Annotated in this window: 63 protein-coding genes, 1 other RNA gene and 1 pseudogene; 36 read left to right on the forward strand and 29 right to left on the reverse strand. The window is 63.6% G+C overall.

The features are described 5' to 3' along the window. Positions 1 to 326: 326 nt before the first annotated feature. From AC4FWB_RS29960 to AC4FWB_RS29970, 3 genes are all read left to right on the forward strand, one after another. The gene (locus AC4FWB_RS29960; protein WP_040974416.1) at positions 327 to 587 is read left to right on the forward strand and encodes a DUF2312 domain-containing protein; all 261 of its coding nucleotides are present in this window, start codon (positions 327 to 329) and stop codon (positions 585 to 587) included. Positions 588 to 854: 267 nt separating this feature from the next. Beyond that, on the forward strand, positions 855 to 1295 hold the full coding sequence (locus AC4FWB_RS29965) for a hypothetical protein (RefSeq protein ID WP_491029839.1): 441 nt from the start codon (positions 855 to 857) through the stop codon (positions 1293 to 1295). A gap of 7 nt (positions 1296 to 1302) precedes the next feature. Continuing rightward, the gene (locus AC4FWB_RS29970) at positions 1303 to 1602 is read left to right on the forward strand and encodes a hypothetical protein (protein ID WP_491029840.1); all 300 of its coding nucleotides are present in this window, start codon (positions 1303 to 1305) and stop codon (positions 1600 to 1602) included. Positions 1603 to 1670: 68 nt separating this feature from the next. Here the strand turns inward: AC4FWB_RS29970 and msrB are convergent, their stop codons facing one another. From msrB to AC4FWB_RS30000, 6 genes are all read right to left on the reverse strand, one after another. Next, positions 1671 to 2075, reverse strand: coding sequence for a peptide-methionine (R)-S-oxide reductase MsrB (gene msrB / locus AC4FWB_RS29975; RefSeq protein ID WP_491029841.1), 405 nt, complete (start codon positions 2073 to 2075; stop codon positions 1671 to 1673). A gap of 96 nt (positions 2076 to 2171) precedes the next feature. Further along, complete coding sequence (locus AC4FWB_RS29980) at positions 2172 to 3362, reverse strand: vWA domain-containing protein (protein WP_491029842.1); 1191 nt, start codon at positions 3360 to 3362, stop codon at positions 2172 to 2174. 7 nt (positions 3363 to 3369) lie between these two features. Beyond that, positions 3370 to 3774 (reverse strand): type II toxin-antitoxin system HicB family antitoxin, encoded by a 405-nt coding sequence (locus tag AC4FWB_RS29985; protein ID WP_491029843.1) that lies wholly within the window; start codon positions 3772 to 3774, stop codon positions 3370 to 3372. Between the two features lie 10 nt (positions 3775 to 3784). Then, entirely contained in the window at positions 3785 to 3979 is a 195-nt protein-coding gene (locus tag AC4FWB_RS29990) for a type II toxin-antitoxin system HicA family toxin (protein ID WP_491029844.1), read from the reverse strand. 61 nt (positions 3980 to 4040) lie between these two features. After that, the gene (locus AC4FWB_RS29995; protein WP_491029845.1) at positions 4041 to 4487 is read right to left on the reverse strand and encodes a GNAT family N-acetyltransferase; all 447 of its coding nucleotides are present in this window, start codon (positions 4485 to 4487) and stop codon (positions 4041 to 4043) included. A gap of 60 nt (positions 4488 to 4547) precedes the next feature. Beyond that, positions 4548 to 5411, reverse strand: coding sequence for a LysR family transcriptional regulator (locus tag AC4FWB_RS30000; RefSeq protein WP_491029846.1), 864 nt, complete (start codon positions 5409 to 5411; stop codon positions 4548 to 4550). A 138-nt stretch (positions 5412 to 5549) separates the two neighbouring features. Here AC4FWB_RS30000 and AC4FWB_RS30005 point away from each other — a divergent pair, with 138 nt between their 5' ends. Next, positions 5550 to 7103 (forward strand): MFS transporter, encoded by a 1554-nt coding sequence (locus AC4FWB_RS30005; RefSeq protein WP_491029847.1) that lies wholly within the window; start codon positions 5550 to 5552, stop codon positions 7101 to 7103. A gap of 16 nt (positions 7104 to 7119) precedes the next feature. On the opposite strand, the gene AC4FWB_RS30010 is transcribed toward AC4FWB_RS30005, so the two are convergent. After that, entirely contained in the window at positions 7120 to 7959 is an 840-nt protein-coding gene (locus AC4FWB_RS30010; protein WP_491029848.1) for an AAA family ATPase, read from the reverse strand. Positions 7960 to 8097: 138 nt separating this feature from the next. Here AC4FWB_RS30010 and ssrS point away from each other — a divergent pair. The 6 genes and pseudogenes from ssrS to AC4FWB_RS30040 all read left to right on the forward strand — a co-directional run bounded on the left by ssrS (position 8098) and on the right by AC4FWB_RS30040 (position 11289). Then, a non-coding RNA gene (gene ssrS / locus AC4FWB_RS30015) (6S RNA) lies at positions 8098 to 8252 on the forward strand. 82 nt (positions 8253 to 8334) lie between these two features. After that, positions 8335 to 8913 (forward strand): 5-formyltetrahydrofolate cyclo-ligase, encoded by a 579-nt coding sequence (locus AC4FWB_RS30020; protein WP_491029849.1) that lies wholly within the window; start codon positions 8335 to 8337, stop codon positions 8911 to 8913. Between the two features lie 46 nt (positions 8914 to 8959). Next, positions 8960 to 9190: pseudogene (locus AC4FWB_RS30025) on the forward strand (BrnT family toxin); the annotation flags it as partial. A gap of 54 nt (positions 9191 to 9244) precedes the next feature. Next, on the forward strand, positions 9245 to 9526 hold the full coding sequence (locus AC4FWB_RS30030; protein ID WP_491029898.1) for a helix-turn-helix domain-containing protein: 282 nt from the start codon (positions 9245 to 9247) through the stop codon (positions 9524 to 9526). Further along, a complete protein-coding gene (locus AC4FWB_RS30035; RefSeq protein ID WP_491029850.1) occupies positions 9523 to 10347 on the forward strand; it encodes a TIGR00282 family metallophosphoesterase in 825 nt (274 codons plus the stop codon). Before AC4FWB_RS30030 ends, AC4FWB_RS30035 begins: the two co-directional genes overlap by 4 nt. Positions 10348 to 10524: 177 nt before the next feature. Continuing rightward, entirely contained in the window at positions 10525 to 11289 is a 765-nt protein-coding gene (locus AC4FWB_RS30040) for a TerC family protein (protein ID WP_491029851.1), read from the forward strand. Here AC4FWB_RS30040 and AC4FWB_RS30045 read toward each other — a convergent pair. The 3 genes from AC4FWB_RS30045 to AC4FWB_RS30055 form a co-directional block, all read right to left on the reverse strand. Then, positions 11286 to 11744 carry an SRPBCC family protein gene (locus tag AC4FWB_RS30045; protein WP_491029852.1) on the reverse strand — a complete coding sequence of 153 codons (459 nt, stop codon included), beginning with the start codon at positions 11742 to 11744 and terminating at the stop codon, positions 11286 to 11288. The genes AC4FWB_RS30040 and AC4FWB_RS30045 overlap by 4 nt on opposite strands. Before the next feature lie 19 nt (positions 11745 to 11763). After that, positions 11764 to 12093: a VOC family protein gene (locus AC4FWB_RS30050; RefSeq protein ID WP_491029853.1), complete on the reverse strand. Its 330-nt coding sequence runs from the start codon at positions 12091 to 12093 to the stop codon at positions 11764 to 11766. 89 nt (positions 12094 to 12182) lie between these two features. After that, on the reverse strand, positions 12183 to 12665 hold the full coding sequence (locus tag AC4FWB_RS30055; RefSeq protein WP_491029854.1) for an SRPBCC domain-containing protein: 483 nt from the start codon (positions 12663 to 12665) through the stop codon (positions 12183 to 12185). A 51-nt stretch (positions 12666 to 12716) separates the two neighbouring features. Here AC4FWB_RS30055 and AC4FWB_RS30060 point away from each other — a divergent pair, with 51 nt between their 5' ends. The 4 genes from AC4FWB_RS30060 to AC4FWB_RS30075 all read left to right on the forward strand — a co-directional run bounded on the left by AC4FWB_RS30060 (position 12717) and on the right by AC4FWB_RS30075 (position 15196). Continuing rightward, a complete protein-coding gene (locus AC4FWB_RS30060) occupies positions 12717 to 13040 on the forward strand; it encodes an ArsR/SmtB family transcription factor (RefSeq protein WP_491029855.1) in 324 nt (107 codons plus the stop codon). A 221-nt stretch (positions 13041 to 13261) separates the two neighbouring features. Continuing rightward, on the forward strand, positions 13262 to 14011 hold the full coding sequence (locus tag AC4FWB_RS30065) for a YebC/PmpR family DNA-binding transcriptional regulator (RefSeq protein WP_491029856.1): 750 nt from the start codon (positions 13262 to 13264) through the stop codon (positions 14009 to 14011). A 91-nt stretch (positions 14012 to 14102) separates the two neighbouring features. Continuing rightward, a complete protein-coding gene (locus AC4FWB_RS30070) occupies positions 14103 to 14888 on the forward strand; it encodes an RDD family protein (RefSeq protein WP_491029857.1) in 786 nt (261 codons plus the stop codon). A gap of 2 nt (positions 14889 to 14890) precedes the next feature. Continuing rightward, the gene (locus AC4FWB_RS30075; RefSeq protein WP_491029899.1) at positions 14891 to 15196 is read left to right on the forward strand and encodes an Rdx family protein; all 306 of its coding nucleotides are present in this window, start codon (positions 14891 to 14893) and stop codon (positions 15194 to 15196) included. A gap of 32 nt (positions 15197 to 15228) precedes the next feature. On the opposite strand, the gene AC4FWB_RS30080 is transcribed toward AC4FWB_RS30075, so the two are convergent. Continuing rightward, complete coding sequence (locus AC4FWB_RS30080) at positions 15229 to 15705, reverse strand: anthrone oxygenase family protein (RefSeq protein WP_491029858.1); 477 nt, start codon at positions 15703 to 15705, stop codon at positions 15229 to 15231. Positions 15706 to 15835: 130 nt separating this feature from the next. Between AC4FWB_RS30080 and AC4FWB_RS30085 the strand changes: the two genes are divergently transcribed. Further along, positions 15836 to 16477, forward strand: a complete 642-nt coding sequence (locus tag AC4FWB_RS30085; protein ID WP_491029859.1) for a TetR/AcrR family transcriptional regulator — start codon at positions 15836 to 15838, stop codon at positions 16475 to 16477. A gap of 303 nt (positions 16478 to 16780) precedes the next feature. Here AC4FWB_RS30085 and rpmE read toward each other — a convergent pair whose 3' ends face one another. Next, positions 16781 to 17002, reverse strand: a complete 222-nt coding sequence (rpmE, locus tag AC4FWB_RS30090) for a 50S ribosomal protein L31 (protein WP_040974396.1) — start codon at positions 17000 to 17002, stop codon at positions 16781 to 16783. Between the two features lie 205 nt (positions 17003 to 17207). Here rpmE and AC4FWB_RS30095 point away from each other — a divergent pair, with 205 nt between their 5' ends. Further along, positions 17208 to 19010: an ABC transporter transmembrane domain-containing protein gene (locus AC4FWB_RS30095; RefSeq protein ID WP_491029860.1), complete on the forward strand. Its 1803-nt coding sequence runs from the start codon at positions 17208 to 17210 to the stop codon at positions 19008 to 19010. Positions 19011 to 19018: 8 nt separating this feature from the next. On the opposite strand, the gene AC4FWB_RS30100 is transcribed toward AC4FWB_RS30095, so the two are convergent. The 3 genes from AC4FWB_RS30100 to AC4FWB_RS30110 form a co-directional block, all read right to left on the reverse strand. Beyond that, the gene (locus AC4FWB_RS30100) at positions 19019 to 19450 is read right to left on the reverse strand and encodes a type II toxin-antitoxin system VapC family toxin (RefSeq protein ID WP_491029861.1); all 432 of its coding nucleotides are present in this window, start codon (positions 19448 to 19450) and stop codon (positions 19019 to 19021) included. After that, positions 19447 to 19728 (reverse strand): hypothetical protein, encoded by a 282-nt coding sequence (locus AC4FWB_RS30105; RefSeq protein WP_491029862.1) that lies wholly within the window; start codon positions 19726 to 19728, stop codon positions 19447 to 19449. The genes AC4FWB_RS30100 and AC4FWB_RS30105 overlap by 4 nt, the downstream gene beginning before the upstream one ends. Before the next feature lie 71 nt (positions 19729 to 19799). Further along, positions 19800 to 21281 (reverse strand): carboxypeptidase M32, encoded by a 1482-nt coding sequence (locus AC4FWB_RS30110; RefSeq protein WP_491029863.1) that lies wholly within the window; start codon positions 21279 to 21281, stop codon positions 19800 to 19802. Between the two features lie 148 nt (positions 21282 to 21429). On the opposite strand from AC4FWB_RS30110, the gene AC4FWB_RS30115 reads away from it, so the two are divergent. After that, positions 21430 to 21783, forward strand: a complete 354-nt coding sequence (locus tag AC4FWB_RS30115) for a DUF1304 domain-containing protein (protein WP_491029864.1) — start codon at positions 21430 to 21432, stop codon at positions 21781 to 21783. A gap of 65 nt (positions 21784 to 21848) precedes the next feature. Here the strand turns inward: AC4FWB_RS30115 and AC4FWB_RS30120 are convergent, their stop codons facing one another. The 7 genes from AC4FWB_RS30120 to AC4FWB_RS30150 all read right to left on the reverse strand — a co-directional run bounded on the left by AC4FWB_RS30120 (position 21849) and on the right by AC4FWB_RS30150 (position 28258). Next, entirely contained in the window at positions 21849 to 22274 is a 426-nt protein-coding gene (locus tag AC4FWB_RS30120) for a hypothetical protein (RefSeq protein ID WP_491029865.1), read from the reverse strand. 354 nt (positions 22275 to 22628) lie between these two features. Then, complete coding sequence (locus AC4FWB_RS30125; protein ID WP_491029866.1) at positions 22629 to 23657, reverse strand: peptidoglycan -binding protein; 1029 nt, start codon at positions 23655 to 23657, stop codon at positions 22629 to 22631. Between the two features lies 1 nt (position 23658). Further along, complete coding sequence (locus AC4FWB_RS30130) at positions 23659 to 24678, reverse strand: MotA/TolQ/ExbB proton channel family protein (protein ID WP_491029867.1); 1020 nt, start codon at positions 24676 to 24678, stop codon at positions 23659 to 23661. 265 nt (positions 24679 to 24943) lie between these two features. Continuing rightward, positions 24944 to 25654, reverse strand: coding sequence for a PAQR family membrane homeostasis protein TrhA (gene trhA / locus AC4FWB_RS30135; protein ID WP_491029868.1), 711 nt, complete (start codon positions 25652 to 25654; stop codon positions 24944 to 24946). 232 nt (positions 25655 to 25886) lie between these two features. Beyond that, positions 25887 to 26687 carry an inositol monophosphatase family protein gene (locus AC4FWB_RS30140; RefSeq protein WP_491029869.1) on the reverse strand — a complete coding sequence of 267 codons (801 nt, stop codon included), beginning with the start codon at positions 26685 to 26687 and terminating at the stop codon, positions 25887 to 25889. A 19-nt stretch (positions 26688 to 26706) separates the two neighbouring features. Continuing rightward, on the reverse strand, positions 26707 to 27273 hold the full coding sequence (gene efp / locus AC4FWB_RS30145) for an elongation factor P (RefSeq protein WP_278076216.1): 567 nt from the start codon (positions 27271 to 27273) through the stop codon (positions 26707 to 26709). A 118-nt stretch (positions 27274 to 27391) separates the two neighbouring features. Continuing rightward, positions 27392 to 28258 carry a LysR family transcriptional regulator gene (locus tag AC4FWB_RS30150; protein ID WP_491029870.1) on the reverse strand — a complete coding sequence of 289 codons (867 nt, stop codon included), beginning with the start codon at positions 28256 to 28258 and terminating at the stop codon, positions 27392 to 27394. Between the two features lie 102 nt (positions 28259 to 28360). Here AC4FWB_RS30150 and AC4FWB_RS30155 point away from each other — a divergent pair, with 102 nt between their 5' ends. Then, complete coding sequence (locus AC4FWB_RS30155; RefSeq protein ID WP_491029871.1) at positions 28361 to 29377, forward strand: zinc-dependent alcohol dehydrogenase family protein; 1017 nt, start codon at positions 28361 to 28363, stop codon at positions 29375 to 29377. Positions 29378 to 29444: 67 nt separating this feature from the next. On the opposite strand, the gene AC4FWB_RS30160 is transcribed toward AC4FWB_RS30155, so the two are convergent. The 3 genes from AC4FWB_RS30160 to AC4FWB_RS30170 form a co-directional block, all read right to left on the reverse strand. Beyond that, positions 29445 to 30548: a tetratricopeptide repeat protein gene (locus AC4FWB_RS30160; protein ID WP_491029872.1), complete on the reverse strand. Its 1104-nt coding sequence runs from the start codon at positions 30546 to 30548 to the stop codon at positions 29445 to 29447. 43 nt (positions 30549 to 30591) lie between these two features. After that, positions 30592 to 31239, reverse strand: a complete 648-nt coding sequence (locus AC4FWB_RS30165) for a thiamine phosphate synthase (RefSeq protein WP_491029873.1) — start codon at positions 31237 to 31239, stop codon at positions 30592 to 30594. Between the two features lie 90 nt (positions 31240 to 31329). Continuing rightward, on the reverse strand, positions 31330 to 31788 hold the full coding sequence (locus AC4FWB_RS30170) for a GNAT family N-acetyltransferase (protein ID WP_491029874.1): 459 nt from the start codon (positions 31786 to 31788) through the stop codon (positions 31330 to 31332). A 202-nt stretch (positions 31789 to 31990) separates the two neighbouring features. Here AC4FWB_RS30170 and AC4FWB_RS30175 point away from each other — a divergent pair, with 202 nt between their 5' ends. Next, complete coding sequence (locus AC4FWB_RS30175; protein WP_491029875.1) at positions 31991 to 32764, forward strand: sulfite exporter TauE/SafE family protein; 774 nt, start codon at positions 31991 to 31993, stop codon at positions 32762 to 32764. 36 nt (positions 32765 to 32800) lie between these two features. On the opposite strand, the gene AC4FWB_RS30180 is transcribed toward AC4FWB_RS30175, so the two are convergent. Beyond that, positions 32801 to 33352 carry a DUF2269 family protein gene (locus AC4FWB_RS30180; protein ID WP_491029876.1) on the reverse strand — a complete coding sequence of 184 codons (552 nt, stop codon included), beginning with the start codon at positions 33350 to 33352 and terminating at the stop codon, positions 32801 to 32803. A gap of 536 nt (positions 33353 to 33888) precedes the next feature. Between AC4FWB_RS30180 and rcdA the strand changes: the two genes are divergently transcribed. The 7 genes from rcdA to AC4FWB_RS30215 all read left to right on the forward strand — a co-directional run bounded on the left by rcdA (position 33889) and on the right by AC4FWB_RS30215 (position 38460). After that, the gene (gene rcdA, locus AC4FWB_RS30185) at positions 33889 to 34419 is read left to right on the forward strand and encodes a protease adaptor protein RcdA (RefSeq protein ID WP_491029900.1); all 531 of its coding nucleotides are present in this window, start codon (positions 33889 to 33891) and stop codon (positions 34417 to 34419) included. Between the two features lie 74 nt (positions 34420 to 34493). Next, positions 34494 to 35003, forward strand: a complete 510-nt coding sequence (gene ruvC / locus AC4FWB_RS30190) for a crossover junction endodeoxyribonuclease RuvC (RefSeq protein ID WP_491029877.1) — start codon at positions 34494 to 34496, stop codon at positions 35001 to 35003. A gap of 10 nt (positions 35004 to 35013) precedes the next feature. Beyond that, a complete protein-coding gene (gene ruvA, locus AC4FWB_RS30195) occupies positions 35014 to 35634 on the forward strand; it encodes a Holliday junction branch migration protein RuvA (protein WP_491029878.1) in 621 nt (206 codons plus the stop codon). Positions 35635 to 35703: 69 nt separating this feature from the next. Continuing rightward, positions 35704 to 35988, forward strand: coding sequence for an AbrB/MazE/SpoVT family DNA-binding domain-containing protein (locus AC4FWB_RS30200; protein ID WP_491029879.1), 285 nt, complete (start codon positions 35704 to 35706; stop codon positions 35986 to 35988). Then, positions 35985 to 36389 carry a type II toxin-antitoxin system VapC family toxin gene (locus AC4FWB_RS30205; protein ID WP_491029880.1) on the forward strand — a complete coding sequence of 135 codons (405 nt, stop codon included), beginning with the start codon at positions 35985 to 35987 and terminating at the stop codon, positions 36387 to 36389. Before AC4FWB_RS30200 ends, AC4FWB_RS30205 begins: the two co-directional genes overlap by 4 nt. Further along, positions 36386 to 37423, forward strand: coding sequence for a Holliday junction branch migration DNA helicase RuvB (gene ruvB, locus AC4FWB_RS30210; protein ID WP_491029881.1), 1038 nt, complete (start codon positions 36386 to 36388; stop codon positions 37421 to 37423). Before AC4FWB_RS30205 ends, ruvB begins: the two co-directional genes overlap by 4 nt. 134 nt (positions 37424 to 37557) lie before the next feature. Beyond that, positions 37558 to 38460 (forward strand): metallophosphoesterase, encoded by a 903-nt coding sequence (locus AC4FWB_RS30215; protein ID WP_491029882.1) that lies wholly within the window; start codon positions 37558 to 37560, stop codon positions 38458 to 38460. A gap of 9 nt (positions 38461 to 38469) precedes the next feature. On the opposite strand, the gene AC4FWB_RS30220 is transcribed toward AC4FWB_RS30215, so the two are convergent. Continuing rightward, complete coding sequence (locus tag AC4FWB_RS30220) at positions 38470 to 39159, reverse strand: glutathione S-transferase family protein (protein WP_491029883.1); 690 nt, start codon at positions 39157 to 39159, stop codon at positions 38470 to 38472. 48 nt (positions 39160 to 39207) lie between these two features. Further along, the gene (locus tag AC4FWB_RS30225) at positions 39208 to 40461 is read right to left on the reverse strand and encodes a glycoside hydrolase family 5 protein (protein WP_491029884.1); all 1254 of its coding nucleotides are present in this window, start codon (positions 40459 to 40461) and stop codon (positions 39208 to 39210) included. A 90-nt stretch (positions 40462 to 40551) separates the two neighbouring features. On the opposite strand from AC4FWB_RS30225, the gene ybgC reads away from it, so the two are divergent. The 10 genes from ybgC (at position 40552) to ftsH (ending at position 51117) form a co-directional block, all read left to right on the forward strand. Next, on the forward strand, positions 40552 to 41022 hold the full coding sequence (gene ybgC / locus AC4FWB_RS30230) for a tol-pal system-associated acyl-CoA thioesterase (RefSeq protein WP_491029885.1): 471 nt from the start codon (positions 40552 to 40554) through the stop codon (positions 41020 to 41022). A 308-nt stretch (positions 41023 to 41330) separates the two neighbouring features. Continuing rightward, complete coding sequence (tolQ, locus tag AC4FWB_RS30235) at positions 41331 to 42041, forward strand: protein TolQ (RefSeq protein WP_491029886.1); 711 nt, start codon at positions 41331 to 41333, stop codon at positions 42039 to 42041. A 9-nt stretch (positions 42042 to 42050) separates the two neighbouring features. Further along, positions 42051 to 42512, forward strand: coding sequence for a protein TolR (tolR, locus tag AC4FWB_RS30240; protein WP_491029887.1), 462 nt, complete (start codon positions 42051 to 42053; stop codon positions 42510 to 42512). 8 nt (positions 42513 to 42520) lie between these two features. Then, positions 42521 to 43675, forward strand: a complete 1155-nt coding sequence (gene tolA, locus AC4FWB_RS30245) for a cell envelope integrity protein TolA (RefSeq protein ID WP_491029888.1) — start codon at positions 42521 to 42523, stop codon at positions 43673 to 43675. Between the two features lie 68 nt (positions 43676 to 43743). Continuing rightward, the gene (gene tolB / locus AC4FWB_RS30250) at positions 43744 to 45036 is read left to right on the forward strand and encodes a Tol-Pal system beta propeller repeat protein TolB (protein ID WP_491029901.1); all 1293 of its coding nucleotides are present in this window, start codon (positions 43744 to 43746) and stop codon (positions 45034 to 45036) included. Positions 45037 to 45074: 38 nt separating this feature from the next. Continuing rightward, positions 45075 to 45452, forward strand: a complete 378-nt coding sequence (locus AC4FWB_RS30255; protein ID WP_491029889.1) for a four helix bundle protein — start codon at positions 45075 to 45077, stop codon at positions 45450 to 45452. 243 nt (positions 45453 to 45695) lie between these two features. Beyond that, complete coding sequence (gene pal, locus AC4FWB_RS30260; protein ID WP_491029890.1) at positions 45696 to 46202, forward strand: peptidoglycan-associated lipoprotein Pal; 507 nt, start codon at positions 45696 to 45698, stop codon at positions 46200 to 46202. Between the two features lie 271 nt (positions 46203 to 46473). Then, positions 46474 to 47625, forward strand: a complete 1152-nt coding sequence (gene ybgF / locus AC4FWB_RS30265) for a tol-pal system protein YbgF (RefSeq protein WP_491029891.1) — start codon at positions 46474 to 46476, stop codon at positions 47623 to 47625. A gap of 51 nt (positions 47626 to 47676) precedes the next feature. Continuing rightward, complete coding sequence (gene tilS, locus AC4FWB_RS30270) at positions 47677 to 49077, forward strand: tRNA lysidine(34) synthetase TilS (protein ID WP_491029892.1); 1401 nt, start codon at positions 47677 to 47679, stop codon at positions 49075 to 49077. 105 nt (positions 49078 to 49182) lie between these two features. Then, entirely contained in the window at positions 49183 to 51117 is a 1935-nt protein-coding gene (gene ftsH, locus AC4FWB_RS30275; RefSeq protein ID WP_491029893.1) for an ATP-dependent zinc metalloprotease FtsH, read from the forward strand. Between the two features lie 499 nt (positions 51118 to 51616). On the opposite strand, the gene AC4FWB_RS30280 is transcribed toward ftsH, so the two are convergent. Further along, positions 51617 to 52474, reverse strand: a complete 858-nt coding sequence (locus AC4FWB_RS30280) for a hypothetical protein (protein ID WP_491029894.1) — start codon at positions 52472 to 52474, stop codon at positions 51617 to 51619. Positions 52475 to 52804: the final 330 nt, after the last annotated feature.

Below are 52804 nucleotides of genomic sequence, written 5' to 3' on the forward strand. Positions count from 1 at the left end.
CAAAACGAAGCCGCTCATCCATGATGCCAGTCTCTCGCCAAACCATCGCCGGTCCCTCCCGGCTAACGAGAAAACTGTCACCCATCCAATCGGTCCATTCCGTTACCTATCTATCCGGTTCGGACACAGCATCTTTCTCCCCGTCACTATACGGGGAGAAATGTCCGGCAGGACAATGAGGGGCAGTGCCGACCTCGGCAGCAACCCGGCCTTTCATGCCGCACCAATAACGGCTTGACCCGCAGCGCTCGCTCGGGCATCGAACCCGCTCGAATTTGCCGGCCTCCCTTGCGAGTCGGCCGGAAGTCAACGACGCGGAGAGAAAAATGGCCGACGAGATCACCGAGACCAGCCAGACTGTAGCCGCCGGCCAGCTGCGCGCCATCATCGAGCGCATCGAGCGGCTCGAGGAAGAGAAGAAGACGATTTCCGACGACATCAAGGACGTCTACGCCGAGGCCAAGGGCACCGGCTTCGACACCAAGGCGATCCGCACCATCGTCCGGCTGCGCAAGAAGGATCAGGCCGAGCGCCAGGAGGAGGAGTCCATCCTTGATCTCTACAAAGCCGCGCTCGGCATGGTGTAAGAGACTGTTTGGAAATCCCGCTCCGGCGGCCATCTGATGGCGTTTTCTGCGCTTCCTACAGCGCCGCGCGCCCTTCGGGCGCGCAAAGGACGCTGTAGCACTTTGATTTTGCACATGATCCTTTCCGAAATCGAGATCGATTTCGGGGTCATGTGCGTGCCCACGGACCTAAATGTCCGCTCCGCTCCGGTTCTCGAAACCACCACCATATGACTCGCCAGAGCGAATTTCGAAACAGTCTCGGCCAGAATGTGCGAGCATCCGGCCATGAGTGAGTTCGACTTCGGCGGCCGCCGCGCCTCGGAGTTCCGTCAACGCGGCTTCTGGGTGCTGTTCGCCGAACGGCATCCGGAAGAAAGGGCCAGGCTGGCGCGGCGCGGGCCCTGGTTCTGGCAGCGCGGGCTGCCGGAGTTCAGCCTGGTGCTTTCCATGTATGTCGCGCCCAGCGAGAACGTGGTCGGCGTTTTCTTCGGCCGCAACGAGAAGCTCGGCGCAACGCAAGTCTGGACGCGGCTGAAGCCGTTCCAGCCGGCGATCGAGGCGCGGCTGAAGCTCAGGCCGGAGCAGAGCGCGCAAAACCTCGGCATCAACTCGCAGTGGCGGGTCAACTGTTTTGCCGAGGACAACTGGCCGGCCATGGCCGACTGGCTGGTGACGGAATGCTCGCGCTTCGAACATGTCGTGACCGAAGTCCTGAGGCAGGAGTAGACCACAGATGCTTGCCGGCTTTTTCCGCTCGCGCTGGCACGGCTATGTGCCGCTCGACCGGCTGTTCTGGCGCGACATGGTGCTTGTCGGCACGGCGATCAACATCGCCTCGTCGGGTCTGGCGCTGATGCTGCTCGGGTTGAAGCTGCCGCTCTGGCTGGTCCTGACGGTGCATTTCCTCGCCGTCCCCTACAACATCTTTCTCGCCCTTGCCGTCTGGCGGACAGCGGAGAAGACCGGCGGCGCCAAGGCTTCGCTGATGATGCTCGGCTCCGCGCTTTGGTTGATCGCCACGGTCGTTGTTTGAGGCGCGGCGTCTGACCACGCAAAAAGGGCGGCCGAAGCCGCCCTTGGAAAGATCGATCAGGCGCCGTTTCAGGCCGCCGGCTCGAAGCGCAGCGCCACGCCATTGATGCAGTAGCGCAGGCCGGTCGGCGGCGGGCCGTCCTCGAAGACATGGCCGAGATGGCTGCCGCAGCGCGAGCAGTGGCATTCGGTGCGGACCATGCCGTAGCTGCGGTCGACGGTGGTCTCGATCGAGCCCGGGACCGGATCGTTGAAGCTCGGCCAGCCGGTGCCGCTCTCGAACTTCAGCTTGGATTCGAACAAAGGCTGGTCGCAACCGGCGCAGAAGAAGGTGCCGGCGCGCTTTTCGTAAAGCAGGGCGCAGCTGCCGGGACGTTCGGTGCCGTGGTTGCGCATGACGGCGTATTGCTCCGGCGTCAGCCGGGCACGCCACTCCGCATCGGTGCGGGTGACGGGATAGGCGTGGGTGTCCATGAAATCTCCTCGGCCTTGGCGGCTCGTTGTTGGTTGGCAAGCCATATTCGCGCCAACATAGGCATTTGTTACAGGCCTGCCCAGTCCGAAGGATCGTCAGTGCTTGCGTGAAAGCTGCTTTGTCGCCGCTTCGAGCCCGGCCAATGTCAACGGGAACATGCGGCCGCCGAAGATGTCGCCGATCATGGCGGTCGAGTGGATGTAGCGCCAGTTCTTCTCGGCCTCCGGGTTCAGCCACACCGCGTTCGGCCATTGCTGCAACAGCCGCCCGAGCCAGACGCTGCCGGCCTCCGGATTCCAGTGCTCGACCGAGCCGCCGGGATGCGCGATCTCGTAAGGGCTCATCGAGGCGTCGCCGACCACGATCACCTTGTAGTCCGGACCGTATTTGTGCAGCAGATCGAAGGTCGGGATCGTCTCGGCAAGCCGCCTTCGGTTGTCCTTCCAGACGCGCTCGTAAAGGCAGTTGTGGAAGTAGAAATATTCGAGCTGGCGGAATTCGGCGCGGGCGGCCGAGAACAGTTCCTCGACGGCGCGGATATGGTCGTCCATCGAGCCGCCGACATCGAAGAACATCAGAAGTTTTACCGCGTTGCGCCGCTCGGGCCGCGTCTTGACGTCAAGATAGCCATGCTCGGCGGTGGCGTGGATGGTGCCGGGCAGGTCGAACTCTTCCTCCGCACCTTCGCGCACCCAGCGGCGCAATCGCTTCAGCGCCACTTTGATGTTGCGGGTGCCGAGCTCGACGGTGTCGTCGAAGTTTTTGAATTCGCGCTTGTCCCACACCTTCACCGCGCGGCGATGGCGGCTTTCAAGCTGACCGATGCGCACGCCTTCCGGATTGTAGCCATAGGCGCCGAAGGGCGAGGTGCCGCCGGTGCCGATCCATTTCGAGCCGCCCTGGTGACGACCCTTCTGCTCCTCCAGCCGCTTCTTCAAGGTTTCCATCAGTCTGTCGAAACCGCCAAGCGCCTCGATCAGTCTCTTCTCCTCGTCGGTCAGATGCTTTTCGGCAAGCCGACGAAGCCATTCCTCGGGGATATTGGCGACATCGACAGCGTCGGGTCCGGCCAGCGTCTCGACGCCCTTGAAGACACGGGAAAAGACCTGGTCGAAGCGGTCGATGTGGCGCTCGTCCTTCACCAGGGCCGCGCGGGCGAGGTAATAAAAACCCTCGATGTCATAGTCGACCAGCCCCGCTTCCAGGCCTTCCAGCAGCGACAGGTATTCCCTGAGTGAAACCGGAACCCGCGCGGCTTTCAATTCGAGGAAGAAGGGGATGAACATTGGGCTGTTATCTGTGCCCCTCGATCTTTTCTCGCGCGGCACTTGCAATGAAGGCCGAGCGCGTCAGGCCTCGGCGGCTCGCTTCTTCGTCGATCGCCGCCAATAGACCCGCGTCGAGTGACAGATTGGCTCGGACCGGTCGCCCTGAATCGATCAGCACGGGGATCATCACCGCGGACTCGCCGGCGGTACTGTCGATTTCGCCAGATCTCAGCAATTCCGTCATTGTGCGAGGGGCAGGCATGGATAACTGCTTTGCTGTCCGGGCTTCAGCCCATTCGCGCACGGCCGACGTCGCGTCGGCGATTGCTTCCTCGGGATTTGCCCCGCCGCCGTGGCAGCCGGGAAGATCGGGTACCCGTACGCCCCAGATATCGTCGGCGCCATCGAGAATTCCGACATAGTGCGTCATGTGCTCGTCCTCAAATCCATCCGGCAAGTCGAGCGATCGACCGCGCCACACCAGGAGACTGTTCGCGATGCCGAGGCACAATGATCATAAGGTCCGGCCTTTCCGGATGCCCATATTTTTCATGTTTGCCGCCACCGACATTCAACCAACCTTCGCGCAAGAGCCTCGCGACAATCTTGCGCGTATTGGTCTCTATCAGCGGCATCGCGCCTCCTGGTTATGCGCAATATATTGCGCAATTTCGGGCATTTCAACCACTCACCAGGTTATAGCAGGTCGTACTCGATGAAACCCGTGCGGCGCGCGACATGGTCGTAGAGCCGGCGTGCGGTGGCGTTGGTTTCGTGTGTCATCCAGTAGACGTTCTTCACGCCGATCTTGCCGGCTTCCTGCTTCACCGCCTCGATCAGCGCAGCGCCGACGCCCTTGCCGCGCACTTGCGGGTCGGCGAACAGGTCCTGCAGATAGCAGTTGTTGACCAACGACCAGCAGGAGCGATGGTAGAGGTAATGGGTCAGGCCGACCGCCTTGCCGTCGAGCGTGGCGATAAAACCTTTCGGCTCGAATTCGCCCGTCGTGAACAGCCGCTTCCAGGTAACGTCATAGACCTCGTCCGGCAGCTTGGTTTCATAGAAGGTGAGGTAGGCGGTCCACAGCCGCCGCCAGTCGGTATGGTCGGACTGCGCGAGCGGGCGGACGGTGATCTCGGACATTTTGTTCTCCTCCGAAGCGTGAGCCCTCTAAACGGAATCAGGGCCAACAACAGCTTTGCCTCATCCTGGCGGCAAATTGTACTCGCGAAATGCGCTGGTGAGCATGTTGAGCGCCTCTCGTGCCCGCGGCGCCAGGGCGTGCGAATGCAGAACGATCTCGGAAGAGGGGATTGGCGGCAGGCCGAGCTTGCGGCCGACATCGATCAGGCCGGGGGGAACGACGCGATGGGCAAGCGCGGCAACGGCGAAGCCCGCCGACACCGCAATGTTGACGGCGGTGCCGCCGCCGCCGAGGAAAGCCTCATCCCAGGCGATGCCTGCCCTGTCCAGCGCCTCCACCGCTCGCAGACGATCCGGACAGGTGCATACGGTGCTTAACAGCGCGAGGCGCAGCGGCGTCCCCCGCCGCCATTCGAATGCAGGCGCGGCGAACCAGCCATAGTGCGTGCGCGAGAGCGCCTTGCCGCGGCGGCTTTCACCTTCGCGGTGAACGATCACCGCATCGAGCTCGCCGCGATCGAAAGCCTCCTCCAGCAGGGAGGAGGTGTCGATCTTCATGCTGAGCGCGAGCGACGGATCATGCGCATGAAGCTGTGCCAGAAGCACGGAAAGCTTGGGCCCGGCGACGTGATCGACAAAGCCGAGTGCGAGCCGGCAGGGTGCGGCGGAAAACTCCGCCATGGCGCGTTCATGAGCGGCAAGGAATTCGCGCGCTGCGGGCAGGAAGACGGCTCCCCTTGCCGAAAGGCTGACACGGCGCGGGGTTCGCTCGATCAAACGCGTGCCGAGCTTTTCCTCCAGCCGCCGCAACTTGACGCTGATCGTCGCCTGGGTGCTCCCGAGTGCCGCTGCCGCGCGCGTGAAGCTTTGCAGGTCCGCCACCATCACGAATGTCCGCACGGCGTCGACATCAAGACTGGTCATAGCGTTCATTCCATTTTGTCATTTCTGAAATAGATGTGCATAGCCTTTTTTCATGGTCAAGGCTCCTCTATTTCACGCTGACCGCAGTTGAAGAGCTCCGGCGCTCGTCTCTCAACGCTCAGACTGAAAGTGATCGACATGACGTTTCACCGAAACACCATCGCGCTTACGGGCGTTTGCCTGGCCTCGCTGCTGTTCGGGCTCGAGATTTCCAGCGTGCCGGTGATCCTGCCGAAACTGGAAAGCGTGCTAGCAGCCAATTTCAAGGATCTGCAATGGATCATGAACGCCTACACCATTGCCTGCACGACGGTGCTGATGGCGACGGGGACACTGGCCGACCGTTTCGGCCGCAAGCGGGTGATGGTGGCCACGACCGTCGCGTTCGGGCTTTCCTCCCTGCTGTGCGGCCTGGCGCCAAGCGCGCCGCTGCTGATCGTCGCGCGCTTCCTGCAAGGCCTCGCCGGCGGAGCGATGCTGACCTGCAGCGTCGCGGTGCTGTCGCACCAGTTTCAGGACGGCCGCGAACGCGGCAGGGCCTTCGTCGCCTGGAGCGTCGTCTCAGGCATCGGACTCGGTTTTGGCCCCGCCATCGGCGGATTGATCGTGACGCTTTCGAACTGGCAGTGGGTGTTCCTGATCCATGTGCCGCTTGCGGTCCTTGCCCTGGCCTTCATTGCCGCGGGCGTGACGGAGTCACGCGACAGCGGTGCGCAGAGGCTTGATTGGGCCGGCATGCTCACGCTCTCGCTTGCGGTGTTCGGCTTCAGCTACCTGATCACGCAAGGGGCGGAACTCGGCTCCAACACCCTGATCGCGGTGGCGATCGCGGCGGCGGCGTCCTTCGTCGCGTTCCTTTTCGCGGAGAGGATAAGTCCCTATCCGATGTTCGACTTCTCCGTGTTCCGCATCCGCCAGTTCTCGGGTGCGATCATGGGCGCCATCGGCATGAATTTCAGCTACTGGCCGTTCATCATCTATCTGCCGATCTATTTCTCCGGCGTTCTCGGCTACGACAGCACCACGACCGGCCTCCTGCTGCTCGCCTACACGCTTCCCTTCATGCTGATGCCACCGGTCGCCGAGCGTCTGCGCGCCCGCTATCAGGCGCGGGTCGCGGTACCGCTCGGACTGCTGACATTGGGGATCGGCTTCATCGCCATGCGGATCGGCTCCGGGCTCGAGGGCGCCAGCTGGCTGACCATGCTGCCCGGCACGCTGATCGCCGGCATCGGCATCGGTCTCACCAATTCGCCGACCACCAACACCACGACCGGATCGGTGTCGCCCGATCGCGCCGGCATGGCGTCCGGCATCGATATCAGCGCGCGCCTGATCACTTTAGCCATCAACATCGCCGTGCTCGGCCTGCTGTTGACGCAGGGGATCGTTTCTCACCTTAGAAACGCACTCGGCACGGCCATCGATGGCGACGAACTGCGCTTGTTGGCGGAACGGATCGCCGGCGGAAATCTCGATGGCCTCACGCAAGTCTCGCCAAAGCTCGCCACTCTCGATCCGTCCGGCGCCATCGTTCACGCCGCCCTGGTCAACGGCTTTGGCTGGGTCATGCTCTACAGCGGGATCGGCGTCATTCTTCTTTCGATCATCGGCTTCCTCATCTTCGGTCCCAGCAGCGCTGCCTTGGAAGGGAAGGGCTCGGCCCGGAGCGCGGCGGAAGCCCGCCCGTAAAGTTGTCGGACGCACCTTATCCCTGCCGTCTCGCCATGAAGGCCAGGCGCTCGAAGAGGTGCACGTCCTGCTCGTTCTTCAACAGCGCGCCATGCAGCTTCGGCAGCGCGTTCTTCGGGTCGGCGCGCAGGTCCTCGGGCGCTATGTCGTCGGCGACGAGCAAGCGGATCCAGTCGAGCGCTTCGGAGGTCGAGGGTTTCTTCTTCAGTCCCGGCACGTCGCGGATCTCGTAGAACTGTGTGAGTGCGGCCCGCACCAGGTTCTGCTTGATGCCGGGATAGTGCACGTCGACGATGCGGTGCAGCGTCTCGATGTCGGGAAAGCGGATATAGTGGAAGAAGCAGCGGCGCAGAAAGGCGTCCGGCAATTCCTTCTCGTTGTTCGAGGTGATGATGACGATCGGCCGGAACGCGGCGCGAATGGTCTCGCCGGTCTCGTAGACGAAGAACTCCATCCGATCGAGCTCCTGCAGGAGATCGTTGGGGAATTCGATGTCAGCCTTGTCGATCTCGTCGATCAGGAGCACGACCTTTTTCGGCGCCGCAAAGGCGTCCCAGAGCTTGCCGCGCTTGATGTAGTTGGCGATGTCGTTGAAGCGGTCGTCGCCGAGCTGGCTGTCGCGCAGCCGCGAGACGGCGTCATATTCGTAAAGGCCCTGTTGCGCCCTGGTGGTCGACTTGACGTTCCACTCGATGAAATCCAACCCGAGCGCTGACGCCACCTGGCGGGCAAGCTCGGTCTTGCCGGTGCCGGGCTCGCCCTTGACCAGCAAGGGCCGCTCCAGCGCGATCGCGGCGTTGACCGCCACCATCAGATCCTTGTCGGCAACATAGGCCGCGGTTCCTTCGAAACGCATTTTTTCTCCTGTCCGTGCGGCGGGGACCGTAAGGAGCCGTGTGGATGCGCGCAAGCTTTAACGGCCGCTCGTTTCCGCCGTTCGTTTCCGCGTTTCGTTTCTCTGGCGCTTGCCCAGGCGTCGGCTTATATTGGCGCTGGCGGTCTGCGCTTCCCGGCAGGAGAACTTATCCCCGGGGCCTTATCGATCCTTAGGGAGCTGTCCCTGGGAAGACCCGTGGGTTTTCTCACACGGCGCCCACCTACTTTGTAGGCACCCGGGATCGACCTCTCCACCGGTTGTGTGGATCGTCACTCTCCCGATTTTGCGATTCTTGCGGTAGAAAACGTCGCACCTGCAACTTCGCCCAGATCAGGCCATCTCTACCGTCGTCGAATGATCTCGAAAGACCTGAAAAAACATCTGCGCAAGGAAGCGCTCGCACGCCGCGACGCGCTCGACGAATTCTGGCGCGTGGAGATCGCGCTCGAGATGGCCGAGACGGCGCGCGACCAGATCGCCGTCGAGCCGGGGCAGATCGTCTCCGGCTTCTGGCCGATGCGCTCGGAGGTCGACGTGCGGCCGCTGATGTTCGCGCTGCGCGAAAAGGGCGCCAGGCTTTGCCTGCCGGCGATCCTCGACAAGACCACCATCGTCTTCCGCGAGCTGGTGCGCGGCGCGCCGATGGTCGAGATGGGCTTCGGTACGGTCGGGCCGCATGACGAGGCGGAGGTGCTCGACCCGTCAATGATGCTGATACCGCTTGCCGCCTTCGACGCGCGCGGCCATCGCATCGGCTATGGCGCCGGCTATTACGACCGGGCGATCTCCAGGCTGGCCGACAAGGGCCTGATGCCCAGGCTGATCGGCATCGCCTTCGACTGCCAGGAGGTTCCGATGGTGCCGGACGAGAACCACGACGTGATCATCCCGGAAATACTCACCGAGAGCGGGTTGCGCCGGTTCGCCACTTGACGCAAGCGCCTACCTGTCGAATACTACTGAAATCCAGTAGAGCAACATGCTTGAATTCGAATGGGACGACGACAAAGCCGCGAGCAATCTTGCCAAGCACAGTGTGGCGTTTTCCGATGCCAAGCGTCTGTTCGATGACATTCATGGGCTTCACTATGTCGATCGCTCCATGGACTACGAGGAAGAGCGCTTCATTGGCATCGGAGTTATCAACGGCGTGGTCCTGACAGTGATTTATACCGAACGTGGCGACCGAATAAGACTGATGAGCAGAAAGCATATGACGAAGCACGCCAAGGCATCTGAAACCGATTGGGCTCGCCTGCGCGCAATGAGCGACGCGGAGGCCGAAGCTGGCGCTTTGGATGATCAGGACAATCCTCCCATCAGCAAGGATCGACTGACGCCTGTTGCGCGCGTAAAGGTGATCCGCCGGGCCCTGCATCTCACTCAAGAGGAGTTTTCGGTCCGCTATCTCATTCCGCTCGGCACCCTGAGAGACTGGGAGCAAGGCAGAACCGAGCCGGATCAGGCGGCGCAGGCCTATCTGCGTGTTATCGCCAAGGTACCGGAAACGGTGTCGCGGGCGCTCGGCACGCGCAACGCCGCATGAGACTTCTTTTCCTCGGCGACATGGTCGGAAAAACTGGACGCACGGCGGTGTGGGAACAGCTGCCCGGGCTGATTTCCGACTTCAAGCTCGACTTCGTCATCGTCAACGGCGAGAACGCCGCCGGCGGCTTCGGTATCACCGAGGAGATCTTTCGCGAGACGCTCGCGGCGGGCGCTGACGTCGTCACCACCGGCAATCATGTCTGGGACCAGCGCGACGCCTTGATCTTCGCGCCGCGCGAGGAGCGCTTCCTGCGCCCCTCCAACTTTCCCAAGGGCACGCCGGGGCGCGGCTCCGGCGTCTACATCGCAAGGAACGGCGCGCGGGTGCTGGTCGCCAACATCATGGGGCGCGTCTTCATGCATCCCGAGCTCGACGATCCGTTCCAGGCCGGCGAGCGCGAGCTTGCCGCCTGTCCGCTCGGCGAGCAGGCCGACGCAGTGGTGATCGATTTCCACGCTGAGGCGACCTCGGAAAAAATGTGCTTCGCGCATTTTGTCGACGGCCGCGCCAGCCTTGTGGTCGGCACGCATACGCACCAGCCGACCGCCGATCATCAGATCCTCAATGGCGGCACCGCCTATATCTCGGACGCCGGCATGTGTGGCGACTATGATTCTTCGCTCGGCATGGACAAGGAAGAACCGCTCAACCGCTTCCTGTCGAAAGTGCCGAAAGGCCGTTTCGAGGCGGCGAGCGGACCGGCGACGCTGTGCGGCATCGGCGTCGAGATTTCCGACCGTACCGGGCTTGCCGAGAAAATCGCGCCGTTTCGTCGCGGGCCGCGGCTGGAGGAAACGGCGCCGTCCTTCTGGTCGTGACATTGATATGAGCGAGGCCAGCACCTAACTGGCGACGAAACTGCTTCAAAAGCGCGCCGCTTTCGACCTGATCTTATGCGACGCGCTTTTGATTTTGTTGGTTGAGCATGTCGTGATCCCAAAAACCGCGACGCACTTTTGGGCGACATGCTTTGGATCGTAGAGGGGACGACCTTCATGCAGCTTGTCGAATTCCTGGCGCCGCATTTCGCCTTCGTTTCCGATCCGACCGCGTGGATCGCACTGCTGACGCTGGTGGTGCTGGAGGTGGTGCTCGGCATCGACAATCTGATCTTCATCTCGATCCTCACGAATAAGCTGCCGGAAGCGCAGCGGGGCCGTGCGCGCAGATTGGGCATCTCGGCGGCGCTGATCATGCGCCTGGTGCTGCTCGCGACCATCTCGATCATCGTGCAGCTGACGGCGCCGGTGTTCACGGCGCTCGGGCACGGCTTTTCCTGGCGCGACCTGATCCTGATCGCCGGCGGCCTGTTCCTGGTCTGGAAGGCGACCAAGGAAATCCATCACACGGTCGATCCGCAGGACCATCAGGACACGATGGTGGGCACGCTGCAGTTGAGCCTGGCCGGCGCGATCTTCCAGATCCTGCTGCTGGACCTCGTCTTCTCGATCGATTCCATCATCACCGCCGTCGGCATGACCGACGAGATCGTCATCATGTATATCGCGGTGATCGTCGCGGTAAGCGTGATGATGATGGCGGCGACGCCGCTCGCCAATTTCATCGCCAAGAACCCCACAATCGTCATGCTGGCGCTGGGCTTCCTGCTGATGATCGGCATGACGCTGATCGCCGACGGCATGGGCTACCATGTGCCCAAGGGCTACATCTACGCCGCCATGGGTTTTTCCGCGCTGGTCGAAGGCCTCAACATGCTGGCGCGCCACCGCAAGAAGCAAAGGTCCGGCGGCGGGCACTAAAGGCCCTTTGGATGCCGGTCGCCGATCAGGCCGAGCGTCAGACCTTGTTCCAGCCACGCCTTGGCGCCGGCGAGCACCAGCGCGAAGCCGCCGGTCGAGTCGATCGCCTGTTTGGACTGCTCGTCGCCGGAGCCGGCGAAGCCGAAATTGCGGACTTCCAGAAAAGTCGTGTCGCCCGGCATCCGGGTGAAAGTCCAGACCACGGTGGTCGGCGGGTCGCCCCATTGCATGACGATCTTTTCGTTGCGAACGATCTCGCTGACCTCGACCCTGGTCGAGACGCCGTAGATCCGCCACTCCCAATCAACCGGCTTGCCGTCATCCAGCCGGCCGCTTGAATGCGTGAACCAGAATTTCGTGGTGATCGCCGGGTCGGCGATGGCCTCGAAGACTTCGGCAACCGGCCGGCGGATCAGCATGGCGGTTTTGGCGGTCGGGGCTTCTTTGAGTTCCACTGGATCCTCCTGAAATTGGTCAGGGCAGGTTGATCTGCCAGGAGACGCCAAACCGGTCGTTGAGCCAGGCGAAACGGCGGCTGAATCCGTAATTGCCGGTCGGCATCAGAAACGCGCCGTCCTTCGACAGCGCTTCGACAATGCGCTCGAGCTCCCCTTCGGACGAACAGTCGACGAAAAGCGAGACCGACGGCGTGAAGGTGAAGGCGTGATGCACCGGACTGTTGAAGATCATCACCTCCTGGCCGCCAATGGACGCCCGGGCCAGCTTGACGGTTCCCCCGGGGCCATCCTCGCCCGGACCGTAGCGCGTGACGTCGACGACGCGGTCTCCGGGATTGTCTCGCAATAGAGGGCCATGGCCTCTTCGGCCCGGCCTTCGAACATCAGGAACGGCGTTACTTTCACGACCGGCCTCCTTTGCTCTGACGTTGGGGCTCAGATGTTGGTCTCGTTGGCCGGCTCGCCCCGCAGCTCGCTGCGATAGTAGCCGTCGCGCAGATTGATGCCGTATTCGAGATAGGCCTTCATGCAGGCCAGCATCTGCGACCAGCCTTCGCAATTGAGGTAGGATTTCTTCAGGCCGACCTCGCCTTCGCGCCAGCCCTCCTCGGCGATGGTGACGAAGGTGGCACCGTCATCCAATGGCTCGAAATTCATCTCGATGCGGGTCTTGTAGGCCGGCTTGCCCTCGGCGTCGGTCGCGTCCCAGCGCAGCACGATGCGCTTGTCCTTCGTCACCTCGTCGACCTCGACAGGCACGGTCTTCCACCAGGTCACGGTGGTGCCGGCGACCAGAGGCGCGGAAGCGCCGCCGATGGTGGTGAAGTAGCCGCTGAGCTTCGTCGGGTTGACCACGGCGTCGAAGACCTCGGCCACCGGTTTGCCGATGCGCCCGGAAATCCTGAATCCAAGAGACATATCCACAGCTCCTTCCTTGCTGCTTGAAACGACATGTTATATAAATATAACATGTCAACTCAAACCTCGGACGACCATGTTTTCAAGGCCTTGGCGCATCCGCGCCGGCGCGAATTGCTGGATCGGCTGAAAGATCAGCCGCAGACCACGGGCGCGCTCTGCGAGGCTTTCCCGGACATGGACCGCTGCACGGTGATGATGCATCTCAAAGTGCTCGAAGAGGCCGATCTGGTCGTGGCGCGGCGCGAAGGGCGCGAGCGCTGGAACCATCTCAACGCGCTGCCGATCAGGCAGATCCACGATCGCTGGATCAGCCAATATGCTGGCCACGCCATCAGTATCCTCGACCGGCTCAAATCGGATCTGGAGGGATAATTCCCTGCCATGCGGGCTGTGCCCGGCGGCTGCCGCGCCGGCTCGACGGCGCGGCTGGACGAATTGAGCCGATTTATCTATAAGCCGGCCATTCCGACAGAGACGCCGTATGCCTTCGCGGGCATGCTTGCAGCGTTCTGAAATTTTGAATTCGAGCATTTGCCGATGCCGGGTGGTCGCTCCTGGCCGAAAATGCTCTAGCCGAACACGACAGGGGTGCCATGGCTGGCCATTCACAGTTCAAGAACATCATGCACCGCAAGGGCCGCCAGGACGCGGTGCGGTCGAAAATGTTTTCCAAGCTGGCGCGCGAAATCACCGTCGCCGCCAAGACCGGTACGCCGGACCCGGCGATGAACCCGCGGCTGCGCCTTGCGGTGCAGAACGCCAAGGCGGTGTCGATGCCGAAGGACAACATCCAGCGCGCCATCAACAAGGCTTCCGCCGGCGACGGTGAAAACTACGAGGCCGTGCGCTACGAAGGCTACGGCCCGGGCGGCGTGGCGCTGATCGTCGAGGCGCTGACCGACAACCGCAACCGCTCGGCGTCGAATGTGCGCGCCGCCTTCACCAAGGCCGGCGGGGCGCTCGGCGAAACCGGCTCGGTGTCCTTCATGTGGGACCGCATCGGCGAGATCTACTATCCGGCCGCTGCCGGCAGCGCCGACAAGGTGATGGAAGCCGCAATCGAGGCCGGCGCCGACGACGTGGAGTCGGACGAGGAAGGCCACACCATCTATTCCGGCTTCGAAAATCTCGGCGAGGTGTCGAAGTCGCTGGAAGCCTCGCTCGGCGAGGCGGAATCGGTGAAGCCGATCTGGCGGCCGCAGAACAACGTCCCGGTCGACGAAGAGCGGGCGCAGTCGCTGATGAAGCTGGTCGCCACCCTCGAGGACGACGACGACGTGCAGAGCGTCTACGCCAATTTCGAGGTCGACGACGAGACGATGGCCAAGCTCAGCGCGGCGTGAGTTGTGGAAACGTCGCACGGCTGATGCTTAGACCGATACCATAGGGCGCCCTCTCTAAAGTATAGATCGTCAGTTATCGACGGGAGGGGAGATGACTGACGAAGGGCTTGAACTTGCCGACGCGGTAAATTGGCCTCGCCGCGCTGGCTTTTGGCGACGATTTTTCGCCTCGCTAATCGACTATCTTGTTGTGCTGATACCAGTCTATTCGTTGGTAACAGGGTTGTTTCTGCTGACCGACGGTGGAATGAAAGGCCACTTCTGGCTCAACTGGAGAATATGTAGCTCCGCTACGGTGCACGGAAGCCCATCGCTTGAAGCCTACAATTGGCAGGTTTGCAAAACATCTCTCCTCGGCTTTCCGGTCGCAGAATGGGCAGTCGGCACAGCCAAGGATACTCAATCGGGAGCGGCCCCGGACGTTTCACTCGACCTCGATCTGAAAGGGAATTTTCGACCAGCGGCACTGGATCTGGGTTTCCTCGAATTGCCCATTCTGGCGATCTATCTGCTTGTTATGGAGGTGGCGTCGGGCCAGTCCGTCGGTAAGCGCGTTCTGTCGCTTGTCGTGCATGACGAGTACGATTGGCATAGAACCGGCCTGTCCGTGCAAAAAGCGTTTCGTCGACAAGTGATCAAGTTTCTCGGCGTCGTCCCCGTTACACTGACGGGGGCCTCGTTTGCTTTCCAGACTTGGAGGAGCATTCCGGGGCTTGTGCCGAGCTATTCCAAGGTGGAAATTGTATGCGCGTTCGCCGCGCTTGCCTTAGCTTTGATCTGGCCGGTCTGGATCGGGTTGTCGATAGCCTCGGGCAATGAGCCGATACACGATCGGGTTGCCGACACAACCGTCCGCGTCAGCGAGACTCAGGAATAACCCTGTTGGAAAAGCCTCGGATCGTCATCACCTACTGCACGCAATGCCACTGGCTCTTGCGCGCGGGATGGATGGCGCAGGAACTGCTCTCGACCTTCGGCACCGATCTCGGCGAGGTGACATTGGTGCCGGGCACCGGCGGCATCTTCACCATTTCCTGCAACGACCAACTTATCTGGGAGCGCAAGCGCGACGGCGGTTTTCCGGACGCGGCGAAGCTGAAGCAACTCGTCCGCGACGTCATCGACCCGGACCGCGACCTCGGTCATGCCGACCGCAAAACGCACAAGAAGACAGACCCCGCCTGAGGCGGGGTCTGTTGCATTGCAGAATGCTGTCTTCAGATCAAAGCCATCATGAAGCAGGCCATCGACACGATCGCAGTGATGGTGCGGACGTGGTTCCACATTACCCACTGGCTCAGATGGTTCGCCCACACGGCGGCGCCGTTGGCGCTCGCAGGATCGACGGCGGCGAGCGCGTCGTTGAGCGGCACGTTGAAGACCATGGTCACGATCGGATTGCCGATGAAATAGATCACGGCGCCGGCAAGCAGCCAGTATGAGCCTGACTGGCTCCAGCCCAGAAGAACGGCGGCAATCAGCACGAGGCAGATGAGGCCGGTGCCGAAAAGCGCGGTCATGAAGGTCGGCGTGATCACCGTGATGTTGATCGAATTCATCGCGGCGATGCCGCTTGGGACGGGTAGCCGGGCAAGGGCCGCCATGACGAAATTCGAGAAGGCGAAGAAGACGCCGCCGACGACGCCGGAGCCGATCGCGGCGACGAAGGTGAGGGTGGGAAGAAGTTTCATCATGTCGGTTGCTCCAGATTGTCGATTTCGTTCGTTCCGATAAATGTGAGTAATCCTCGCATTTGCAAAACGTGATAAACCCTCGTATTTTTCGAGTCAAGCCAGTTTTCGAAAAATCGCCCCGGGGAGAGCCATGGAAGACAAAACCGCTGCGAAGGCCGAGCCGGCCGCCATTGCTTCACCGCGCCGGTCTCCAAGCCAGCAGCGCAGCCGCGAGCGGGTCGAGCGCATGCTTGCCGCCGCCTCGGCGCTGATTGCCGAGCAGGGCAGTGACGCCATGCGCATGGGCGAAGTGGCGGAACGGGCAGGGGTGTCGATCGGCTCGCTCTACCAGTTTTTTCCGGACAAGCGTGCGATCGTCTGGGCCCTGGCTGAGCGCTACACCGCCGAAAGCCAGGCCTGCATTGCCTCAGCGCTGAAGGATGTCGGCGACGCTGAAGCTCTGAAGCAGGCGTTTTCGGAACTGGTCGATATCTACTACCGGCTGTTCCTGGCCGAGCCGGTGATGCGCGACATCTGGTCAGGCACGCAGGCCGACAAGGCGCTGCGCGAACTGGAACTCGCCGACAGCCGGGCCAATGCCGAATTCCTGGTCGCGGTGCTGAAGCGCCTACGCCCCGGCGTCGATCCGGTCGCGCTGGAGACGACGGCGCTCCTCGTCTGGCAGATGGGCGAGACCGCCATGCGGCTGGCGATATCGGTCGATCGGGAAGAGGGCGACAGGCTGGTCGCGGCTTACAAGCGCATGGCGTTGAGGGAGTTGGTGGGTGAATAGGGAGAGCGGATCCCTCCTCCGCGGCGTTGGCGATTTGCGAAACCGTCGCCGAGAGCGCTCCTCTCCCCGTCACTATACGGGGAGAGGATGCCGGCAGGCAGGTGAGGGGCAGCGCGAGCCTATGACATTGGCGTCGTCAAAAAGTGCACTGTCACCGAATTTCTCTGGTCCGCTCCGACGCAGGCGCTGCCCCTCATCCGCCCTTCGGGCACCTTCTCCCCGTAAACGGGGAGAAGGAATTTGTGGCCAACAAAAAACCCGCCTCGAAGGCGGGTTTTTGATCTGCGACAAAGCGTATCCGGCTTAGAGGCCGAAACCTTCGAAACGCTTCTTGAACTTCGACAGGCGGCCGCCGCGGTCGAGCAGGGTCTGCTGGCCGCCGGTCCAGGCCGGGTGCGTGGTCGGATCGATGTCGAGGTTCATCGTGTCGCCTTCCTTGCCCCAGGTGGAGCGGGTCAGGTACTCGGTGCCGTCGGTCATGACGACCTTGATGGTGTGGTAGTCGGGATGGATATCGGCCTTCATTGTCGTGTTCCTGGCTTGCCGGCGCTGGTGACGGGCCCATGGCCTGCGTCGATGCGCCCCTTTTTAAAACTCGAAGCCGCAGCTAATGAAAAGCCACGGCTTCTAAAACGGTCGGCGAGCCTATACATCAGCCGGAATTGAATCACAAGGCCGCGGCAGGCGCATATTGAAGCGCATGACCGGCAAGCGGCCAAAGGAAACGCTCATGGCGGATATTGGTGTCAGTGGAGACGAGCGCAGGCGCTCGGTCCGGCCGCTCAGAAGCCTTTTCCCCTATATTGCGCGTTACCGGAAACTGGCGGTCGGCGCCATCATCTCGCTGATCGTGGCGGCGGCGACGACGCTGGCCCTGCCGATGGCCGTGCGGCGCATGATCGATCACGGCTTCCAGGCGTCGGGCTCCACCTTCATCGCCGAGTATTTCGCCGCGCTGGTTCTGATGGCGGCCTTGCTCGCGGCGGCGTCTGCCAGCCGCTACTATTTCGTCATCACGCTCGGCGAGCGGGTCGTCGCCGACATCCGCCGCGACGTCTTTTCGCATGTCACGACGCTTTCGCCGGCCTTTTTCGACAAGGCGCATTCGGGCGAGATCGTGTCGCGGCTTGCCGCTGATACGACACAAGTAAAGTCGGCGGTCGGCGCCACGGCGTCGGTCGCGCTGCGCAACCTCATCCTCGGCCTCGGCGCCTTGGCGATGATGGTCTTCACCAGTCCGAAACTCTCCGGCCTGGTCATTGCAGCCATCCCGCTGATCGTGCTGCCGCTGGTCGCCTTCGGCCGCTCGGTGCGGCGCAAGTCGCGCATGGCCCAGGACACGCTTGCGGAGGCCACCGCCTATGCCAGCGAACAGATCGGCGCCGTGCGCACGCTGCAGGCCTTCACCAACGAAAAGCTGGTGACGGGCCGCTTCTCGGCCGCCGTGGAGGCCGCCTTCGAGGCGGCGCGCACGTCGGTCTTTGCCCGCTCCTTCCTCACCTTCTTCGCCATCTTCATGATCTTCTCCTCGGTGGTGGCGGTGCTGTGGTTCGGCTCGCGCGACGTGCTTGCCGGCACGATGTCGGCGGGCACGCTCGGCCAGTTCCTGCTCTATTCGGTGTTCGCCGCCGGCGCGCTCGGCGCGCTGTCGGAAGTGTGGAGCGAGCTGTCGCAGGCCGCCGGCGCCGCCGAGCGGCTGACCGAGATCCTCGCCGAGCGGCCAGCCATCCAATCGCCCGCCGATCCGCAGCCGCTGCCGGCAAAGGCCAAGGGCGCCATCAGCTTCGACGACGTTTCCTTCTCCTATCCGGCGCGGCCGGATAGAGCCGCCGTGCACGGTTTGAGCTTCCAGGTGAAGCCCGGCGAGACGGTAGCGATCGTCGGGCCGTCGGGCGCGGGAAAGAGCACCGTCTTTTCGCTGATCCTGCGCTTCTACGATCCGGAAAGCGGCCGCATCGTCATCGACGGCGTCGACGTGCGCGAGGCCGATCCTGCCGCGATCCGCAAGCGCATCGCCATCGTGCCGCAGGACGTCACCATCTTCGCGGCGAGCGTCCGCGACAATATCGGCTTCGGCCGGCCGGGCGCCAGCGATGCCGAGATCGAGGCGGCGGCGAAGGCGGCGCTTGCCGATGAATTCGTCGCCAGGCTCGAAAAGGGCTATGACAGCCAGGTCGGCGAGCGCGGCGTGACGCTGTCCGGCGGCCAACGCCAGCGCATCGCGATCGCCCGCGCCATCCTGCGCGACGCGCCGATCCTCTTGCTCGACGAGGCGACCTCGGCGCTCGACGCCGAAAGCGAGACGCTGGTGCAGACGGCTCTTGAGCACCTGATGCGCGGCCGCACCACCATCGTCATCGCCCACCGGCTGGCGACAGTGCTCAAGGCCGACCGGATCCTGGTCATGGAAGCGGGGCGCATCGTCGAGGAAGGCACGCATCAGAGCCTGGTCGCCAAGGGCGGCACCTATGCGCGGCTCGCCAAGCTGCAATTCGAGACGGGAGCCAGCGCTTTCAAAGGCGCGGCGGAATGAAGGAGACGTCAGCCGGCTTGCCAGTCCGCAAGCAGCATGACGCTGCCAAACTGCGCGGCCTTGGTAAGGTGACGCTGGTCGGCGGTGACAAAAATGCCGCCGCGTTCAAGTGCCATCGCGTGATAGATACTGTCGAATAGAGTAGGATAACCGTTGCCGGGTGTGGCTGACGTCGCGATTTTCTCGGCTATTGCCAAGTCCTGCGTGGTCGGTTCTTCGATCGCCAGCCCCAATTCTCGAAATTGATCGAAGAGCTGGCCAACCATGGTGAGCGGCAATTCGACATGCAAAGCAGCTGAAAGAGCCTCATACAGCACCACTGACGGAGCGAGAAAGCCCTGTCCCTGCTCCAACATGCGGTCGACCAAGTTGCGCGCGGCCTCGCTGTCTTCTTCTTGCTTAAAAAGCTTCACGAAAACCGAAGCATCGACGACGATCATTTCTTGCCGCCCCTGAGAACATCGAGCGGCCGACCATCCCATTTCATGCGCTGGGCGCGTAGAAAATCGGTGGTGCTTTCGCCTTTGGCGCTGGAATTGCGCGGCAATTCATCCAGCATTCTTTTAAGACGGTTCACGGCAACTGCACGCAACGCCTGATCGATTGCCTTCTCTACGAAACGTGACCTTTCGCTTTTCGGCACTTCGTCCTCAAGCCGGCTCTTTATGTCCGCTGCGATGGAAAAGGTGGCACGTTCTTTCGAAACTGGAATTCCCATAGTGTGTTCCCCTATTTCATACGAAAATGTATGCTTTTGGAGTATGAAAATCAAATTATGCGCTGTCGGCGTTATCCGTAGCGCCTCCTTAGATGTTCGGTGAAGTAGGCGGCGTTGAGCTTCTCGCCGGTGGCGCGCTCGAGCAGGTCCGGCGTCGACCAGCGCGAGCCCTGCGACCAAATCCGCTTGCGGCGCCAGTCATTGATAGCGCCGAAATCGCCCTTGGCGAGGTCCTCGTCCGCGGACGGATGCTCCCTGGTCAAGGCTGCCCATTGCTGCGCCGCCATCATGGCGCCCAGCGTATAGGACGGGAAATAGCCGAAGGCGGCGCCCGGCCAGTGCACGTCCTGCATCGGTCCGTCGGCCGGGTTGTCGATGGTCGACAGTCCAAGATAGTCGCGCATCTTGGCGTCCCATGCCTCCGGCAGGTCGACGGCCTCCAGCCGGCCGGCGACGAGCTCCTGCTCGAGCTCGTAGCGCAGGATGACATGCAGCGGATAGGTCACCTCGTCGGCGTCGACGCGGATCAGGCCGCGTTTCACATGGTGGACATGCGGCAGGATGGCGTCGAGCGACCAGGTTTCACCGAGATGTTTTTCGACCACCGGCAACGCCCAGCGCCAGAAGGTGGGGTTGCGGCCGATCTGCTTCTCGACGAACAGGCTCTGGCTCTCATGCACAGCCATGCCGCGCGCCTTGCCGAGCGGCCAGTGCGACCAGGTTTTCGGCAGGTTCTGCTCGTAAAGCGCATGGCCGGTCTCGTGCAGCACGCCCATCAGCGCCGACAGGAAGTCGGAGGTCTTGTAGCGGGTGGTGATGCGTACATCGCTCGGCACGCCGCCGCAAAAGGGATGGTGCGATACCGACAGCGAACCGTGGGTGAGGTCGAAGCCGACCGCCGCCATCATGGCAAGGCCGAGCTCGCGCTGCCTGTCGATGGCGTAGCTGCCGGAAAGCGGCTTCAGCGGATGCTTGGCCAGCCGCGCATCCTGCACGGCCAGCGCGTGCGGCAGGAAGTCCTTCAGAAAGGCTTTCAGCTCGGCAAACACCGGCGTGATGTCGGCGGCGCGGTTGCCTGGATCGTACTGCTCCATCAGCGTGTCATAGGCAGCGAGGCCGAGCGCGTCGGCACGCAAGGCCGCCTCTTCCCGCACCAGCGCCACGACACCTTCCAGCGCCGGCAGGAAGCCCGCCCAGTCGTTCTTGGCGCGCAGGTCGCGCCAGAGTTGCTCGGAGCGCATGCGCGCCGTCGTCTGGCGCTCGACGAATTCGACCGGCAGGCAGGTGAGATTGGTGTATTGCCGGCGCAGCTCCCTCACCGCCGCCTGCTGCTCGTCGTTCAGCGGCTCGGCTTCGGCGGCGGCGATCCAGTCGCCGATCTCCGGCGCGGTCGCCTGGGCGTGCAGCATGCCGGCAAGCACCGACGTCGCCTCGGCGCGCTTCTCGCCGCCGCCGACCGCCATGTGGGTCGCCTCGTCGGCGCCAAGGATGGCCAGCGCATGCTCCAGCGCTTCGAGCTTGTGGCCGAGTTGGTCGAGTTTCTGGAAGGACATGGATGGATTCCGGCTGCAAATGGGCTGGCGCGAAAAGATACCAACGCATCGAGCTTGGCAACCCTGATCGGCCAGCGGCAGAGCAGCCGGTCTTGCCTTGCAGCGGCGCTCAGTGATCAATGCAGGGAACAGAAAGCTGGAGGGGACAATGATCGGCAATATCCTGACCGGGCTGGTGGCGCTGATCCACTGCTACATCGTTTATCTGGAGATGGTGCTGTGGGACACGCCGCGCGGCCACCAGGCGTTCAACCTCAAGCCGGACTTTGCCAGCGCTTCAAAAGTGCTCGCCGCGAACCAGGGGCTCTATAACGGCTTTCTCGCGGCGGGCCTGATCTGGGGCCTCTATCTCGGCGCCGGCGGATTCCAGATCAAGATCTTCTTCCTGCTTTGCGTTGCCATCGCCGGCCTTTACGGCGCGGCGACCGTCGGCCGGAAGATATTGTTCATCCAGACGGTGCCGGCGGTACTCGCCATCGTCGCGGTTTGGCTAGGCTGGTGATCGAAAAAGGGCGCCCTTGGGGCCAGGACCCGCGGGCGCCAGGTGGTCCCTTCCTCCGAAGAACTTCAGCCGTTCGGGTAATGGCCGCCGTCGGCGCCGTCGCCCATCAGGAAGCCGCTGCCGGTGTCGACCATCAGCTTCTGGTCGACATGGTCGAGACGGCGCAGCAGGTCGTGATACAGCGTCGCCGGAATCCTGCCGTGATCCAAGGCGGCGACCTTCTCGGCGGCCTGGCTGATGTGCGCGGCGCGCATATGCAGCTGCTGCGCCTCGACGGCCGAGATGGTGTTCGCTTCCCGCGCATCCCTGACGCCTTGGTCGACGCCCTGGATCTGCTGGATCAGGCTGGCCACGCGCGGTCCAGTGAAATCGGTTGGATCGGTGGCGTCGAGGGCGCCCTTGTGATGCCCGGCGGCGTAGGCGCCGGCGAGCGGGGCGGCGATCAGAATCGCGGCGAGGGTTGCAGTCTTGAGAGATGTCGAAGCGCGCATGACGGCGCATCCTCCAGCTGGGGAAGGGAGCGGCCATCCGCTCCGCCTTCCGACCTTCTTGGGCCGTCCGGTTCCGTCGCGTCGCGATGGGAGGCATCGCCGGCGGTCCCCGGCCCTGCGCGGCAAATTAGGAGCGCCAAATTGCCGTGGGTAATTAAAAAAAGATAATGTTTTCAGGCCTTGCCGCCGGGGTTATGCGCCCTAGAGTTGAGCCGGCGAACAAATTCGCGTGACTTCGCGTGATCTTAAAGCGCGTCGCGATCTTTCGGGTTCACTCCATGCGCTCTAGGTTTTTGATTCTACGCATGTTTTTGTCCCGAGACCGGTTCCCACTTTCGGGAGACATGCTTTAAATCAACGTTCGGTGAGCTTCAGCTCAATGCGGCGGTTCTTGCTGCGCGCCTCATCCGTGTCGGCCGGATCGAGCGGCTGGAACTCGCCGAAGCCGGCGGCGACCAGCCGGTTGGCCGGCACGCCATTCTCGATCAGGAATTTCACCACCGAGGTCGCGCGCGCCGTCGAAAGCTCCCAGTTGTCGCGATAGCGGCCGGTTCCCGACAGCGGCTTGTTGTCGGTGTGGCCGTCGACGCGCAGCACCCAGCTGATCTCGGGTGGGATTTCCTTCTGCAATTCGATGATGGCATCGGCGAGCTTCTTCATCTCGACCTTGCCGGCATCGTTGATCACCTCGGAGCCGGTGGGAAACAGCACTTCCGACTGGAAGACGAAGCGGTCGCCGACGATGCGGATGTTCTCGCGGTCGGCGAGGATCTCGCGCAGCCGGCCGAAGAAATCGGAGCGGTAGCGGTTGAGCTCCTGGACTCGCTGCGCCAGCGCCACGTTCAACCGGCGGCCGAGATCGGCGATCTTGGTGTTGGAGTCGCGATCGCGCTGCTCGGAGACGTTGAGCGCGTCCTCCAGCGCGCCGATCTGCTTGCGCAGCGCCGCGATCTGCTGGTTGAGGATCTCGACCTGGCTCAGCGCCTGCTGGCTGATCTGGCGCTGGTTGTCGAGCTCGCCCGAAAGAGCCGAGGCGCGCTTGTTGGCCGCGTCGCCGGCGCCGGCGCCTTGGTCGAGCAATTGCTGAAGGCGGCTCTTTTCCGCTTCCGCCGCCGACAGCGAGGCCTGCAGGTTGGCGAGCGTATCTTCCTTGTCCTGGCTGTTCGAGCGCTCCAGCGCCAGCAACTGCGTCAGCTCGTTGATCTGCGAGTTGAGGCGGTTGAGCACCGTGTCCTTGCCGGAAATCTCTCGGCTGAGCAGGAACTGCGCCAGCACGAACACGGTCAACAGGAACATGATCGCCAAAAGCAGCGTCGACAGCGCGTCGACGAAGCCCGGCCAGTAGTCGATGCGGCGATCGGCGCGCCGTCTTGCCAGCGCCACGTCAGTGGACCCCTTGCTTCTTCAGCGCATCGGCGATCTTTTCCAGCGTGTTGCGCATCGCCTTCTGCTCGTCGGACTGGGCTTCGACCCAGTCGCGCATGATCTGCTGCTCCGAGCGCATGTTCTTGACCAGGCCGGAAATGCCGTCGGCAAGGTTGGCCATGGCGGTGGCGACGCGTGGGTTGGAGCCGCCGCCGTTCTCCTGCAGGCTGCGCAGCCGTTCCGACAGCAGCCGGATCTCCTCCGACGGCTCGGCGCGGTGCGTATCGGAGACGACGATGTCGGACGAGAGATCAGTCACCGAGGACAGCCAGTTCTCGAGCTCGGTGTAGAAGCGGGTCTGGGCGCGGCCGGCCTGCAGGTCGAGAAAGCCGAGCACCAGCGAGCCGGAGAGACCGAACAGCGAGGACGAGAAGGCCGTGCCCATGCCGGCGAGCGGCGCCGAAAGGCCCTGCTTCAGCGCTTCGAGCACGGCGGCTGCGTCGCCGCTGCCGGGATCGAGCGCCTCGATGGTCTCGCGGATCGAGGCGATGGTGTTGAGCAGGCCCCAGAAGGTGCCGAGCAGGCCGAGGAACACCAGCAGGCCGACCAGGTAGCGCGAGGTGTCGCGGCTTTCGTCGAGGCGGGTGGCGATGGAATCGAGCATCGTGCGCATCGAAGAGGTCGAGAAGGCGATCGTCGACGAGCGGCCGATCATCGCCTTCATCGGCGCCAAAAGCACCGGCTCGGTGGTCTCGGAGCCGGCGCGGAAGGAATTGACCCAGCGCACTTCCCTGAACAGCCGGCCGACCTGGACGAAGGCGAGCAGGATGCCGACGGCGAGCACGCCGATGATCAGACCGTTCAGGCCGGGATTGCTGGAGAAGGCTCTCGAGATCTGGCGGGTGAGGATGGCGGCGATGAAGGCGACGATGATCAGGAAGATCACCATGGTGAGCAGGAAGACCTGCGGGCTCGATAGCTTGTGCGGATCGTAGACCAGGACGTCCGAGCGCCTGCCGAAGGATTTGAGAAAAGCCATCCGTGCCCCGTTTCCGATGCCACCCGCCGCAAATTTGTCGCGACTCTAAACGGAATTGTGACCAAATTGAATGGCGCTTGGCAATATCGCCGCCGCCGCCTTGTGTTGGCGCAATTCCGGACGGAAAACTGTTTCACACTTTTCCTGGAATTGCTCTAAAGCGCGTCGCGCCGAAAGGTATTCAGGCGACGCGCTTTAATCTTTTCGTTTTGATGCATGTCGTCTTCCCAAAACCGCTGCGCACTTTTGGGCGACATGCATTAGTTCAGAACCGGCTGATCACCAGGCAGTCGACCATGGCGGCCAGATGCAGCCCGGCCCCGGCGACGACGAAGCCGTGCCAGACGGCATTATGGAAGCGCAGGCCTTTCCAGGCGAAGAAGATGACACCCAGGGAATAGACGATGCCGCCGGCAATCAGCAGCATGACGGAGGCTGTCGGCAGAGTTTCGACCAGCGGCCCGGCGAGCACGACGCCGCTCCAGCCGATGGCGAGGTAGAAGACGATCGCCAGCCGGTCGTAGCGGCCGGGCAGGAACATCTTGATGGCGATGCCCGTTGCCGCCGCGGCCCACACGACAACGATCATCGGCAGGGCCAGCGACGAGGCCTGGAGCTGAGCGAGGAAGGGCGTGTAGGTGGCGGCGATCAGCAGGTAGATCGCGGCGTGATCGAAACGGCGCAATATCCACTTCGCGGGCCACGATATCGGCCAAAGATTGTAGGCCAGCGATACCGAGAGCACGGTGAGCAGGGATACGACGTAGAAGACCGCGGCGGCATATTCACCGGGGCCGGAATGAAAGGCGGCAAGCGCCAGGAAGGCCGAGCCGGCCGCGATCGCCAGCACGATGCCCACGGCATGGACGATGCCATCGGCGATCATTTCGGCGCGCGAATAATGCCAGCGGCCCACAAAGGGGATTTCGATCTGGGACCCGATTTCGATCTGGGCCTGTGCGTGCGCGTCGTTCATGAGTGATCCTGCACCCTATCTGGGCAGTCGCGGACCAGTATTTCAAGCTTCGATTGCGGTTTTGCGACTACAGCGCCGCGCGTCCTTTCGACGCGCAAAGGACGCTGTAGCACTTTGATTTGCGCATGAACCTATCCGAACCGAAGGTCAGCGAAGCAAAAATCGATTCCGATTTTCGGGGTCATGCGCTAGGGGCGCTTCAACGCGCCGACCTGTCGGCGTGGCCGACCTGTCAGCGGGGCGCCAGCGGCTTCTTCACCGTCTTCAAAAGCGCGCGCTGGATGATCTCGTTGCCGGCGACGACGGAACCGGCCTCCAGCATGTCCTGCCCGCCATCCATATCCGAGACGAAGCCGCCCGCCTCGCGGATGAGCAGCGTGCCGGCGGCGATGTCCCAGGCGGAAAGACCGGTTTCCCAAAAACCGTCCATGCGGCCGGCCGCGACATAGGCAAGGTCGAGCGCGGCGGAACCGAGGCGACGGACGCCGGAGACTTCCGCCATGACATTGCGCAGCTCGATCAGGAAATTGCCGTGCTGGCCGCGGCCGAGATGCGGCACGCCGCAGCCGATCACCGCGTCGGTCAGCTTGGTCCGTCCCGCAACTCGCAGGCGGCGGTCGTTCATGAACGCGCCACCGCCGCGCTCGGTGGTATAAAGCTCGTCCATCGCCGGATTGTAGACGACGCCGGCGACGATCTGGCCCTGGCGCTCGAGCGCGATCGAGACCGAGAAAATCGGGATGCCGTGCAGGAAGTTGGTGGTGCCGTCGAGCGGGTCGACGATCCAGCGATGCTGATCGTCCTCGCCCGCGACGGCACCGCGCTCCTCCATCAGGAAAGCGTAGCCCGGCCGCGCCTTGGACAGTTCGGCAAAGACGATCTCTTCCGCCTTGCGATCGGCTTGGCTGACATAGTCGCCCGGTCCCTTCATCGAGACCTGCAGGTTCTGCACCTCGCCGAAATCGCGCGACAGCGAGCGGCCGGCCTTCATCGCGGCCTGGACCATGACATTGAGGATCGCGGAGCGTGCCATTTTTTCTTCCTGCTGCCGTCTATTCTGCGCGGCGGACGTAAGTGATCTCGTTGGTGTCGACGATGATGCGCTCGCCGGCCGAGATGAAGGGCGGCACCAGCACGCGGACGCCGTTTTCCAGCACCGCCGGCTTGTAGGAGGAGGCCGCCGTCTGGCCCTTCACCACCGGGTCGGCCTCGGTGATGGTCAGCGTCACCTGGTCGGGCAGCGAGATGCCGATCGGCCGTTCCTCGTAGAGCTGGACCGTCACCATCATGCCGTCCTGCAGGAACGCGGCGCGTTCGCCGACGAAGTCCTTTGCCAGTTCGAGCTGCTCGTAGCTCTCGGTGTCCATGAACACCAGCGCGTCGCCCTGTTCGTAAAGGAAGGAAAAATCCTTCAGATCCAGCCGGATCTGCTCGACGGTCTCGGCCGAGCGGAAGCGCTCGTTGAGCTTGGTGCCGTTGATCAGGTTCTTCAGCTCGACCTGGTTATAAGCGCCGCCCTTGCCCGGCTTGACGGTGTTTGTCTTGACCGCCACCCACAAGCCGCCATCGTGCTCGATGACGTAACCGGGACGGATTTCGCTGCCACTGATCTTGGCCATGATGAACTGATCCGGAATGAGATTTTTCGCACGGGAAGCGCGCCTTGGGGCCTCCAAGACCACAAATCGCATTGAGTGGCAAGGGAGCGCCGGAGCGGCGCCGCGCCGCGCGTCGCGATCAGCCGTCGTCGCCAACGACCTCGCCAACGGCCGCGGCAATGGCGTCCGCGACCTTTTCCAGCCGGTTGAGGTGTGGCGAGCGTAGCGCCAAGACCTGCATGGTAAGGTCGAGATCTCCGATATCGACAAGCTCGACACCATCCGGAAGCGATCGCGCTACGAGCCGCAGCGGCATCAGGCCGAGCCCATGCCCCCGGCGTACCCATTCCATCTGCATGGCAGGATCCTGGATCTCGGCGGCGACAAGCAGGCGCTGCCGATCGTCGCCCAGGGCGGACCGAAGCCTCTGGCGCGCGTCGCAAGGCTCGGGGCTCAGCACCCAGGGCATGTCTGCGAAAACGCAATGGTCTGGATGGGAAACAAGGCCGGTCCGCGCCATGATGCCAAGACGTTCCGTGCCGACGACGGCGTCGTTGTCCTGATCGCCGGTCGCCCGCAAGACGATCGCCATGTCGAGCTGCCCGCGCTCGAACTGTTCGATCAATTCGGCGCTCCAGGCAGTCCGGAGGCGCAGAGATACGTTTGGAAACGCGGCCGCGCTGGCAATGGCGCTTGCAACGCTGGCGTCGGACAAGCCGTGCGCCACGCCGACACGAAGCACGCCCTGCGGCTCGGCATCCGTCGCGAAGGATTTCAGCGCTTCCACCGAGGCCAGGATGTCCTTGGCGCGCGCCAACACCTCCAATCCCGCCGCAGTCAGGCGCGGCGGCTTTTGTCGGCGATCGAGCAACGTTGTGCCGAGCATATCTTCCAGTCGCTGCATCTGGCGTGTCACGGCGGGCTGGGTCAGCGGCAGGCGCTGCGCCACCTTCTGGATCGAGCCCTCCTCGGCAAAGAGGACAAGCGTGCGCAGCTCTTCAAGCATTCTCATGTCCAAAGTGCATAATCATTCTAAATATTATGAATTTGAAATCGCGGGCTGAGCAAGCGATTTTTCTTCAAACGCACTCAGTCGAAGGAAAATCAAATGCGCACGATCGAATTGCAGGCTCCCGGTGGCATCGAAAACCTCAGAATGGTCGAGCGGCCGATGCCGGAGCCAGGCCGTCAGGAAATCGTCATCAGGGTCAAAGCGAGCGCGCTCAACTACCGCGACGTCGAAATCGCGCGCGGCAGCTACCACACGAATTTCGCCCCGCCGCTGGTGCTGCTGTCCGACGGCGTCGGCGAGGTGGTGGCCGTCGGCGCGGAGGTCAGCCGGTTCAAGGTCGGCGACCGCGTCTGCGGCACCTTCTGGCAACGCTGGGTGGGCGGCAGCTTCGTCATGGCCGAGGCCTCCTATCAGCGTGGCGGCCCGATCGACGGCATGCTCAGCGAGTTTGCCCGGCTGGACGAGCAGGCCGCTGTCCTTGCGCCTCGGCATCTCAGCGACATCGAGGCGGCGACGCTGGCCTGCGCAGGCGTCACCGCCTGGCATGCGCTGTTCACCGAAGGCAAGCTGAAGCCGGGCGAGACCGTGCTCAGCCTCGGCACCGGCGGTGTCTCACTGTTTGCCCTCCAATTCGCCAGGGCAGCCGGCGCGCAGGTCATCGTCACCTCGAGCAGCGACGAGAGACTTGCCCAAGCGAAGGAACTCGGCGCGCATGGTGGCGTCAACTATCGCGACAACCCGGATTGGGGGCCGGCTGTGCTGAAGCTGACCGATGGCCGCGGCGCCGATCACATCATCGAGGTGGGCGGGCCGCAGAGTTTCGCGCGATCGCTCAAGGCGGCTGCGCGTGGCGCGCAGATCAACGTCATCGGCTATCTCGGCGGCAGCGAAGGGTCGATCAATCCGCTCGACATCTTCCGCCGCCAGGTGATAGCGCGCGGCATACCGGTCGGCTCGCGCGAATCCTTCGAGGCGATGAACCGGGCGATTGCCGTCAACGGCCTGCGGCCGGTGATCGACAAGGTGTTTCCCTGGCAAGAGGCGGCGGAGGCGTTTCGATATCTCGAACACGGCTCGCCCTTCGGCAAGGTGGTGCTCGACCATATGCGGTGACGAAGGGCTTTTTTGTTCGGAAGCAATTGCGGACGGGAAACCGCTCCATGCCTTCCTGGAATTGCCGTTACGGCAGCCGGTTCGCCTTCTGCAGCGCCTGCTTGGTCTGATCGTCGTCGAGGCCCTGCAGGAAGTCGTCCATCTGCGGGTCGATCAGCCCGGCGCGGCGGGCGAGGATGTACCAGGCTCCGGCCAGGATCAGGTCGGGGTCGGTGCCGATGCCGCCCATATAAAGCTTGGCCAAACGGTTCTGGGCGGCGACGTTGCCGCCTTCGGCCGCCCGCCTCATCCAGGCGAAGCCGGACTTCAGGTCGCGCCCGCCGCCGCGCCCCTCGATCATCCAGGCGGCGAGATCGATCTGCGCGGTGTCGTAGTTCTGCCGTGCGGCCTGCGCCAACAGGATACGCGCCCTGGCGTCGTCGCGCGGCCTGCCGCCGGCGCCGTTGGCGTAGATCTGCGCCATCGCGTATTCAGCGTCGGCAAGTCCGGTCGCGGCGGCGCGCTCATAGTAGACGGCAGCCTTGGCAAGCCCGGCGTCGCCCGGATCCTGCTGGATGAGCAATTGGGCGAAGTTGAATTGCGCCAGGCGGTTGCCGGCCTCGGCGGCGGCCTGCATCAGCGCATAGGCTTCCTTGCCGTCCTTCTTCACATAGCGGCCGTCGAGCAGCATCAGCGCGTACTGGAACTGCGCCTCCGGCACGCCCTGCTCTGCGGCAAGCCCATACCATTTCGCAGCCTCGGCTGCGTTGAGCGGCACGCCCAGCCCTCGCGACAGGATCTCGGCGACCAGTGTCTGGGCGGCGGGGTCGCCATTCTTGGCCCGCACCATGGCGAGGTTGTAGGCGGTCCTGTAGAGCCCGCGCTGGAAGGCGCCATAGGCGGCGTCGGGCGGCTTGGCGCCGAAGCGGTCGGGATTGACGGTGTCTGCCGATGGCGGTTGAAGCGTCGCCGGCTGCGGCAGCGGTGTCTCGATCGGCTTGTCGGCATGGGCCGCGCCGGTACTTGGGGTGCCGGTACTTGGGGCACCGGTATTTGGGACGCCGGTATTGGGGACGCTTGTATTCGGGGCGCTTATATCCGGGGCGCTCGTATCGGGCGCGCTCGTGTCCGGCCTGGGCTGTGGCACCGGCACGGTCTCCGTGCCCGCCGCCGCGGCCGCCTGGATCGTCAAGGCAGCGGCCAACGCCGCGAGGGGAAGGCGGGAGCAGCGCACGTCAGTCCTCGAAGCGTGGCGCGGTTTTGTCGAGCAGCGCGTTGGTGGCGGCGACCGCCGCGCGCGGATCGACCCCGTCGGCGAAGACCGCGCTGGAGAGCGCCACGAACTCGGCCCCGGTGGCCGCCACCGTTTCCACCGAGGCGAGCTCGGACCCGGCCATCACGATGCAGGGAATCTGGATCATCTGCGCCCACCATTCGCCGAGCGAGAGGTTGCGCGGATGCGGCTCCGGCTTGTTGTCGTAACCGAAGCGGCCGAAGAACATGTAGTCGGGCCGCTCCTCGCCGAGCTCCAACGCGTCGTCGCGGGTCTTGGCGCCGCCGGTGCCGACCATCATCTTGTCGGCCAGGCGCTCTATCGTCTCGGCGAGCTCCTGACGGTTGGCCTCGACATGGATGCCGTCGGCGTGAACGCGGCCGGCAATGCGGCTGTCACCGGCGATGATGACGGCGACGCCGGCGGCTTGGGCGACCGGCACGATTTTCTCAGCGAAGGCCTGGAAGGTGGCATCGTCCATGCCGTTGTCGGGCAGGATCAGCGAAGCGATGTCGCCGCCGTCGAACGCAGCGCAGATGTGCTCGGCGGTTGCAAGCGGCGGCGCGATCAGCACGATACGGCAGCGGTTGGGCGGGGTGGCTTCATTCATCAGTCTTCGATCCCGGTTTTCGCCTATGGCGGGCGAAGATGGTTGCATTGCGGCATAGAGCAAAGCGTCCGGCTTGAACAGGAGGACCGGCTAAAGATCCAGCTTGTAGCCGATGTGGCTGGCCTTGAAGCCGAGCCGTTCATAGAAGCGGTGCGCGTCGAGCCGGCTCTTGTTGGTCGTCAGCTGGACGATCCTGCAGCCGCGCTCCCGGCATTTATCGATCGCCCATTCCAGCAGGCGCTGCCCGAGCCTTTCGCCGCGCCGGTTGGCCGCGATGCGCACCGCCTCGATCTGGCCGCGCCAGGCGCCCCGTAACGATAGCCCCGGGAGAAAGCTGATCTGCAGCGTGCCGATGACATCGTCGCCGGCGGTCATCACCGCGAGCAACTGGTTCGGGTTGCTGTCGACCGCCGCGAAGGCATCCAGATAGGCTTGCGCCGGCGGCATGCTGGTGTCCTCGCGGGCGCGCCCAAGCGCGTCGTCGGCAAGCATCGCGACGATTGCCGGGAGGTCGGCTTTTTCCGCGCGGCGGATGAGGATTTCGCTCATTGTCAAAAACCTTGTGCTGGTCGGTGACCTTATGCATGGCCCGGCACTTGCCGCAAACCGGCTGGCCGGTTGCGGACAGTTGATCGCGCCGGCCGGCTGAGGGGCGCATCGGCTATCGCGGTGTTCCGCTTTGTGGTCTATTGCAGGTCTCCCGCCCTTCTCCAGCCGCTCATCTCCACCCGCTCTCATCCCCGTCCCCCTTATGTCAGGCCTGCTCAGCGATCCCTGGTTCTATGCCGCCGCCATTCCGGCGGTCATCCTCGTCGGCCTGTCGAAGGGCGGCTTCGGCGGCGCCGTAGGCTTCGTCGGCGTGCCGCTGATGGCGCTGACCATTCCGCCGGTGCAGGCCGCCGCCATCCTGCTGCCGATCCTTTGCCTGATGGACATCGTGTCTGTGTGGACGTGGTGGGGCGTCTATGACCGCAAGATGCTTGTCGACATGATGCCGGGCGCTGTCATCGGCATTGGGCTCGGCTGGCTGACGGCGGCGCTGGTGACCGAGGAAATGGTGCGGCTCATCGTCGGCGCGGTCGCGCTGATCTTCGTCTTGCGCTGGGTCTACCTGCAGGTCCGCCACGGCGCCGACCATGCGGCGGAGCGGAACCCGATCGCGGCGGCCTTCTGGGGCACGGTTGCCGGCTTCACCAGCTTCGTCGCCCATGTCGGAGGCCCGCCCTTCCAGGTCTACGCGCTGCCGATCCGGCTCAACCCGAAGGTGCTGTCGGGGACGGCGGCGATCTTCTTCGCCGCTACAAATGCGCTGAAGCTCATCCCTTACTTCGCGCTCGGCCAGTTCGACACCACCAACCTGACGGCCTCCGGCGTGCTGATGCCGCTGGCGCCGCTGTCCACCATCGCCGGCGCCTGGCTGGTGCGCCGCATGCGCCCGGAAGTGTTTTACCCGTTCACCTACGCGACGGTGGCCGTCGTGGCGGTCAAGCTGCTCTGGGACGGTATCGCGGGACTCGTGCAATAGCGGGGCGGCTCGGCGGCCGCCCCTACAAGCGCGGTCTCAGGCCGCGCTCGGCACCATCTGACGGCCGCCGCCAATGGCGAGCGCGGCGCCGACCGCTATCACCAGTGCCATGCCGGCGAGGATGCCGATGTCGTGCATGGCGGGCTTCAGCACCATGTCGGCGATGATCACCAGCATCACCGCATAGTCAAAACGCGCCCAGCTCATCATGCGCTGGCCGATGGCCAGAACCGCCGGCGTCACGCCTTCCTTGGCGACCATGGCGCCCATGCGCTCGCCGGTCGGCTTGAAGACGAGCATGCCGATCGAAAAGGTCGTGGCGTAGCCGACGAGGCCGATGACGATCCACAGCTCGGAAAAGCCGACCCAGAAGCCGCACATGATGAGGCCGAAGATCAGGGTGAGCATCGACATCGGCGCGAAGAAGCGGCCGCCGAGCTCGCCGCTGGCGCGCAACGCCTGCAGCTTGTCCTCGATGTTGCCGGCGCGCTCGGCAAGCACGCCGAGCAGGAACAGGACGAAACCGCCGCCGACCCACAGAACGGCCGAGACGACGTGAAGGAATTTGACGATCGAGTACCAGTCCATGGTCTGCTCCGGGATGTCTTTTCTTTGATTGGCGACGGCGTTGTGCCGTCGGTTGCGAGGAGCGGGCGTTTAGCGCGGCGCGTGTTTCGGAACGATGTCGCGGCGGCGGCCGCCATGTTTCAGCGCTGCGATCGGCATCCGAAATCCGGTTTTCACGCCAGCCGAGGAGACAAAGCTGGCGCGTCCCGTTCCGGCACAGGAAAGTGCGTTCGGTTAAAAATTCCGCCCGGCGTTAAGGTTTCATTAAGCTTTACAGGCGTTTACTACGCCCATCCAGTTGTCTGGATTCTTACCGAGTGGTTGGAGCCACTTTGTTTGACGCCTCCCTGTTAAACTCCTGAGAGCCGCCTTATCCGCGGCTCTTTTTTTGTCGCCGACGGCCGGTAGGCGTGCGCTCCGGCGTTAACCGTTTGTTAAACATGCGCTTGCCTTCGTGGGCATCGAAGCGCATTTTCAAGCCTCAGTCGTTTAAGGGTGCAGGACGTATCGGCAAGGATGCCGAATCGGCTTGCGGCAGTGCAGGGGGCGTATCGATGATGACCGAGCCTTCGAAAGGCAGCGCGAAAACCATAAAGCTCGCGGAACGCCGGGTTTTCTCCCAATCCTTCAAGCCGCTCTATCAGGAGGGCATGGGCCTGGTCGAGCAGGCGGCCGAATATCTCGACGGCAAGGGCAGGCTCGAGGCCAAGAAGTTGTCGCGCACGGCGGCGACGCTCTATGCGGCTGAATCGATGCGGCTGACCACAAGGCTGATGCAGGTCGCGTCCTGGCTGCTTCTGCAGCGGGCCGCGAACTCGGGCGAGATGACCCGCGACCAGGTCGCTTCTGAAAAATCCAAGGTGCGGCTCGACACTGCCTCGGCGCATGACGAAGCGCTGGGCTGGAACGAACTGCCGAAGGATTTTCTGGATCTGGTGAGCCGGTCGTTGCGCCTGCAGGCGCTTGTGCGGCGCATGGACGAGGAGATCTATGGCGGCGCGATGAACGACACCCCGGCCGCCGTCCGCCGCGCCAACCCGGTGTCCGACCAGATATCGCTTCTCAACACGGCGTTTGCGCGCGGTTAGCCCAAGCTCACTGCCCGTTTCTGGTTTGTTCACAATTCGCTGGCATCGCCATACGCCGAGGTTAGACTTGGCGCATGGGGGAAGCGATTCGCATCATCGGCATCGATCCGGGCCTTAGGCGCACCGGCTGGGGCATCGTCGATAGTCTCGGCAATTCGCTGCGCTTCGTCGCCTCCGGCACCGTGCGCTCCGACGACAAGGCATCGCTCGCGGCAAGGCTCTGCCAGTTGCATGACGGGCTGGCCGAGGTGCTGCATCAGGCCATGCCGCACGAGGCCGCGGTCGAGCAGACTTTCGTCAACAAGGATGCGGCGGCGACGCTGAAGCTCGGCCAGGCGCGGGGCATCGCCATGCTGGTGCCGGCGCGCGCCGGGCTGGTGGTCGCCGAATATGCCCCAAACGCGGTCAAGAAGGCGGTGATCGGCGTCGGCCATGGCGAGAAGAAGCAGATCCACATGATGGTGAAGGTGCTGATGCCGAAGGCGGTGTTCGAAACCGACGACGCCGCCGACGCGCTGGCCATCGCCATCTGCCACGCGCATCACCGCCAGAGCGCCGCCTACCGGATGGCGGCGCTGGCGTGAGGGGAAAATCATGATTGGCAAGCTGAAAGGCACGCTGGACGAGATCGACGAGGACTCCTGCCTGGTCGACGTGCATGGCGTCGGCTATGTCGCCCATTGCTCGGCACGCACGCTGGCTTCGTTGCCGGGGCCCGGCGAAGCGGTGGTTCTGTTCATCGAGACCTATGTGCGCGAGGACATGATCCGGCTCTACGGCTTCCAGTCGGCGCTGGAGCGCGAGTGGTTCCGTCTCCTGATGAACAACGTGCAGGGCGTCGGCGCCAAGGTGGCGCTGGCAGTGCTGTCGACGCTGGCGCCGGCGGACCTCGCCAACGCGATCGCGCTGCGCGACATCGCCATGGTCTCCCGCGCGCCAGGCGTCGGCAAGAAGGTGGCCGAGCGCATCGTCACCGAGTTGCGCACCAAGGCGCCGGCCTATGCGGGCGCCGCCACCGGCACGATCGGCCTCAAGCAGGAGCTCGGCGAAGGAGTCGCGGCGGCGCCGATCACCGACGCGGTCTCGGCGCTGGTCAATCTAGGTTATTCGCGCGATATCGCCGCCAATGCGGTGTCGGCGGCGCTGAAGTCGGCCGGCGAGGGCGCCGATGCCTCGAAGCTGATCCGTTTCGGGCTGAAGGAACTGGCGCGGTGAGGCGGATTGCTGGAAATCAATTTTCCGACTATTACATGATAAGTAAGAAACTGCTCGGAAAGTAAGAAAATGGGCGCGTATGCCAGTCTGACCTCGAAAGGTCAGCTCACCATTCCGAAGGACGTACGAGACGCCTTGTCGCTGAAGGCCGGAGACATGATCGCCTGGACGGTCGTCGACGGCTATTTGGTCGGGACGCCTCGTAATCTCGACTTCGCTGATCTTGCCGGATTTCTGGGAGATCCTCCCGGCGGCCCTGCTTCACTGGAAGAAATCGACGCTGCCGTCCGAGACGCCGTGGGCAGACATGTCGCCGGAGATAAGGCAAGAAGCGGAGAAGAGGGCGGCGCGTGACTTCGATAGGCATCGACACGAACGTTTTGCTTCGAATGGTGCTGAACGATGACGCTGAACAGCGGACAAAAGCCCTTGCCTTTGGCAAGAGCCTCAACGAGGACAAACCAGGATTTGTTAGCCTGATTGTGCTGGTCGAATTCAGCTGGTCGCTCGTTTCGCGTTACAGACTGCCAAAGGAGCAGGTGCAGGCGGCAATCCAAAGGTTGCTGAAAATCAAGACCCTCATGTTCGAGGATTTCGATGCCATTGTTGTGGCGCTCGAACGGTCGACTTCGCCGCAGGTCGATTTTCCTGATGCGCTGATTGCAGAGCATAATCGAAACCTGGGTTGCTCGCATACGGTTACGTTCGATCAGCGTGCTGCCGAGTCAATCGTGGGCATGGAACTGCTGGCATGAGTCTTTCGCCCCGCCTCATTGCTCCCGACAAGCGCGGCGAGGATGCCGACCAGAGCTTGCGGCCGCAGTCGCTCGACGAATTCGTCGGTCAGGCGGCGGTGCGCGCCAACCTCAAGGTCTTCGTCGACGCCGCCAAGAGCCGCGGCGAGGCACTCGACCATGTGCTGTTCGTCGGTCCGCCAGGGTTAGGCAAGACGACGCTGGCGCAGATCATGGCACGCGAGCTCGGCGTCAATTTCCGCTCGACCTCGGGTCCGGTCATCGCCAAGGCCGGGGATCTCGCGGCGTTGCTCACCAATCTCGAGGAGCGCGACGTCCTCTTCATCGACGAGATCCACCGGCTCAATCCGGCGGTCGAGGAAATCCTCTATCCGGCGATGGAGGATTTCCAGCTCGACCTGATCATCGGCGAGGGGCCTGCGGCGCGCTCGGTCAAGATCGACCTCGCCCGCTTCACGCTGGTCGCTGCAACGACCCGGCTCGGGCTTTTGACCAATCCGCTGCGCGATCGTTTCGGCATTCCGGTCAGGCTCAATTTCTACACGGTCGAGGAGCTGGAGCAGATCGTGCGCCGCGGCGCCCGCATCCTCTCGATGCCGCTCGGCGACGATGGCGCGCTGGAGATCGCGCGCCGCGCCCGCGGCACGCCGCGCATCGCCGGCCGGCTGCTGCGCCGGGTGCGCGATTTCGCCTCCGTCGCCGGGAACGGCCATGTCGACAGGCGTATCGCCGACGAGGCGCTGACGAGGCTCGAAGTCGACGGGCTCGGGCTCGACGCGCTCGACCGCCGGTACCTCTCGATGATTGCCCGCAATTTCGGCGGCGGGCCGGTCGGCATCGAGACGATCGCGGCCGGGCTATCCGAGCCGCGCGACGCCATCGAGGACATCATCGAGCCCTACCTCATCCAGCAGGGCTTCATCCAGCGCACGCCGCGCGGCCGCGTGCTGACCGCCAATGCCTGGCGGCATCTCGGCCTCGAAGCGCCGAAGGACCTCGCCCAGCAGCAGATCAGCCTGTTCCAGGAAGAGTAACGGACATTTGTCCGCCTGTTGGGCGGAAAACGGCTTGTCTGCGTAGAATCTGCTCGCCTTGGCCTAGGTGAAGGCGCAATTGCCGCCTTTAAGGCAAGGGTCGCTTAATGGATCCCAAGGGCTTGGGCTGACTGATGATCACCAGACGTGGCTTCCTGCGCCTCATCGGCGGCTCGGTCCTGTCGATGGTGTCGCTGAGCGCCTATGCGGTCGGCATCGAACCGATGCTGCTCACCCATGTGAAGCGCTACGCCTTGACCCCGCCGCACTGGCCCGCGGGGCTCAAGCTGCGCGTCGTGGCGCTGGCCGACATCCATGCCTGCCGCCCTTGGATGACTCCGGAGCGGATCGCCTCGCTGGTCGAAAAGACGAATGCCTTGCAGCCAGACCTGATCCTGCTGCTTGGCGACTATGTTGCCGGAATGCGCCTGGTGACGGCCGACGTGTCCGCACCGGATTGGGCGTCCGCCCTTTCAGGACTGCAAGCGCCGCTCGGCGCGCTCTCGATCCTCGGCAATCACGACTGGTGGCACGATTATGCCGCCCAGGTGGCCGGAGCCGGGCCGACAGTCGCGCGCGGGGCTCTGGAGGGCGTCGGCATCCCGGTGCTGGAAAACGACGTCGCGCGGCTGGAGAAAGACGGGCATGGCTTCTGGGTCGCCGGACTTGCCGACCAGCTGGCAATCCGGCCGAGCAAAGCCCTGGGCCGTCACGGCTTCAAGGGCCTGGACGATCTCGACGGCACGCTCGCCAAGGTGCGAGGTAGCGAACCGATCATCCTGCTCGCGCACGAGCCGGACATCTTCCCGAAAGTCCCTTGGCGGGTCTCGCTGACGCTGTCCGGCCATACCCATGGCGGGCAGGTGCGGCTGTTCGGCTATTCGCCGGTCGTGCCGTCCGAATTCGGCAACCGCTACGCCTATGGCCATGTCGTCGAGAACGACCGCAACCTGATCGTGTCGGGCGGGCTCGGCTTCAGCATCTTGCCGGTGCGCTTTGGTGTGCGGCCGGAAATCCTGCAGATCGATCTCGGTTAGCCACGACGATCAAGCGGCGCGTATGGGTGTGCCGTCGGCTTCATAGCCGATGATCCCCGGCTCCCACCACAACACCGGATTGTTCCGGAAGCTGGCGCGGCTATCCATCCGATCGACCAGCTTGCGGATATTCGGGTGCGCCTCAAGCCTGACATCGAGATCCAGGGGCCGGTTGGCGATGAAACGAAGATGGCAGGTCAGGAAAATATCTTGAACCGAAACGACTTTGCCGAAAAACCCTTCGCCGTCGCGGCCGATCCGTCCCTCGAGCCATCCCATCAGATGGCCGATGCGCTCGACACATCGCGTGAGATGCGAATTGCCGTGATGCCTGACCCCTGACCATTGCATCTGGCTGATGGTCGTTGCGGCGGTCCCGAGCGTCTGGATCGAGGCGAAGAGGAGCCGGTCGGCCCATTCCGACCCTGCCCGCCACATCGACGGCGCCAGAGAAGGATCTCCTCCGACACGCTCCGAATAGGTGGCAAGCAGGTACTCGACGATCACGCCGCTTTCCCACAGCGTCAGGTCGCCGTCCCTGAACGTCGGAACCTGAAGCGCCGGCGTCCATTCGGCGCGGGACGCGGCGGAGGGCGTGGTCGTTTCCTCCCGGCGTTGGTAGTCCAAACCGATCTCGTCGAGCACGACACGAACGCCGCGCGCGAAAGGAGATCCGGTCGTGTAGAGCAGCGAGCGCATAGCCTTGTCCCCCGACGTCGGCGACAGATTAAGTAGCACGGCCGGTGGTCAGCGGGGAAGTTCGCGGATGGCATCCATCACATTGGGCTCGGCCTTGTCGCCGTCGAAGGCATCGACGATGCCGAAGGCGCCGCCATAGCCCCATACCGACCAGGAAAAACCATGCGCCTCGGCGCGGGCGATCATGTCCTTGACATAGGTGGCGCGGTATTCGGCGGGCATCACATAGGCGTTGCCATATTCCTGGCGGATCATGCCGAACTCGCCGAGCGTGATGTTCTCCGGCTTGATGCCGTTGGCCTTGGCCCAGTCCTCGACGGTCTTGAACGGCGCATCCATCTGGCCAATGAGCTTGTCGGGTGTGTCCATGCCGGCGACCTGCTCGTCGAGATATGCAAGCATGCCGCTGCGGCGCGTCCATGGCGCCTCGGCCCTGATCCTGTCGCGGATCGTCTCCAGCGCCACGTCGAGCCGGGCGCGCGGCACGGCGGTCAGCGGATAGGGCAGGCCGGTGACATAGCGGATGAAGTCCCCGGCCCAGGTCGCGCCCTGATGCGTCAGAAGGAACGGATCGTAGGAATGGAAAGCCCAGATGATGTTGTCGTCGGGGATCGCCTTCGGATCGATCTTCGCCAGCGAAGCCGCGTTCGAATAACAGCCGCCGGTGAGGACAAGCGTCAGCCTAGTGGCGGAAGACCGCGCCGCCGCGAACAATTTTTTCTGGCGGTCCGGCCAGAGATTGGTGCCGTTCCCGTCGCAATCGACGATCGGCTCGTTCATCAGCTCGAAGGCGACCTGGCTCGGGTCTTCTCCCGACAGCGTATGCGCCATCTTGCGCACGACCTCGACATAGGCGTCGAAGGTGGTCGGATCGTCCATCACCTCGCTCATGCCGATCTTGCGGCTGCCGCCGGCCGGGATGAGATGCAGGTCGACGATCACTTTCAGCCCGGCGCGGTTGATCAGGCGCGCCGAGTCCCGCACGCTGGCGTAGAGGTCGTCGCGCAGCGCAAGCGTCTCATCGGACAGGAAGGGCGAGGGATCGACCGGCATGCGCAGGAAATCGAAGCCGGCATCCTTCAGCGCCTTGAGGTCATCCTCTTTCAGGAATTTGCGCCATTCCGGATAGGGCAGGATGGCTTTCGGATCGTTCCATTTCTCCTCGCCGGTCCAGGTCGTCCACTGGTCGAGATTGAGACCCCGCTTCATCGAGAACGTCGCCGCCTCGGCGGGCAGTACGAGGGCGCCAAGCGCCAGCAGCGCCGCCATCCAGGTCTTGATCATCGCGCCCAACAGTGCCATCCCGTTCCCGCGCCAAGCGCGCCGCTCCAGCGATCCGGGGAGGGCGCGCGAACGAACAGGTGCCCGTTCGGGCCTGAAAAGGAAAGCGCGATGGACGATCATGGTGAATCGGCGCTCGCCGCCGGGCTCTCCGGGGCGCTGACCGAATTCGGCCACCGTCTGATGGCCCGCGTCTATTACGCCGACACCGATTTTTCCGGCGTCGTCTATCACGCGCGCTATCTCGAATTCCTCGAGCGCGGGCGCTCGGATTATCTCAGGCTTGCCGGCGTCCATCACACCGAGCTCTTGGACGGCAAGCATGGCGAGCGCATCGTCTGGGTGGTCAGACGCATGGAGATCGACTTCCGTTCGCCGGCCCGCATGGACGACATCCTCACCATCGACACGCGCACCGACGATATTTCCGGCGCCCGCATCTTCATGGCGCAGCAACTGAGGCGTGGTGACGAAGTGCTGGTCGAGGCGAAAGTCGAGGCGGCGATCATCGGCGACAACGGCCGGCCGAGGCGTTTTCCGAAGGAGTGGATCGCTGCGTTTATGCCGAAAGCGAGTGGTTGATTTCACCTCGTGCCGGCTTTGCGCTAGGGCATTAGCCAGCCCCATCCAGGCACTGGTGCCGGGCGGCCGGGCGCGGCAATGCGCCGCGCTTTATATCCTAACCCATCCTTAACCATAACGGTTCATGAAGGAATTGGTGAAGATTGGCGCAATTCGTGCGCCTTCCTTTCACCAATATTTGCCCCGAAAAGGCCGCGAAACGGTGCATTCGGGGCTTGTCCCGCAAGCTTCAAGCTTCGCGATCGGATCAAAGGGATGCCCATGGGCCAGCCGCCAGCGATGCCCGGAAAATTCTTAAGGACGTAGTCATGGAAAACATCGCACTCGCCGACCCGGGCGCGCATTTGTCGATATGGGCCTTGTTCATGCAGGCCGGCTGGGTGGTCAAGTTGGTCATGATCGGCCTGCTTTGCGCCTCGATCTGGACCTGGGCGATCATCATCGACAAGCTCGTCGCCTATAGCCGCATGCGGCTGGCGCTCAACCGCTTCGAGCAGGTTTTCTGGTCGGGACAGTCGCTCGAAGACCTCTATCGCACGCTGTCGGACCGCAAGACCACCGGCATGGGCGCGATCTTCGTCGCCGCCATGCGCGAATGGAAGAAGAGTTTTGAAAAGGGCGCGAAATCGCCGCTGGCGCTGCAGACCCGCATCGACAAGGCGATGGACCTGGCGCTGACCCGCGAAATGGAGAGGCTGGAGGGCCGGCTCGGCTTCCTCGCCACCACGGGCTCAGCCGCGCCCTTCATCGGCCTGTTCGGCACCGTCATCGGCATCATGACGTCCTTCCAGGCGATCGCCGCCTCGAAGAACACCAGCCTGTCGGTGGTGGCGCCCGGCATCGCCGAGGCGCTGCTGGCGACGGCCATCGGCCTGCTCGCGGCCATTCCCGCCGTCATCGCCTACAACAAGCTGTCATCGGATGCGAACAAACTCGCCGTGCGCATGGAAGGGTTTGCGGATGAGTTCTCCGCCATACTCTCGCGCCAAATCGATGAAAAAGTCGCGCAGAAGGCCTGAGGTACGATCATGGGTATGTCTGCTGCAAGCGCAGGTGGCATAGGGCGAGGCGGACGCGGCCATAGAAGGCGCGGTCGCCATCATGGCATGATTTCGGAAATCAACGTCACGCCGATGGTCGACGTGATGCTTGTGCTGTTGATCATCTTCATGGTCGCGGCGCCGCTGTTGACCGTCGGCGTGCCGATCGACCTGCCGGATACGCAGGCCAAGGCGATGAATGTCGACACCCAGCCGATCACAGTGTCGATCAACGCGACCGGCCAGATCTATCTGCAGGAAACCGAGATCCCGATCGAGGAACTGGTGGCGAAGCTGCAGGCGATCTCGAAGACCGGTTACGACGAGCGCATCTTCATCCGCGGCGACAAGTCGACCGACTACGGTACCGCCATGAAGGTGATGGCCCGCATTTCGGCGGCCGGCTACAAGAACATCGGCCTGGTCTCGCTGCAGGAACAGGATCAGTAGGACGCGAAATGCGGACCGGCCTCACCTCTTCGGTGATCTTGCATGCGGTGGCGCTGGCCTTCGGGCTGTTCACGCTGTCCTCGCCACCGGCGATGCCTGCTTCCGACGTGGAGTCGGTAGCGGTCGATATCGTGCCAATGGAGGCGATCGCCCAGACGCTGCAAGGCGACAAGAAAGCGGTCATGCATGACAAGCCGGCGCCTCTTCCAACGAAGCGCCCGGATGTCGTTCCCGACGCACAGAAGGTCGGCGAGAACAGCGTCGACACCGACAAGCCGGTGACGGACGAGGCCAAGCCGAAGCCGGTCGAGAAGACCTCCGCGCCGCCGCCGGCGCCGACGCCGACCGAGAAGCCGGCCGTCGAGGACGTGCCGAAGCCGCAGGAAAAACCGAAGCCGGTGCCCGCGACCGAAGTGGCGCCGACCCCTGCGCCGAAGGAAGAGGTCAAGCCCGAGCCGGTCAAGCAGCCAGAGCCGAAGCCGGCGCCGGCCAAGGAGCCGACGCCGTCGCCGCCGAAGGACACGACCGCCGCCATCCAAAAGGAAGAGGTCAAACCGGACGCCGTCGCCCAGGCGATCTCGCAGGACCAGCCGACGGAAGAAGCAAAGCTTCCGGATTCGGCGCCGGCGCCGGAAGCGCGGCCGAAGCCGCAGCCCGCCCAGGCTGAGAGCGCCAAGGCGCCGGAGCGCAAGGATGCGGAAAAGCCGGTCAAGGAGGCCTCCTCGAAGCCGAAGTCGGATGAGAAACAGTTCAACGCCGACGAGATTTCGGCCCTGCTTGACAAGCAGAAGCCGTCCGGCGGCGGCGCCAAGCGCTCGACCCAGCAGTCTTCGCTCGGTGGCGAGAAGGATCAGGGCCAGAAGCTTTCCAAGTCCGAGCAGGGGGCATTGGAAGCTCAGCTCGGCGGTTGCTGGACCTTGCCTGTCGGATTGGAAGGCTCCGAGAACTTCGTCGTCGTGGTCAGGTTCAATCTCGACACCAACGGCAAGCTCGACGGCCGCCCATCGGTCGAGCAGTCGAGCGGCAACCGGCAGTTCGACGAAAGCGCCGTGCGCGCGGTGCAAAAATGCGACGTGGCCGGCCTGCAGGTCCCTGCCGGCAAGCAGGATATCTGGAACGACATCCGGGTCACGTTCGATCCACGGGAGATGCTTGGCCTCTAGGCTTGGCGTCTGAACTATCAAAGGAAGAGAAGCGAGAAGACATGAGATCTTTCCTCAAGCCGCTCCTGATGATTGCAGCCATGGCGCTGGGCATGACGGCCGGCGCCACCTTGCCGGCCTGGGCGCTCGTCGAGCTCAACGTCAACAAAGGCAATGTCGAGCCGCTGCCAATCGCCATCACGGATTTCCAGTCCAATGATGCGCTCGGCGCCCAGATCACGGAGATCGTCACCGCCGACCTGAAGCGCTCCGGCCTGTTCGCGCCGATCGACAAGAGCGCCTTCATCGAGAAGATCTCGGGCCCGGACGCCACGCCGCGCTTCGACGACTGGAAAGTGATCAATGCGCAGGCGCTGGTCACCGGCAGCGTCGGCAAGGAAGCCGACGGCCGCATCCGCGCCCAATACCGGCTGTGGGACACTTTTGCCGGCCAGCAGATGGCCGGTGAGCAGTTCTTCGCCAACGACGCCAACACCAGGCGCGTCGCCCATATCATCGCCGATGCGATCTATGAGCGGCTGACCGGCGAGAAGGGCTATTTCGACACGCGCGTCGTCTTCGTCGACGAATCCGGCGCCAAGAACGCGCGCAAGAAGCGCCTCGCCATCATGGACCAGGACGGCGCCAATGTGCGCTATCTCTCCGACGGCCGCTCGATCGTGCTGACGCCGCGCTTCTCGCCGAACCGGCAGGAAATCACCTACATGTCCTATGAGAGCGGGCAGCCGAAGGTCTATCTGCTGCAGATCGAGACCGGGCAGCGCGAGCTGGTCGGCAACTTCCCCGGCATGACGTTCGCGCCGCGCTTCTCGCCCGACGGCCAGAAGGTGATCATGAGCCTGCTGCGCGACGACGGCAACTCCAACATCTTCGCCATGGATCTGAGAAGCCGCACGACCACGCGGCTCACCAACTCGGTCGCCATCGATACCTCGCCGTCCTATTCGCCGGACGGCTCGCAGATCGTCTTCACCTCCGACCGCGGCGGCGGCAGCGGCCGTTCGCAGATCTATGTCATGGGCGCCGACGGCTCCAACCCGCACCGCATCTCGTTCGGCGACGGCGTCTATTCGACGCCGGTATGGTCGCCGCGCGGCGACCTCATCGCTTTCACCAAGCAGTCCGGCGGCGAGTTCCAGATCGGCGTCATGAAGACCGACGGTTCGGGCGAGCGCATCCTGTCCTCCGGCTTCCAGCAGGAAGGTCCGACCTGGGCGCCGAACGGCCGCGTGCTGATGTTCTTCCGCGACTCCGCCGGCGGGCCGAAGCTGGTTTCGGTCGATCTCACCGGCCGCAACGAACAGCAGATCCCGACGTCGAATTTTGCGTCGGATCCCGCTTGGTCGCCGCTTCTCGAGTAAGGGGAATTCAAGAATTGAAGAATTGAAGAACTGAGGAAATGGAGAAGCCGGAGCGCTACGTCGAGCGCGCGAGGGACTTGGAAGTCTACAAGCGCGCCTACGCGGTTTCCCTTGACGTGCATAGAGCGACGCTTGCCTTTCCGAAAATCGAGCAATACGCGCTAGCCGATCAACTGCGTCGCTCGAGCAAGGCGATCTGCGCGAACCTAGCTGAGGGATTTGCCAAGCAGAGCCACTCCAAGGCCGAATTTGCTCGCTTCGTTTCGATGGCGATTGGGTCATGCAGCGAAGTCGAGACGTGGATATCCTACGCGTTTGACCTTCAATACATCACGCAGGCCCAGCTCGACTCGTGGCGGCAATCCTATGCCAAGGTGCACGGGATGCTCGTGAACCTCAGAGAGAAGCTGACTTGATCCCTTTTCCTCAGTTCTTCAGTTCCTCAATTCTTCAGTTCCTCAATCCCCTCTTTTTTCATGTTTTGGCCGCATTTCCGCCTAGGGTCCGCGCGCATTGTCGATCTTGGTAAATGCGTGGATGCGTAACGGCCGAGGACGGCGGCCGAAACCAAATATTAACTGTGTTTCTTGAATGCCGGTTAACCCAAACGTGGTTACTGGGTGATCAACGAAATCACTCGAATGCGAAGGAGAGGCGGCATGGGCCGTATCGCAGCACTTACCAGAAATCCGGCAATGATCGCGCTGGTGGCGGCCCTCGCCATCACCGGCTGCGCCTCGAAGAAGACCCCGAACAGCGCGGCCGATCTCGGGCTCAACGGCGCCGGCGCCGCCACGCCCGGCTCGGCGCAGGACTTCACCGTCAACATCGGCGACCGCATCTTCTTCGACACCGACTCTTCGTCGATCCGCGCCGACGCGCAGACGACGCTTGGCCGCCAGGCGCAGTGGCTCAACCAGTACAGGCAGTACGCCATCGTCATCGAAGGCCATGCCGACGAGCGCGGCACGCGCGAATACAATCTGGCGCTGGGCGCCCGCCGCGCCGCCGCCACCCGCGACTTCCTGGTCTCCAAGGGCGTCGCCGGCAACCGCCTGAAGACGATTTCCTACGGCAAGGAACGCCCGGTCGCCGTCTGCGACGACATCTCGTGCTGGTCGCAGAACCGCCGCGCCGTCACCACGCTCTCCGGCGCCGGCTCCTGAGACTCCGCGCCGAAAATCGATATCGATTTTCGGAAACGATCATAAGCGCCACAGCGTCCTTTGCGCGTCTGACGACGCGCGGCGCTGTGGGCGGCAAAAATACAACATCGCGAAACGAAAGGCGGCCTCAGGGCCGCCTTTTTCGTATGCGACAGGTTGAAACAAAATTTGGCCGAAGTCTCGCGTCCTGCTATGAGCGCGAGGGCGCTTCCTCCCCATTCCGATTTGGAAAGGCGCATCAGGCCAACAGATTTTCACGGCGAGAGATAGAATGCATTTCAGAACGGTCCTGAGCGGCACGCTTGCGCTGCTGCTCGTATCAAGCATGGCAGGCGTCGCCGCCCCGGCGGACGGCGGGCAATCCTCCGGCAGCGGATTCACCTTCCATCTGCCGACGCTCGGCATCTTCGGCGACAAGAAGAAGACGGAGCAGGCTCAGATGGCGCAGCAGGACGGCGCCGGCATGACCGGCCTGGAAGATCAGCTGCGCCAGATGAACGGCAAGATCGAGGAGCTCAATTTCCAGATCCTGCAGATGCAGGAGCAGATGCGCAAGCAACAGGAAGACAACGAGTTCCGCTTCCAGCAGCTCGAAGGCGGTTCGCAGGGCGCGAAGCCAACCGGCCAGAAGAAATCCGAGGCCGCGCCGCAGGATGGCAATACCGGCAACGGCAACACGAATCCGGGTGATGCGGGCATCGGCGACAGCGGTACCGACACCGGCGTCGCCGAAGCCCCGGCGACGCAAGCTCCGTCCGATCAGGGTGCGCAGGACGGCGGCGGCAAGAGCGTCGGCGAGGTTATCGTCGAGTCGCAGACCGGCGATCCGGGTAAGGTGATCACCGGCGCGCCGCCGAAGACCTTCGGCACCATCACGGTCGACAAGAACGGCAATGTCGTCAACGCCGAAGGCGATCCACAGGCGGGCGCGCCAGCGCAAGCTCCCGCGGCGACGGCAAATGCGCCTTCCGCCGAGACAAGCGCCAAGAGCGGCAAGGGCAAGTCCGGCGGGACGGTGATGGCTTCGTTGCCCTCGACCAACGATCCGGACGAACTCTACCGCAACTCCTACCAGTTCATCCTGTCGGGCGACTATCCCACGGCCGAGCAGGGTTTTCGCGACCACATTTCCCGCTTCCCCAAGGACGCCAAGGCGCCGGATGCGCATTACTGGCTGGGCGAATCCCTGCTTGGCCAGCAGAAATACCGCGACGCGGCGGAGGTCTTCCTGGCCGCCAGCAAGGATTATCCGAAGGCCAAGAAGGCGCCCGACATGCTGCTGAAGCTCGGCGTGTCGCTGGTCGGCCTCAAGCAGAACGACGTGGCCTGCGCCACCTTCAACGAGATCGGCAAGCGCTATCCCGATGTTTCCGGCACGCTCAAGGAGCGCATCAAGCAGGAAAAGGCGCTGGCGTCGTGCTAGCTTGAATGCCGTTGTTCCAAACCCGGAACCACTTTTGGGCGACATGCGCCGATGCTCGACACCGAGCCTGACCTTTCGGACCGCCTTTTCTCAGACTTCGACTTTTCCAACGGCGCCGTTGCAGCCGTGTCCGGTGGCAGCGACTCGACCGCCCTTCTCTTTCTCCTCAAGCATCATCTCGACCGAACCCTGCCCGCGGCAAAACTGCTCGCGGTGACGATCGATCATGACCTCAGACCAGGTTCGGCCGCGGAAGCGCAAGCCGTGGCGAGCGTCTGCGCCGAGCACGAGATCGCGCACCGCACGCTCGTCTGGTCCGGCCGCAAGCCGACGACCGGCCTGGCAGCCGCCGCGCGCGAGGCGCGCTACCGGCTGCTGGCCGAGGCGGCCGAAGCGGAAGGTATCCGCGTGGTCGTAACCGGCCACACCGCCGACGACCAGGCTGAGACGGTGCTGATGCGACAGGTCCGCGCCGACGAAAGGGCCAGCGAAGAGCAGCCGGGCGAGGAGGGCCGCGGCCTCGCCGGCATGGCGCCCGCCACGCTTTACGACTGGCGCACATGGATCGCCCGGCCGCTGCTCGGCACGCGCCGGACTGCGCTGCGCGAGATGCTGAAGCGCCGCGGCATCGGCTGGATCGAGGATCCGACCAATGTCGACCAGCGTTTCGAGCGGCCGCGCATGCGCGCCTCGCTTGCCGGCGACGACGGCGAGACGCTTTTCGCGCAGGCAATCGCGAAGGCCGGACAAGCGGCCGCCGAACGCGGGGACCTCGGCCGCCGCGCGGCCGTGCTGATCGGCGCCTTTGCCGGCAGCCCGGCTTCAGGGCTCATCCGCCTCGATCGCGATTTCGCCAGCGGTGAAGACAGCGAAGCGGCCGTTTATGCGCTGCGCATCCTGCTCGCCACGGTCGGCGGCGTCTCGTTCCTTGTCGATCAGGCGCGTTGCCGGGCGCTGTTCGAGCGTCTTCGGTCCGGAACGCTTTGCGCCACATTGTCGCGGACCGTGGTCGATGCGCGCCGGAGCGGCATCTTTCTTCACCGCGAGGCGCGCAATCTGCCCGCCGCCGTTCCGGCAGAGGACCAGGTCCTTTGGGACGGTCGGCGCCGGATCACATTGAGCGACAGGTCGGGCGGGTTGGTGATCGCGCCCGCGGGGCCCGTCGTCGCCAAGCGATTTGTCCCGCAAGGCGGCGTTCCGGCAAGCATGCAGCGCAAGGCGCTGGCCGCTGAACCCGCGCTGTGGCGCGGCGGTGAACGCGTTGATTTTGCTGGCGGTGGTGATGCGCAGCAGCCAATGGCAAGCGTCCCGGTGGTGTCGCCTTTTGCCCGCTTCCTGCCGTCCTTCGATTTGCTGGCCGCCGCGGCCGTCGCCGCGCTGATCGGCGCGCCGCCGCTGCCGCCATTGCCTTTCCGCGGCCATGATCGCGGCGGACCATGGGCGAAAGCTTAACCGAGGCGTGCTGTTATGCTTGGCAAGGGGAGGCGCTCTCCCTATGTTAGGCCCAAGCCTCCATCACCATCGTGGGTCCGCATGCGGACGCCAACAGGACAATAGATGAATCCGAATTATCGCAACCTCGCGCTTTGGGCGATCATAGCGGTCCTGCTCATCGCCCTGTTCAATCTTTTCCAGACGCCGCAGACGCGCGGCGCTTCCAGCGAGGTTGCCTATTCGCAGTTCCTGCAGGATGTCGCGTCCGGCCGGGTCAAGAGCGTGACCATCGCCGGCGCGCGCATCTCGGGCAACTATACGGACAATGCCAACGGCTTCCAGACCTATTCGCCCGGCGATCCGTCGCTGGTCTCGAGGCTGCAGGACAAGAACGTCACCATCAACGCGCGGCCTGAAACCGACGGCTCCAACTCGCTGTTCGGCTATCTGATCTCGTGGCTGCCGATGATCCTGATCCTCGGCGTGTGGATATTCTTCATGCGCCAGATGCAGTCGGGCTCCGGCCGCGCCATGGGCTTCGGCAAGTCGAAGGCCAAGCTTCTGACCGAGGCGCATGGCCGCGTCACCTTCCAGGATGTCGCCGGCGTCGACGAGGCCAAGGAGGATCTCGAGGAGATCGTCGAATTCCTGCGCGACCCGCAGAAGTTCCAGCGGCTCGGCGGCAAGATCCCGCGCGGCGTGCTGCTGGTCGGCCCGCCCGGCACCGGCAAGACGCTGCTCGCCCGCTCCGTCGCCGGCGAAGCCAACGTGCCGTTCTTCACCATCTCCGGCTCGGATTTCGTCGAAATGTTCGTCGGCGTCGGCGCATCCCGTGTGCGCGACATGTTCGACCAGGCCAAGAAGAACGCGCCCTGCATCATCTTCATCGACGAAATCGACGCGGTCGGCCGTCATCGCGGTGCCGGCCTCGGCGGCGGCAATGACGAGCGCGAGCAGACGCTGAACCAGCTGCTGGTCGAGATGGACGGTTTCGAGTCCAACGAAAGCATCATCCTGATCGCCGCCACCAACCGGCCCGACGTGCTCGACCCGGCGCTGCTCAGGCCCGGCCGTTTCGACCGCCAGGTCGTGGTGCCGAACCCCGACATCGTCGGCCGCGAGAAGATACTCAAGGTGCATGTGCGCAACGTGCCGCTGGCGCCCAATGTCGATCTCAAGGTGATCGCGCGCGGCACGCCTGGCTTCTCCGGCGCCGACCTGATGAACCTCGTCAACGAATCCGCGCTGATGGCGGCGCGCCGCAACAAGCGGCTCGTCACCATGGCCGAGTTCGAGGACGCCAAGGACAAGATCATGATGGGCGCCGAGCGCCGCTCGTCGGCGATGACGCAGGCCGAGAAGGAACTGACCGCCTATCACGAGGCCGGCCACGCCATCCTGGCGCTCAACGTGCCGACGGCCGACCCGCTGCACAAGGCGACCATCATTCCGCGCGGCCGCGCGCTCGGCATGGTCATGCAGCTGCCGGAAGGCGACCGCTATTCGATGAGCTACAAATACATGATCTCGCGGCTCGCGATCATGATGGGCGGCCGTGTCGCCGAGGAGTTCAAGTTCGGCAAGGAGAACATCACCTCCGGCGCCTCCTCCGACATCGAGCAGGCGACCAAGCTGGCGCGCGCCATGGTCACGCGCTGGGGCTTCTCCGACAAGCTCGGCCATGTCGCCTATGGCGACAACCAGGAAGAGGTCTTCCTCGGACATTCGGTGGCGCGCCAGCAGAACATCTCGGAAGAGACGGCGCAGATCATCGACGCCGAGGTGCGCCGGCTGATCGACGACGCCTACTCCACCGCGAAGACCGTGCTGACCAAGAAGAAGAAGGACTGGATCGCGCTGGCCGAAGGGCTGCTCGAATATGAGACGCTGACCGGCGACGAGATCAAGCAGCTGATCGCCGGCCACAAGCCCGCCCGCGACCTCGGCGACGACACGCCGCCCAGCCGCGGCTCGGCCGTTCCGAAGGCCGGCACCGGCGGCCGCCGCAAGAAGGGCCCCGAGCCCGAAGGCGGCATGGAGCCGCAGCCGCAGGGGTGAAGGTTCGAAGAGAACAAAGGAACTTTGGAACGCCGCGGATCAAACCGCGGCGTTTTCCTTTGGGGGATCGCAGGGATTGCCGGCCTTCCCGCGACCTTGCGTCTGCAACGTTGGCGATTGGCGAAAGCCCGGGTGACAATCCGATCTCCCCCTCGTGGGGGAGATGCCCGGCAGGGCAGAGGGGGGCGCTGTCCCGCCGACATGTCGGGTCTTCAGTTTCCCTGGCCCCGCCGAAAGCGAGATGGAGGAAAGCCGCGCGATTCCCATCTCCGTTAGCTTCGCAGAGCGACCCTCCCCCCATGACCTCGCGGGCGTAGTAACCGTCACCTTGCAAGCGTTGAGTTCCTTCGCGCCCCCCTCTGTCCTGCCGGACATCTCCCCCACAAGGGGGGAGATTGGCCGCTTCGCCGATGGCGCTCCCCTTGCAGCGGAGTCGCCCAACAAAAAAAGGCCCGCGAACCTTGCGGCTCGCGGGCCTTCGTCAACCGTTACGAAGCTATCAGCTCTTCAGCTTGGCGTTGCAGAGGCTGTAGAAGCCGCCGCCCTTCTGGATCCACTTCAGGCCGTTCAGCGTGTTGGCGTCCTTGTTGGCGTAGTACTGCTCGAGGCAGGTATGCATGCGGCCCTTGGCCGGGGTCTCGGTGGCAAATTTCGGCGAGATGGCGGTCGGGAAGGTCACGCCCTTCGGCGCGGCCGCGGTCGGCTTTGCCGGTTCCTTGGTGAAAGTCGCCTCCGTCGGAGCCGGCACGGTGTCGTCGTCGGCAGCGCCGGCGCCGCATTCGGCCTTGCGGAAGTCGTTCCACTTCATGCCGTTGAGCTTGTTGGCGGTCTTGGCCGCCTGATACTTGGTGCTGCATTCGGCCATGCTCAGGCCCTTGCCACCTTCAGCCGCTGTCGTCGATGTCGCGGTCTTGGTCGTCTTGGCGGGCTTGGTGTCGGTCGCGGCGGCAGTGGCGCCGGCCGCGCATTCGGTCTTGCGGAAGTCGTTCCACTTCATGCCATTCAGCGTGCCGGCAGCCTTCGCAGCCTGGTACTTGGCGCTGCACTCCTTGGCGGTTAGGCCCTTGGCCGAGCTGTCGGCGGTTGCCGCAGCGGTCGTCTCCTTGGCCTTCTTGGCCGGCTTGGTGTCAGCCGCCTTGGTGTCGGTCGCCGCCTTCGTATCGGTCGCGGCGGAGGCGTCGCTGCCGCACTCAGCCTTGCGGAACTGGTTCCAGGTCTGGCCGGCGAGCGTGCCAGCGTCCTTGGCCGCGTTGTACTTCGTGCTGCACTCGGCCATGGTCAGCGCGTTGGCCGGCGCCGCCAGGAACAAGGCTGCGACGGCGATGCCCGTCAACGTTGCAAGTCTATGAATAAGCATGGCGTTTTCTCCCTTGCTGCCGCCAGGTGGTGTCCCTATACCAAATCAATAGCTCTCAACTTCAGACTGCGCCAGATGGTTCCAGCGCGGATGCACTCACAAAGTGTGTTTCTCCCGATAAGGTGATGAATTGCTTGGCGTCGGTCGCGTAGACAAGGTTTGCCAGACGGCTTTGCGCGGAAAAGCTCGCCATGGCTGGTATATTGCCGCTACAGTCAGGGGTCGTGGTAGGCTGTCGAATCACTTGAACCGCCCGCGACAATGATTTTCTAAGGAATGGTAATATATAATCACGAAATGTGATGATCGGATGCGGCCCAATTGTGGCAA

It is taken from the genome of Mesorhizobium sp. LEGMi-168a (assembly GCF_058312955.1).

Excerpts from the sequence above, each read along its gene's own strand:
- AC4FWB_RS30200 (WP_491029879.1), top strand. The coding sequence starts at position 35,704 with ATGGGCGCGTATGCCAGTCTGACCTCGAAAGGTCAGCTCACCATTCCG.
- AC4FWB_RS30155 (WP_491029871.1), top strand. The coding sequence starts at position 28,361 with ATGCGCACGATCGAATTGCAGGCTCCCGGTGGCATCGAAAACCTCAGA.
- ruvA (WP_491029878.1), top strand. The coding sequence starts at position 35,014 with ATGATTGGCAAGCTGAAAGGCACGCTGGACGAGATCGACGAGGACTCC.
- AC4FWB_RS30170 (WP_491029874.1), bottom strand. The coding sequence starts at position 31,788 with ATGAGCGAAATCCTCATCCGCCGCGCGGAAAAAGCCGACCTCCCGGCA.
- ybgC (WP_491029885.1), top strand. The coding sequence starts at position 40,552 with ATGGACGATCATGGTGAATCGGCGCTCGCCGCCGGGCTCTCCGGGGCG.
- AC4FWB_RS30080 (WP_491029858.1), bottom strand. The coding sequence starts at position 15,705 with ATGATGAAACTTCTTCCCACCCTCACCTTCGTCGCCGCGATCGGCTCC.
- AC4FWB_RS30035 (WP_491029850.1), top strand. The coding sequence starts at position 9,523 with ATGAGACTTCTTTTCCTCGGCGACATGGTCGGAAAAACTGGACGCACG.
- AC4FWB_RS29995 (WP_491029845.1), bottom strand. The coding sequence starts at position 4,487 with ATGTCCGAGATCACCGTCCGCCCGCTCGCGCAGTCCGACCATACCGAC.
- AC4FWB_RS30115 (WP_491029864.1), top strand. The coding sequence starts at position 21,430 with ATGATCGGCAATATCCTGACCGGGCTGGTGGCGCTGATCCACTGCTAC.
- AC4FWB_RS29990 (WP_491029844.1), bottom strand. The coding sequence starts at position 3,979 with ATGCCGCTGATAGAGACCAATACGCGCAAGATTGTCGCGAGGCTCTTG.
- AC4FWB_RS30110 (WP_491029863.1), bottom strand. The coding sequence starts at position 21,281 with ATGTCCTTCCAGAAACTCGACCAACTCGGCCACAAGCTCGAAGCGCTG.
- ruvC (WP_491029877.1), top strand. The coding sequence starts at position 34,494 with ATGGGGGAAGCGATTCGCATCATCGGCATCGATCCGGGCCTTAGGCGC.
- tolB (WP_491029901.1), top strand. The coding sequence starts at position 43,744 with ATGATTGCAGCCATGGCGCTGGGCATGACGGCCGGCGCCACCTTGCCG.
- AC4FWB_RS30140 (WP_491029869.1), bottom strand. The coding sequence starts at position 26,687 with ATGGCACGCTCCGCGATCCTCAATGTCATGGTCCAGGCCGCGATGAAG.
- AC4FWB_RS29985 (WP_491029843.1), bottom strand. The coding sequence starts at position 3,774 with ATGACGCACTATGTCGGAATTCTCGATGGCGCCGACGATATCTGGGGC.
- efp (WP_278076216.1), bottom strand. The coding sequence starts at position 27,273 with ATGGCCAAGATCAGTGGCAGCGAAATCCGTCCCGGTTACGTCATCGAG.
- AC4FWB_RS30255 (WP_491029889.1), top strand. The coding sequence starts at position 45,075 with ATGGAGAAGCCGGAGCGCTACGTCGAGCGCGCGAGGGACTTGGAAGTC.
- AC4FWB_RS30040 (WP_491029851.1), top strand. The coding sequence starts at position 10,525 with ATGCAGCTTGTCGAATTCCTGGCGCCGCATTTCGCCTTCGTTTCCGAT.
- AC4FWB_RS30215 (WP_491029882.1), top strand. The coding sequence starts at position 37,558 with ATGATCACCAGACGTGGCTTCCTGCGCCTCATCGGCGGCTCGGTCCTG.
- AC4FWB_RS30180 (WP_491029876.1), bottom strand. The coding sequence starts at position 33,352 with ATGGACTGGTACTCGATCGTCAAATTCCTTCACGTCGTCTCGGCCGTT.
- AC4FWB_RS30130 (WP_491029867.1), bottom strand. The coding sequence starts at position 24,678 with ATGGCTTTTCTCAAATCCTTCGGCAGGCGCTCGGACGTCCTGGTCTAC.
- AC4FWB_RS30150 (WP_491029870.1), bottom strand. The coding sequence starts at position 28,258 with ATGCTTGAAGAGCTGCGCACGCTTGTCCTCTTTGCCGAGGAGGGCTCG.
- AC4FWB_RS30010 (WP_491029848.1), bottom strand. The coding sequence starts at position 7,959 with ATGCGTTTCGAAGGAACCGCGGCCTATGTTGCCGACAAGGATCTGATG.
- AC4FWB_RS30100 (WP_491029861.1), bottom strand. The coding sequence starts at position 19,450 with ATGATCGTCGTCGATGCTTCGGTTTTCGTGAAGCTTTTTAAGCAAGAA.
- AC4FWB_RS30065 (WP_491029856.1), top strand. The coding sequence starts at position 13,262 with ATGGCTGGCCATTCACAGTTCAAGAACATCATGCACCGCAAGGGCCGC.
- AC4FWB_RS30220 (WP_491029883.1), bottom strand. The coding sequence starts at position 39,159 with ATGCGCTCGCTGCTCTACACGACCGGATCTCCTTTCGCGCGCGGCGTT.
- msrB (WP_491029841.1), bottom strand. The coding sequence starts at position 2,075 with ATGGACACCCACGCCTATCCCGTCACCCGCACCGATGCGGAGTGGCGT.
- AC4FWB_RS29965 (WP_491029839.1), top strand. The coding sequence starts at position 855 with ATGAGTGAGTTCGACTTCGGCGGCCGCCGCGCCTCGGAGTTCCGTCAA.
- rcdA (WP_491029900.1), top strand. The coding sequence starts at position 33,889 with ATGACCGAGCCTTCGAAAGGCAGCGCGAAAACCATAAAGCTCGCGGAA.
- AC4FWB_RS30020 (WP_491029849.1), top strand. The coding sequence starts at position 8,335 with ATGATCTCGAAAGACCTGAAAAAACATCTGCGCAAGGAAGCGCTCGCA.
- tolQ (WP_491029886.1), top strand. The coding sequence starts at position 41,331 with ATGGAAAACATCGCACTCGCCGACCCGGGCGCGCATTTGTCGATATGG.
- AC4FWB_RS29960 (WP_040974416.1), top strand. The coding sequence starts at position 327 with ATGGCCGACGAGATCACCGAGACCAGCCAGACTGTAGCCGCCGGCCAG.
- AC4FWB_RS29980 (WP_491029842.1), bottom strand. The coding sequence starts at position 3,362 with ATGTTCATCCCCTTCTTCCTCGAATTGAAAGCCGCGCGGGTTCCGGTT.
- AC4FWB_RS30055 (WP_491029854.1), bottom strand. The coding sequence starts at position 12,665 with ATGTCTCTTGGATTCAGGATTTCCGGGCGCATCGGCAAACCGGTGGCC.
- AC4FWB_RS30165 (WP_491029873.1), bottom strand. The coding sequence starts at position 31,239 with ATGAATGAAGCCACCCCGCCCAACCGCTGCCGTATCGTGCTGATCGCG.
- ruvB (WP_491029881.1), top strand. The coding sequence starts at position 36,386 with ATGAGTCTTTCGCCCCGCCTCATTGCTCCCGACAAGCGCGGCGAGGAT.
- AC4FWB_RS30000 (WP_491029846.1), bottom strand. The coding sequence starts at position 5,411 with ATGACCAGTCTTGATGTCGACGCCGTGCGGACATTCGTGATGGTGGCG.
- AC4FWB_RS30175 (WP_491029875.1), top strand. The coding sequence starts at position 31,991 with ATGTCAGGCCTGCTCAGCGATCCCTGGTTCTATGCCGCCGCCATTCCG.
- tolR (WP_491029887.1), top strand. The coding sequence starts at position 42,051 with ATGGGTATGTCTGCTGCAAGCGCAGGTGGCATAGGGCGAGGCGGACGC.
- AC4FWB_RS30095 (WP_491029860.1), top strand. The coding sequence starts at position 17,208 with ATGGCGGATATTGGTGTCAGTGGAGACGAGCGCAGGCGCTCGGTCCGG.
- AC4FWB_RS30060 (WP_491029855.1), top strand. The coding sequence starts at position 12,717 with ATGTCAACTCAAACCTCGGACGACCATGTTTTCAAGGCCTTGGCGCAT.
- tolA (WP_491029888.1), top strand. The coding sequence starts at position 42,521 with ATGCGGACCGGCCTCACCTCTTCGGTGATCTTGCATGCGGTGGCGCTG.
- rpmE (WP_040974396.1), bottom strand. The coding sequence starts at position 17,002 with ATGAAGGCCGATATCCATCCCGACTACCACACCATCAAGGTCGTCATG.
- ybgF (WP_491029891.1), top strand. The coding sequence starts at position 46,474 with ATGCATTTCAGAACGGTCCTGAGCGGCACGCTTGCGCTGCTGCTCGTA.
- tilS (WP_491029892.1), top strand. The coding sequence starts at position 47,677 with ATGCTCGACACCGAGCCTGACCTTTCGGACCGCCTTTTCTCAGACTTC.
- AC4FWB_RS30085 (WP_491029859.1), top strand. The coding sequence starts at position 15,836 with ATGGAAGACAAAACCGCTGCGAAGGCCGAGCCGGCCGCCATTGCTTCA.
- AC4FWB_RS30225 (WP_491029884.1), bottom strand. The coding sequence starts at position 40,461 with ATGGCACTGTTGGGCGCGATGATCAAGACCTGGATGGCGGCGCTGCTG.
- ftsH (WP_491029893.1), top strand. The coding sequence starts at position 49,183 with ATGAATCCGAATTATCGCAACCTCGCGCTTTGGGCGATCATAGCGGTC.
- AC4FWB_RS29970 (WP_491029840.1), top strand. The coding sequence starts at position 1,303 with ATGCTTGCCGGCTTTTTCCGCTCGCGCTGGCACGGCTATGTGCCGCTC.
- AC4FWB_RS30005 (WP_491029847.1), top strand. The coding sequence starts at position 5,550 with ATGACGTTTCACCGAAACACCATCGCGCTTACGGGCGTTTGCCTGGCC.
- trhA (WP_491029868.1), bottom strand. The coding sequence starts at position 25,654 with ATGAACGACGCGCACGCACAGGCCCAGATCGAAATCGGGTCCCAGATC.
- AC4FWB_RS30070 (WP_491029857.1), top strand. The coding sequence starts at position 14,103 with ATGACTGACGAAGGGCTTGAACTTGCCGACGCGGTAAATTGGCCTCGC.
- pal (WP_491029890.1), top strand. The coding sequence starts at position 45,696 with ATGGGCCGTATCGCAGCACTTACCAGAAATCCGGCAATGATCGCGCTG.
- AC4FWB_RS30105 (WP_491029862.1), bottom strand. The coding sequence starts at position 19,728 with ATGGGAATTCCAGTTTCGAAAGAACGTGCCACCTTTTCCATCGCAGCG.
- AC4FWB_RS30280 (WP_491029894.1), bottom strand. The coding sequence starts at position 52,474 with ATGCTTATTCATAGACTTGCAACGTTGACGGGCATCGCCGTCGCAGCC.
- AC4FWB_RS30030 (WP_491029898.1), top strand. The coding sequence starts at position 9,245 with ATGAGCGACGCGGAGGCCGAAGCTGGCGCTTTGGATGATCAGGACAAT.
- AC4FWB_RS30120 (WP_491029865.1), bottom strand. The coding sequence starts at position 22,274 with ATGCGCGCTTCGACATCTCTCAAGACTGCAACCCTCGCCGCGATTCTG.